Here is a 56642-nt window from a genome sequence, read left to right as displayed (position 1 = left end):
CGTCCCGAGGCGCGCAACGCCCTCTCCACCGAGATGCTCGCCCTGATGGAGCAGGCCTGGGAGCGGGTCAACAACGACCCCGAGATCCGGGTCTGCATCCTCACCGGCGCCGGTGGCTACTTCTGCGCCGGCGCCGACCTGAAGAAGATGGACTCCAAGCCGCCGAGCGAGTCCTTCGAGGACGGCAGCTACGACCCGTCGGTGATCAAGTCGCTGCTCAAGGGCTTCCGCCTGACCAAGCCGCTGATCGCGGCCGTCGAGGGCCCCGCGATCGCGGGCGGCACCGAGATCCTGCAGGGCACCGACATCCGGATCGCCGGGGAGTCGGCCCGCTTCGGCATCGCCGAGGCCCGCTGGTCGCTCTACCCGCTGGGCGGCTCCGCGGTCCGGCTGGTGCGCCAGATCCCGTACACGATCGCGCTCGACCTGCTGCTCACCGGACGCACGATCAAGGCCCCCGAGGCCCGCGAGATCGGCCTGATCGGCCACGTCGTCCCCGACGGCCAGGCCCTGGCCAAGGCGCACGAGATCGCCGACCTCATCTGTGCCAACGGCCCGCTGGCCGTCCAGGCGATCCTCAAGACGGTGCGTGACTCCGAGGGCAAGCACGAGAACGAGTGCTGGGCCGCCGATGCCGCCGCCGGGGCCGCGGTCTTCGCCTCGAACGACGCCAAGGAGGGCCCGCGGGCCTTCGCCGAGAAGCGCACGCCGAACTTCACCGGCTCCTGAACGACGAACGCCGGCTCCTGCACCCGATCGTGGATCGGGGCGGGAGCCGGCGTCGCGTGCGTGCGGGTTACTTCACCCGGCCGAAGACGATCACCTTGGCGCGGGGCTTGTAGCCGGCGCGGGAGAAGGTGACCTTGACGACCAGCTTCTGGCCCTTGACCGTGCGCGGGATCGCGAAGCGCTTGCCGGCGCCGACGGCCCTGCCGTTGAGCAGCCAGGTGTAGCCGACCTTCACGTGCTTGCCGGCCTTGGCCTTGGCACCGACGATCGAGACCCGCTTGCCGGCCTTCGCCTTGCCGTGCTTCTTGCCGTAGGACTTGATCCACGACTTCGGCATCGTGGCCAGACGCGGCGTGCAGGTGGCCGGGTTGCCGACGACACCGATCGAGCCGAGCTGGTCGTAGTTCGTCCGGTTCGGGGCGGTGGCGACCATCGACACGTACAGGCCCTGGCCGACCAGGGTGGCCGAGGGCGTGTAGCTGGTGCCGCGGGCGCCGGCGATCGCCTTCATGCTGGACCGGGTCGCGCCGGCGTACCACTGGTAGGAGACGCTGCCGTTGGAGGGCAGGTCGCTGAACGGGGTCGGCTTGAAGGTGGTCGTGTGACCGGCGCAGGGCAGGTACCCGACCGTGCCGGTGGTCGACTGGGTGAACTTGTTCTGCGGGTTGTGGATCGCGTTCGCCAGGGTCAGCGTCAGGGCGCTGCCGTTGACCGTCTGCTTGGTGGCGTTGGCGTAGCTCTGCGTGATGCTCCACTGGCCGTTGGGCTCCTTGTGCAGGTAGCCCCAGCTCGACGCCTGGCCGTAGCCCGAGATGTAGTCGGTGTCGACCACGGCGATCGCGTAGCTGCCGGAGGCGACAGCGCTCGACGCGGTGAAGGCACCGGCCGAGGAGGTGTACGCCAGCGCCTTCGGCGCACCGACGCCGTTGACGCAGTCGGTCGTGCAGGCAGCGACCTGCACGCTGGCGGCAGCGGCTCCCGTGCTGCCCTTCAGCGTGCCCTTGAACGTGACGTTCGCAGCCTGCGCCGCACCCATGGTGGTGGCCACCAGCACCGTCGATGCTGCTACAGCCAGTGCTGCTGTTGCGGCGATGGGCCGCCCGAGAAAAGTCCCCACTGTTACTCCATCCGAGAGTCGTGTCCGACCCCCGAGCATGCCTCATGAAAGCAAAATCTGAAAAGTGGGTAAGAAGAATCGGGCGGCCCGCCCTCAGCGCGCGTAGGTCAGCCGCAGTGCCTTCTTGTCGGGCTTCCCCAGGGCCGTCATCGGGATCCCGTCGGCCGCGATCACCCGCTTGGGCACCTGCACCGAGCCCTTCCTCTCCTTGACCAGAGCCTGGATCTCCTCGACCAGGGCGTCGGCGAGATCGCCTCCGTCACGCAGCACCACCACGGCCGTGACGGTCTCGCCCCAGTGCTCGTCGGGGGTGCCGATCACGCTGACCTGGCCGACCGACGGGTGGGTCGCGATCACGTCCTCGACCTCGCGGGGGAAGACGTTGAAGCCGCCGGTGACGATCATGTCCTTGGTCCGGTCGACGATGTACCAGAACCCGTCCTCGTCGGCCTTGGCCACGTCACCGGTGTGCAGCCAGCCGTCCCTGAAGGTCTCCGCGGTCGCCTCGGGCATGTTCCAGTAGCCGCCGGCCAGCAGCGGTCCGGCCACGCAGATCTCGCCGGGCTCCCCCGCCGGCACCGGCTCGCCGTCGGCGCCGAGCAGCGCCGCCCGCAGGAACGCGCTCGGTCGGCCGCAGGAGGTCAGCCGCTCCGGGGTGTGCTCGCCCTTGCCCAGGTAGGAGATCACCATCGGAGCCTCGGACTGGCCGTAGTACTGCGCGAAGATCGGACCGAACCGCTCGATCGCCTCGGCCAGGCGGACCGGGTTGATCGCGGCCGCCCCGTAGTAGACGGTCTCCAGGCTGGACAGGTCCCGGGTGCGGGAGTCGGGGTGGTCGAGGATCGCGTAGAGCATGGTCGGGACGACCATCAGCGAGTTGATCCGCTTCTCCTCGATCAGGCGCAGCACGTCGGCCGGATCGAACTTCGCCTGCACGTAGAGGGTGCCGCCGCGCAGCACGGTGGGCACGAAGAACGCCGCCCCGGCGTGCGAGAGCGGGGTGCACATCAGGAACCGCGGCTCGGCGGGCCACTCCCACTCGGCCAGCTGGATCTGCGCCATCGTCGCCATCGTCCGCGCGGTCCCGATCACGCCCTTCGGCTTGCCGGTCGTTCCCCCGGTGTAGGCGATCGAGACGATGTGGTCGGGCGCCAGCAGGCGGGCCTCGACCGGACCCGGGGTGTACGTCGACGCGGCCGCGACCAGGTCGGTGCCGACCTCCTCCAGGCCGGCCGGGACCGGACCGATGGTGAGCACGGTGGTCAGGCCCGGGCACAGCTCGAGCAGGTCGATCGCACGCTGGGTGAAGACCGGGTCCACGATCAGGGCGCCGATCCCGGCGTCGTTGATCACGTAGGCGTGGTCCTCCAGGGAGCCCATCGGGTGCAGCGCGGTGCGCTGGAATCCCTGGGTCTGGCCGGCGCCGAGGATGAACAGCACCTCGGGCCGGTTCGGGGCCAGCAGTGCCGAGGCCGAGCCGGTGCCGACGCCGTGGGCCTCGAAGGCCTGGATGTACTGCGAGATCCGGTCGGAGACCTCGCGGCCGGTCAGGGTGACATCGCCGAGGTGGATGACGGGGCGATCCTTGTGCCGCTTCAGGGCCGCCGCCATCAGGTGGCCGTTGTGGGTGCCCCAGCGCAGGGTGTCGGTCATGCGTGCTCTCCTGAGGTGGAAGGGATGGTCGGTCGGCCGGGTTCGGCCAGCGCGTCGCCGCCGATGGCGGTGGTGCCGGTGGCCTCGATCTGTGCGCGTGCCCATTTGGGCAGGATCATCACCGCCTCGGCCTCGACGCAGGCGACGAGCTCGCCGGTGGCGGCGTCGGGGGCCAGCACGACGCCACGGACCAGGGTCTTGATCCCCTCGCCGCGCTCGACGTGGGCCTCGAACCGGAGCCGGCCCAGCGGCGTCGGTCGGCGGTAGCGCAGGGTCAACTGGCCGGTCATCCCCGGCGTGCCCGCCGACGCCGCCGCCTCACCGACCATCTGGTCGAGCAACAGCGCACTGATCCCGCCGTGCACCAGGCCGGGCGGCCCCTCGAACCGGGCACCGAGGTCGGCCTCGGCCCAGACCGAGCCGGGTGCTTCTTTGGTCACCTTCAGCGGCACCGCCATCGCATTGCGTACGCCGACCACCGGGTTGCCCCACGACCGGGCGTGCTCGTCACCCAGCCGGACGCCGAACGGTCCGGGGAGCTGGCGTTCACGCAGCCGGGCGGTGGCAGCCTCGATCTCAGCGCGAGCCCTCTCCAGCTCGGTCGGCTCCACCTCGGAGCGGATCGCGGCGTCGATCAGGTCACGGACCGCCTCGATCAGCGGGGTGACCCCGGCCGCCTCGACCGCCACCTCGGCGGCGGTGAGGGTGTCGCGGGTGTAGCCGCTGCGCATCGGTGCGTACGGGTCGCTCATGCCAGACCCTCCCGCAGCGGGATCGCCGTCGGGTAGACGGTGCGGGTGTCGAGGTAGCAGTGCGTGCCGGGGTAGATCGTCGACATGCAGACGTTGCAGTGGATGCACTGCGACGACACGGTGCGGTCCTTCTCGATCCGGGCGATCAGATCGGGCTCGCGCAGCAGCGCCCGGCCCATCGCGACGAACTCGAAGCCCTCTCCCATCGCCGTCTGCATCGCCGGGAGGTCGGTGACACCGCCGAGCAGGATCAATGGGAGGTCGAGCGCCGCCCTGAACTGGCGGGCCTGCTCCAGGAAGTAGAGCGGCTGCCACGGGTACTCCTTGAAGAACCCCTTGCCGACCATCGTGAGGCCGACCTTGAGCACACCCGGCATGGGCATGTTCTCGACCATCTCCTTGACCGGCGCGCCGCCGCGGAACAGGTACATCGGGTTCATCAGGGACGAGCCACCGGTCAGCTCCAGGGCGTCGAGGTGCCCGTCGGCCTGGAGCATCTGGGCGAACGGGATGGACTCGTCCAGATCGAAGCCGCCGCGGTAACCGTCGCGCATGTTCATCTTCGCGGTCACCGCGATCTGCCCGCCGACCGCCTCACGGACGGCGGCGACGATCCGGCGCGGGAACTCGGCCCGGTTGGCCAGCGAGCCGCCGAAGCCATCCTTGCGCTTGTTCAGCTTCGGGGAGAGGAACGAGCTCGACAGGTAGTTGTGGCCCAGGTGCACCTCGACCGCGTCGAAGCCGACCTCGACCGCCATCCGGGCGGCCTGCCCGTGGGCGGCCACGATCCGGTCGATGTCGGCGACGGTGGCGGCCTGGTGGAACCGCATCGCGAGCGGGTTGAAGCTCTTCGACGGGGCGAGGGTCCCGTAGCCGTACTGGCCGTTGGCGACCGGGCCGGCGTGGCCGATCTGGGCACTCACCTTCGCGCCGGTGCCGTGCACCGCGTCGGTCAGGGTGCGCAGTCCGGGCAGCGCCTCGGGACGCCACCAGATCTGGTCGCCGTGGGTGCGGCCCTCCGGTGCGACGGCGAGGTAGGCGACGGTGGTCATGCCGACACCACCCTCCGCGACCGCGAGGTGGTAGTCGATCAGCCGGTTGCTCACCAGCGCCTCGGGGCTGGCGCCCTCGAAGGTGGCGGCCTTGATCACCCGGTTGCGCAGGGTGATCGGCCCGAGCGTGGCCGGGGCGAGCGGATCGGGGGTCATCGGTGCACTCCTGAGGTGTCGGAGGGGTGGGCGGATCGGCCCTGGCGGGCGAAGGCCCGCATCCGGGCCAGGTAGCGGGGCACCTGCCGGGCCGGCACGCCGCGGGGCCAGGCGTCGGCCCTGAACCAGGCGTCGGAGCCGCCGTCGACGAAGACGACCGAGCCGCACAGGAAGTCGGCGGCACCGCCGAGCATGAAGACCACCCAGTCGGCCAGCTGGCCGGGGTCGCCGAAGCCGCCGACGGGGACCGGGAACTGGCGGATCAGCTTCGCCTCGGCTGGGGTGGCAAGCTGACGCTCCAGCAGCGGGGTCAGGATCGCCCCGGGGGCCAGCGCGTTGAGCCGGATCCCCTCCCCGATCCACTCCGGTCGCACCGCGGTGCGGCGCACCCAGCGGCTGACGGCGATCTTCGAGGCCGCGTAGGCGAAGGTCGGTGCCTGCTTGCCGAACAGGCCGACGGTGCGCAGTGCGCGGTCGCGGCGCCCGGCCAGCAGTGCCCGGATCGCGGCGCCGGGCACCATCGGCACCGTGGTGGCGGAGTTCGAGGAGAAGACCACGACCTTGGCGTTGCCGACCGCCGCCAGAGCGGGTCGCCAGGCGTCGAGGAGCTCGACCACGCCGGCGTAGTTCACCTCCAGGATGAGTCGCGCCCGGTCCTTGCCCGGGGCCGGGCCGAGCCCGGCGGCCAGCACGGCTCCGTCCAGGCGCCCCTCGGCCAGGGCCAGCACCTCGCGGATCGCTCGCGCCCGACCATCGCCGGTGGCCAGGTCGGCGGCGACGTCGGCCTCGGCCAGGTCGACGGTGATCACCCGGTGCCCGGCACCCTGGAGCCGCGTCACCACAGCCTGGCCCATGCCCGAGGCGGATCCGGTGACGACGTACGTGCCCATCAGAGCACCGCCTCGGCCACCGCGCGGACCTCGTCGGCCGAGCGCAGGCTGAGCAGCAGCGTGGTCACGCCGGTCTCCTCCCACTGGGCGAGCTTCTCGCGGACCTCGCCGACGGTGCCGATGATGTGCATGTCGTCGACCAGCTCGTCGGGGATCAGGGCGACAGCCTCGCCCTTGCGACCACCGAGGTAGAGCTCCTGAACGGTGTCAGCGAGCTCGCCGTAGCCCATCCGGGTGAAGACCTCCTTGTGGAAGTTCGCGTCCTTGGCCCCCATCCCGCCCATGTAGAGCGCGACGAAGTGCTTCATCTGGTCCATCACCTGCTGCTTCTCGGCGGCGTCGGCGACGATCTGGAGGTGACACGTGGCGGCGATCTCGAACGTCTCCCGGGTACGCCGGGCACCGGGTCGCGCGAACCCCTCGTCGAGCCACGGCTGATACATCCCCGCCGACCTCGGCGTGTAGAAGATCGGGATCCAGCCGTCGGCGATCTCGGCGGTCTGGGCCACGTTCTTGGGCCCCTCGGCACCGAGCCAGATCGGCAGGTCGGCACGCAGCGGGTACACGATCGGCTTGAGCGGCTTGCCCAGCCCGGTCGCTCCGGGGCCGTCGTACGGCAGCGGGAAGTGCGGGCCGGGGTTGGTCACCGGCGCCTGGCGGGCCAGCACGTCCCTGACGATCCGGACGACCTCACGGGTGCGCGCCAGCGGCTTGGCGAAGGGCTGGCCGTACCACCCCTCGACCACCTGCGGGCCGCTCACACCCATGCCGAGGATCGCCCTGCCGCCACTGAGGTGGTCCAGGGTGAGGGCGTGCATCGCGATCGACGTCGGCGCCCTGCCGCTCATCTGGACGATGCTGGTGCCGAGCCTGACCCGGCTGGTCTGGCGGCCCCACCAGGCCAGCGGGGTGAACGCGTCGCTCCCCCAGGCCTCCGCGGTGAAGATCGCGTCGAAGCCCGACTCCTCCGCGGCCGTGACCAGCTCCTCGACACCGCTCGGCGGCTGTGCGCCCCAATACCCCAGCTGCAAGCCCAGTTTCACTGACGCTCCCTTACGACGACGTGGTGACGACTTCCCCGAACGGGTTGTGCGCCAATACTAGAACGTGTTTCACTTTCTGTCATGGCATCCACGGCATCACGGACCCTCTCGGCCCCAGTGACAGTGGCCTTCGACTACACCCGCTCCGTCGGCCCGGTGCTCGGCCGATTCCTCACCGGACTTCGCGACGGGCAGCTCGTAGGCGCACGACTCTCCGACGGCACGGTGGCAGTTCCGCCGCCGGAATTCGACCCCTCCTCCCACAGTGCGGTCACCGACTTCGTCGATCTGCCCGACACCGGCACCGTCCGGTCGTGGACCTGGGTCGCCGAGCCGGTCGCTGGGCAGCCCTTCGAGCGGCCCTTCGCCTTCGCCCTGATCCAGCTCGACGGCGCCGACACCTCGGTGCTGCACGCCGTCGACGTGGCCTCGCCCGACGAGATCTCTACCGGACTGCGGGTGCGTGCCCGCTGGGCCGCCGAGCGCACCGGCTCGGTCACCGACCTGGTCTTCGAGCCCGAGGCGGCCCCGGCCGGCCCCGCGGTCGTCGCGGTCGGCGGCGAGCCGGTCGCCGAGATCGTCACCCCGACCTCCCTGGACTACCGCTACGCCGCCTCCCCGGAGGAGTCGGCGTTCTTCCGCGGCCTGGCCGAGGGCCGGATCGTGGGCCAGCGCTGCCCCACCTGCGGCAAGGTCTACGTGCCGCCGCGGCCGGCCTGCCCGGTCGACGGCGTCCCGACGTCGGAGGAGGTCGAGCTCGGTCAGACCGGCACCGTCACCACGTTCTGCGTCGTCAACGTGCCGTTCCTGGGCCAGAAGATCACGCCGCCGTACGTGTCGGCGTACATCCTGCTCGACGGCGCCGACATCGCCCTGCAGCACCTGATCCTCGACATCCCCGCCGAGGAGATCCGGATGGGCCTGCGGGTCAAGGCCGTCTGGAAGCCCCGCGAGGAGTGGGGCACGACCATCGAGAACATCTCGCACTTCGCGCCGACCGGGGACCCGGACGCCGACTTCGAGACCTACCGACACCACCTCTGAGAGAGCGAGGCAGATCCATGCGCGATGTTGCGATCGTTGGCTTCGCCCAACGGCAGATGCAGAACTACGACGGCTCCCCCACGATGGCCGAGCTGCTCGTCCCGATCTTCGGCGAGGTCTACGAGCAGACCGGCTGGACCAAGAAGGACGTCGGCTTCTGGTGCTCCGGCTCCTCGGACTACCTGGCCGGACGCTCCTTCTCCTTCGTCTCCGCGATCGACGCGATCGGCGTGCTGCCGCCGATCAACGAGTCCCACGTCGAGATGGACGCCGCCTGGGCGCTCTACGAGGCCTGGCTCAAGATCCAGACCGGCGACGTCGACACCGCCGTCGTCTTCGGCTTCGGCAAGTCCTCGGCCGGCCAGCTGCGCCGCACCCTGTCGCTGCAGCTCGACCCGTACACGATGACGCCGCTGTGGCCCGACACCGTCTCCCTGGCCGCACTCCAGGCCCGGGCCGGCATCGACGCCGGTGCCTGGGACGAGGCCGCGATGGCCGCTGTGGTGGACCGCTCCCTGACCGACGCCGAGAAGAACGAGTACGCCGTGCGAGCCGGCGGCTCCTCGGTGGCCGACCTGCTCGCCAAGCCCATGTTCGCCGACCCGCTGCGCAAGCACGACTGCGCGCCGGTCACCGACGGCGCCGTCGCCCTGGTGCTCGCCGCCGGCGACCGGGCCCGTGAGGTCCGCGAGCGTCCCGCCTGGATCACCGGCATCGCGCACAACACCGACGGGCTCGGACTGGGCAACCGCGACCTGGTCGGCTCCGCCTCCGCTGCGCGCGCCGCCGCAGCCGTCGGCGGCCTCGACCGCGTCGAGCTGGCCGAGCTGCATGCGCCCTTCTCCCACCAGGAGCTGATCCTGCGCTCCTCCCTGGGTCTGCGTGACGACGTACGGATGAACCCGTCCGGCGGCGCCCTGGCGGGCAACCCGATGTTCGCCGGTGGCGCGATCCGCTTCGGCGAGGCGGCCCGACGGGTCTGGGACGGCACCGTCGACGTCGCCCTGGGACACGCCACCAGCGGTCCCGCCCTCCAGCAGAACCTCGTCTGCGTCCTCGACTCGAACGGAGCCAGCGCATGAGCAAGCAGCCCGCCGCCGTGATCGGCATCGGCCAGACCCACCACCGGGCCAAGCGAGGCGACGTCTCGATGGCCGGCCTGTGCCGCGAGGCGATGGACCGCGCCCTGGCCGACGCCCAGATGACGATGGACGAGATCGACGCCATCGTGATCGGCAAGGCACCCGACCTGTTCGAGGGCGTGATGATGCCCGAGCTGTTCCTCGCCGAGGCGCTCGGTGCCGTCGGCAAGCCACTGCTGCGGGTCCACACCGCCGGGTCGGTGGGCGGCTCGACCGCGATCGTGGCGGCCTCGCTGGTCCAGTCGGGCGTGCACCGCAAGGTGCTGACCGTCGCCTTCGAGAAGCAGTCGGAGTCCAACGCGATGTGGGCGCTGTCGGTGCCGGTGCCGTTCATCATGCCGGTGCACGCCGGTGCCGGTGGCTACTTCGCCCCGCATGTGCGCTCCTACATCCGCCGCTCGGGCGCTCCGTCACACATCGGCGCCGTGGTGGCGGCCAAGGACCGCACCAACGCGTTGAAGAACCCGTACGCCCACCTGCACAACGAGGGCACCACGGTGGAGTCGGTGCTGGCCTCACAGATGCTGTGGGACCCGATCCACTACGACGAGACCTGCCCGTCCTCCGACGGCGCCTGCGCGATGGTGATCGCCTCCGAGGACGTCGCCCGGGCCTCGGCCAACCCTGCCTGGATCCACGGCACCGCGATGCGCTCGGAGCCGACCACGGCCGCCGAGCGCGACCAGGTCAACCCGCAGGCCGGGCGCGACGCCGCCGCGGCGGTCTTCAAGCAGGCCGGGATCACCGACCCGCGCCGCGAGATCGACTGCGCCGAGATCTACGTGCCGTTCGCCTGGTTCGAGCCGATGTGGCTGGAGAACCTCGGCTTCGCCGAGGAGGGCCAGGGCTGGCGGCTCTCGGAGTCCGGCGTCACCGCCCTCGGCGGCGACCTGCCGATCAACATGTCCGGCGGCGTGCTCTCCTCGAACCCGATCGGGGCCTCGGGAATGCTGCGCTTCGCCGAGGCGGCCCTCCAGGTCCGCGGCATGGCCGGCGAGCACCAGGTCGACGGCGCACGGCGTGCCCTCGGCCATGCCTACGGCGGCGGCTCGCAGTTCTTCTCGATGTGGGTCGTCGGCGCGGCCCCGCTGAACTGATGGGCGACTCGCCCGGCAGCTTCGTCAGGATCGAGCACCCACGACCCGAGGTCGCGGTCGTGGTGCTCGATCGCCCCGAGCGGATGAACTCGATGGCGTTCGACGTGATGGTGCCGCTGCGCGAGGCGCTGACCGCGATCTCGTCAGACAACGCTGTGCGGGCCGTCATCCTCACCGGCGAGGGCCGCGGGTTCTGCTCCGGCGCCGACCAGAGCGGTGAGCGCGGCACGATGCCGAACACCGCCGGGCTGACCGGGGTCACGATCGCACTGCGGGCGATGGAGCTGCTCGAGGACCTGGTCACCACGCTGCGCTCCATGCACCAGCCCGTGATCGCGGCGATCAACGGCGCCGCGATCGGCGGCGGGCTCTGCCTGGCACTGGCCTGCGACATCAGGATCGCCGCGGAGTCGGCGTACTTCAGGGCGGCGGGGATCAACAACGGCCTGACCGCCTCCGAGCTGGGGCTGAGCTACCTGCTGCCCCGGGCGATCGGCTCGTCGCGGGCCGCCGAGATCATGCTCACCGGCCGTGACGTCGACGGCACCGAGGCCGCCACGATCGGCCTGGTCTCCCGGGTCGTGCCCGACGAGGACCTGCTCGCCTCGGCCCTGGAGACCGCCGAGGCGATCTGCGGGTGGAGCCGCCCCGGCATCGAGCTGACCAAACGGACCCTGATCGACGCCCAGGCGGCCGGCTCGTTCGAGAGCCACATGCACGGCGAGGGCCTGGGCCAGCTCCTGATCCGGCTCACCACCCGGAACTTCGACGAGGCGATCTCGGCCCGCAAGGAGAAGCGCGCGCCCGAGTTCCGCGACTGACCGCTTCGAGACCACCGGTTCTGGCCCTTCAGCCACGTCTGATGGGCCAGAACCAGTGGTTCGTCAATGCCGCCGCCCACCCGGAGCTAGGGCGACACACGACGAATTGGCCCTTCCACCGCAGCGGAAGGGCCAATTCTGTGGATCTCGTCTGTCGGTCTCGGGTGGGGACCTCGGCGGTCAGGCGTAGCTGACCGGAAGCTCCTTGATCCCGTTGATCCAGGAGTGACGCAGCCGCTTGGGCTCACCGGTCTGCTTGATGTTCGGCATCCGGTCGGCGATCGCGTCGAAGACGATCTTGATCTCGAGGCGGGCGAGGTTGGCGCCGATGCAGTAGTGGGCGCCGTGGCCGCCGAAGGCGAGGTGCGGGTTGACCTCACGCGAGATGTTGAACGTGCGGGCGTCGGCGAAGACCTCTTCGTCGTTGTTGCCGCTGGCGTAGAACAGACCGACGCGCTGGCCGGCCTTGACCAGCTGGCCACCGATCTCGACGTCGTTGATCGCGGTGCGCTGGAAGACCGAGACCGGCGTGGCCCAGCGGATGACCTCGTCGATCATCGTGTCGGGACGGTCGGCGATCCACTTCTGCCACTCGCCCGGGTTGTCGAAGAACGCCTGCATGCCGTGGGTGATGGCGTTGCGGGTGGTCTCGTTGCCGGCCACGGCCAGGAGGATGACGAAGAAGCCGAACTCGTCGTCGGAGAGCACCCCGTGACCGTCGAGGTCGGCGGTGACGAGCTTGGAGATGATGTCGTCGCCCGGGTTCTCCTTGCGCTCGGCGGCCAGGCCCATCGCGTAGCCCAGGATCTCCGCCGCGGCGACCTCCGGGTCACCGGGGACGTCCGGGTCGTCGTACGACAGCATCTGGTTGGACCAGTCGAAGAGCTTGCCGCGGTCCTCCTGCGGGACACCGAGGAGCTCGGCGATCGCCTGCAGCGGGAGCTCGGCGGCGACGTCGGTGACGAAGTCCCCCGAGCCCTTCGCCAGCGCCTCGTCGACGATCTTGCCCGCCCGCTCGATCAGGGTCTCGGTGAGCGCACCGATCGCCCGCGGGGTGAAGCCGCGGCTGATGATCTGGCGCAGCTTGGTGTGGTCGGGAGCGTCCTGGTTCACCATCATGACGCCCTGGAGCTCGACCTGCTCACGGGTCATGTCCGGGGCGAAGCGGATGATGACGCCGTTGCCCTGGTTGTTGGAGAAGTCCTTGCTGTTCTTGGAGATCTCGGCGATGTCGCTGTGGCGGGTGATCGCCCAGTAGCCGTCGTCATTGAAGCCCGCCGACGCGTCGGGCGTCTGGCTGACCCACCAGACGGGTGCGGTCTTCCGCAGCTCGGCGAACTCTGCGAGCGTGACGCCGGACTCGCGGATGGCCGGGTCGGTCGGGTCGAAGCCAGTCGGCAGGTCAAGGTCAATCGCGGTCACGGGGAGCTCCTTCGCACGGGGGTGGACCGGGGAGTGAAAAAGGCTGAACTGAAACACGTTCTACCTCATCGTACACGCCATCCACGCTTGGACAAGCCTTGCGCAAATCAAGAACACGTTCTATTTTTGGATGACATTCGAGCGTGACTCGAGTCACAATCCCCCATCTAACGAGCGAGGAGCGCATGGGTAACCCCGTGATCGTCGAAGCAGTCCGTACTCCGATCGGAAAGCGGCGAGGCGCCCTCGCTGGAGTGCACCCCGCCGTGCTGCTCGGCGCCGCCCAGGTCGAGGTCCTCAAGCGCTCCGGGATCGACCCGGAGCTGATCGACCAGGTGATCGGGGGCTGCGTCACCCAGGCCGGGGAGCAGTCCAACAACATGGTCCGCCGCGCGTGGATGCACGCCGGCCTGCCCAACCACACCGGGTCGACGGTGATCGACGCGCAGTGCTCCTCGGCGCAGCAGGCGACGCACCTGATCAACCTGATGATCGCCGGCGGCGGCATCCGCGCCGGGATCGCGTGCGGCGTGGAGTCGATGAGCCGCGTCCCGCTGGGTGCCAACGTGCCGAAGGGGGCGGGCAGCCCGCGGCCCGCCGACTGGAACATCGACCTGCCCGACCAGTTCGCCGGAGCCGACCGGATCGTGCGCGACCGCGGCTTCAGCCGCGCCGAGGTCGACGCCTTCGGACTCTGGTCACAGCAGAAGGCGAAGGCCGCTGCCGAGGCCGGCCACTTCACCCGGGAGATCTTCTCCGTCGAGGCCCCTGTCCTCGACGAGGAGGGCAAGCCCACCGGTGAGACCCAGATCGTCTCGACCGACGGCGGCATCCGGGAGACCTCGCTGGAGCGGCTGGCCGGCCTCAACCCGGTCCTCGAGGGCGGCGTCCACACCGCCGGCACGTCGTCCCAGATCAGCGACGGCGCGAGCGCGCTGCTGCTGATGGACGAGGGGCTCGCGCGCGACCTCGGGCTCACCCCCCGCGCCCGGATCGTGACCAGCTGCCTGGTCGGCGCCGACCCGTACTACCACCTCGACGGTCCGGTGCAGGCCACCGAGAAGGTGCTCAAGGACGCCGGCATGTCGATCGCCGACATCGACGTGTGCGAGGTCAACGAGGCGTTCGCCGGAGTCGTCCTGTCCTGGGCCCAGGCCCACGCCGTGCCCGAGGACAAGATCAACGTCAACGGCGGCGCGATCGCCCTGGGTCACCCGGTCGGCTCGACCGGCACCCGCCTGCTCACCACCGCCCTGCACGAGCTGGAGCGCCGCGACGCCTCCACCGCCCTGATCTCCATGTGCGCCGGTGGCGCCCAGGCGTCCGGCACCATCATCGAGAGGATCTGAGATGGCCAAGAACATCGTCACCGAGGCCGAGTACGTCGTCGTCGGCGGAGGCTCTGCCGGCTGCGCCGCCGCCGGCCGGCTCGCCGCGGCCGGCAAGTCCGTCATCCTGATCGAGGCCGGCAAGGACGACCGTCGCAACTTCCTGGTCACCAAGCCCGGCATGATCGGCCCGCTGCACGCCGAGCCGAAGCTGAAGAAGCTGGTCGACTGGGGCTACCACACGGTGCCCCAGACCCATGCCCGCAACCGTGAGCTCCCCCAGCCCCGCGGCAAGGTGCTCGGTGGGTCCAGCTCGATCAACGGCCTGCTCTGGGTGCGTGGCAACCGCGCCAACTACGACTCCTGGGCCGCTGAGATCGGCGAGACCGGAGCCGCCTGGAACGCCGACGCGGTCAACGCGTCCTACCGGCGGATCGAGGACTTCGAGGACGGCGCCAACGACTACCGCGGTGCCGGCGGTCCGATCAAGGTCACCCGACACACCCAGCCCACCGCGGCCAGCGAGGCGTTCAAGCAGGCCACCTCGGAGACCCTCAACGTCAAGGTGCTCGACGACTACAACGCCGCGGAGCAGGAGGGCATCTCGACCTTCCAGCAGAGTGCCTTCCAGGGCCTGCGCTACTCCGCCTCGCGCGGCTACCTGCACGACGCCGACCTGCCGACGCTGTCCACCCTGACCCAGGTCCAGGCCACCAAGGTGGTCCTGGACGGCTCCCGCGCCGTCGGCGTCGAGGTCGTCGACCGCAAGGGCGGGCGGCACGTCATCCGGGCCCGCTCGGAGGTGATCCTGTCCGCAGGCGCCTTCGGCTCCCCGCAGCTGCTGATGCTCTCGGGCATCGGCCCGTCCGAGCACCTCGCCAGCGTCGGCATCCACACCGTCGCCGACCTTCCCGTCGGCGACAACCTGCACGACCACATGTTCGTGCCGACGACGTGGGAGATGCCCTCGGCCCTGCACCACGGCACGCCGGCGTACTTCGCCCGTGGCGTCGCCAAGGAGGTCACAGTCGGCCACTCCTTCCTGGAGAACTCGGTCTTCGAGCAGGTCGGATTCGTCCGTACGTCGCTGGCCACCGACGTCCCCGACCTCCAGCTGCACGTCCTGCCCTGGGCCTATCCCTCGCCCAACCAGGACGCGCCGATCCGGCACGACGTGGACAAGCGCGCCGCCCTGACCGTGATGAGCTCCCTGATCTACCCGCGCTCGCGGGGCACGCTGCGCCTGGCCAGCTCCAACCCGCTGGCCGACCCGCTGATCGACTTCAACTACCTCGCCGAGCCCGACGACCACCGGGTGCTGCTCGAGGGCGTGCAGATGATCCGCGACATCATGGCCAACCCGAACCTGCGCGGGAAGGTGCTCTCCGAGATCCACCCCGGCACGGCGCTGGACGCGGAGAAGATGAAGAGCGAGGTCACCAACCGGGCGACGTCGATCTACCACGCCGTCGGCTCGTGCCGGATGGGCGCGGAGTCCGACAGCCGCACCGTCGTCACGCCCGACCTCAAGGTCCGTGGCATCGAGGGCCTGCGGGTCGCCGACGCCTCGATCATGCCGTCGATCATCGGCGGCAACACCAACGCCCCGTCCGTGATGATCGGCGACCGCGTCGCCGAGTTCATCCTCGGTTTCTGAGGAGAGTCATGTCCACCACCGCTGCCGCCCCGGCCACCGCCCGTCCAGCGAGCGTCACCGACGACCTCCTGCGTCGTCTGGTCGCCCGCGTCCCGTCCACCGCGGGCGGTTCCTGGAAACTCACCGAGGTCTACACCGGCGAGGTCATGGTCGAGCTGCCGCAGTCGACCCCGGCCGACGTCGTGGCGGCAGCGGCCCGGGCCCGTGAGGCCCAGGTGCAGTGGGCGGCCACCCCGCTCAAGGAGCGCCTGGCCGTCTTCGAGCGCGCCCACAAGCTGATCGTCGACCGGCAGCACACCGTCGCCGACCTGATCCAGGTCGAGTCGGGCAAGTCGCGTCGGATGGCCTTCGAGGAGGCCTGCGACCCGCCGATGGTGATCAGCCACTACCTCAAGCGGGCACCGAAGGTGCTGGCCGACCGCCGCCACGGCGGGGTCGTGCCATTCCTGTCGTACTCCACCGAGGTGCACTCGCCGCGGGGCCTGGTCGGCATCATCGCGCCGTGGAACTTCCCGTTCGCCACCGGCCTCTCCGACGCCGTCCCGGCGCTGATGGCGGGCAACGCCGTGCTGCTCAAGCCCGACAACAAGACGGCGCTCTCGCCGCTGTACGGGATCGAGCTGCTGGAGGAGGCCGGCCTGCCGAAGGGCCTGTTCCAGGTGGTCTGCGGTGAGGGCCCCGACGTCGGGCCGACGATCATGGACACGATCGACTACCTGATGTTCACCGGCTCCACCGGCACCGGCCGGCTGCTGGGCGAGCAGGCCGGGCGCAACCTGATCGCGGCCTGCCTCGAGCTCGGCGGCAAGAACCCGATGATCGTGCTCGACGACGCCGACCTGGACGAGACCGTCAAGGGCGCCCTCTTCGCCGTCTTCGCCAACACCGGCCAGGTCTGCATGCACATCGAGCGGATCTACGTGCACGACTCCCTCTACGACGCCTTCCGGGACAAGTTCGTGGCCGCCACGGCCCAGCTCGACCAGCGAGCGGCGTACGACTTCGGACCGGACCTCGGCGGCCTGATCTCGGTCGAGGCGATGGAGCGGGTCAAGTCCCACGTCGACGACGCGGTCGAGCGCGGCGCCACGGTGCTGCTCGGCGGCAGGCCGCGGCCCGACCTCGGCCCGACGTTCTTCGAGCCGACGATCATCGAGGGCACCACCAAGGAGATGATCCACGGCGTGGTGGAGACCTTCGGTCCGGTGGTCTCGCTGCACCGCTACTCCACGGTCGAGGAGGCGATCGCCCTGGCCAACGACACCGAGTACGGCCTGAACGCCTCGATCTGGACGACCAACATCAAGCGGGCGGAGAACATCGCCCGCCGGATCGAGTCCGGCAACGTCAACATCAACGACGGTCTGGCCACGGCCTACGCCTCCAAGGCGACCCCGTCCGGTGGCATGAAGAAGTCCGGCGTCGGCGCCCGCAACGGCGACCAGGGACTCCTGAAGTACACCGAGACCCAGAACGTCGCGGTGCTCAAGAAGCAGGTGATGGGGCCGCAGGGCAAGCAGACCTACGACGACTACGCGAAGCAGATGCAGATGTCGTTGCGCTGGATGCGCCGGCTGCGGATCCGCTGAGCGAGGAGACCCGCACTCCGACCAGACCGGGGGAAGGCGACGCCAGGGTGCGTCGCCTTCCCCCGGTTCGGCGTGACACAGCCGGTTCGTCAGCCCTCCTGGAGTTTGTCCGCGGTCGACGCCAGCTCACGAGACTCCGTGAGCAGCGTCTCCAGTGGGCCGAGCCCGAACACGTCCCAGCCGCCGTCACCCACCAGAACTCGCGCACCGTTGGCCTCGCGCTCAACGTCAGGGGGCCCAGGTACCGGGCGAGGATCAACTTCGAAGACACAGATCTCGACCATGGTCGAACCCTTGAGTTCCGGGAAGTCAGCGTCCGTCAGGCTTGGCGCACCGCCCACTGCTCTGCCCTTGAGCCATGCCTGAAACGTCTCGACCGAGACACGATCGTCAGCGCGAACGATCGCCTTGCCACCCTCTCCGGTCACCGACGGTTCACCGGTCAAGGCCGTGCAGGCATCAGAGACAGTTTCTGAGTCGGCGCTCACGCCACTGCCCTGTACACCACAGCCAGATATCGCCAGCACCCCGGCAGCGACAAGCCAAGAGATCTTCATCAACATGCGACATTCTCCGATGCTCTCCACGATGTTGCGCTGTTCCAGCCGCCGCACATCTCCGGAGTGTCGACCCGAGAGCCGTTCTTTCCACCCCAGTACTGCCACGATCCGCCATCCAACGTGTCCTTCAAGGAAGTCGAGGAGTAGGTAGCGGTGGTTGTTCCAGGGCCATACGATTCGAGGCCTACGATATCGGCCGCACCGCTCACGGCCCAGGCCAGCGACGCCTTCAACGCCCCGTCGACACGGAAGTGCCAGTCGTCGGTGCCCGCACGCGCGATCCGGAACTCGTGACTCACCCCTGCAGTGACACCGAGGGCCTCGCCCATCGGATACCAGACTCCGTTGAACCCGTATCCCCAGTACCAGTAACGCATCGTGTCGCCACATTGATGGCCAGTCCCGAGTTCCATCCAGTTGGTTGTCGACGTCACCTTCAGCCATTGCGTCTGATAGGTGGGGTACCCGGAGAAGAAGGTTGAGCAACCATTCGTCCCCTGAGTGATGGCTCGATCCACTCGATTCATCTGGAGGCCCGTGTAGTGGCCTGCATGGTTGTCCTCAATGGCATTCGAGTAACCATGAAACGCCAGCGCGGACGTCGCTGTCGCCATAACCAGAGCGGCCGCCCCAGTCACCGTTATCGTTATTCGATACATGACGCCATTCAAGCCCGACAAGTAAATCAGGTCAACCGATTCTCTGGCGCGAAAACAAATGGCCCCAAGTGCATTATTAACTTCGGCCGCTTTTGGGATGAGTCGTTGATATCAGGGGCAGGGAGCGGCGTGGCTCGAACACGAAGTCGGTGCCCGAGGAGAACAGCGTCACCGCGACCTCGTCGCACACCTCGCGCGCCGTCGCGGTCTCGACCACCCGCCACCGCTGGGCGCTGACCTCGACGTCGAGATGCGCCGACACCTCCCGTACGGCGGCACGCAGCGGCTCCGCCCACTGCTCGCTCAGCAGGGTGACCCACGCGCCGTCCTCGTGGGCCGCCCCGGTGGCGACGTACGACGTCGGGTTGAGCATCGGGTGGAGCGCGAGCAGCCGCTCGGCCCCGGCCACGGTGGCCTCGATGCCGAGTGCCCGGACCAGGCGGCGGGCGGCGATCCCGGCGAACCCGGTGACCTGCTTGCGGCGGATCTCCAGCACCTGGTCCGCGGCGGCGCGTGCCTCCAGGGCGAGCACGAACGCCCGGTCCAGCAACGCCATCTGGAGGCAGAGCTCGTCGGCGATCCGGACCAGGGCGGAGTGGGAGAAGGCCGCGACGTCGAGGTCGCTCAGCAGCGGCCCGGCATAGTCACTCGCCCCGTCCTGCGTCACGTCGATCGGGTCGAGCACCAGCGTCGCCGCCCGGGAGCGGGCGTTGACGGCGAGTGCCGGGATGCCGACCACCTCGGGGAAGGAGTCGTCGATCCTCACCGTCCAGGCACAGACCGGACCACCGGCCGGCACCCCGATCGGCACCCCGGGCGGACGGTGGATCGGGCGGACCTGGGCGCGCGGGTTGGTCGCTACCGCGGTGGCGTCGAAGGTGGGGTCCTCGATGGTGTGGCACATCCCCGTGACGTAGGCCTCCCCCATCGGCTCGACGTCGACCAGCGCGCCGCAGTGCGCGAGCGCGAACTCGCCGTGCCACGGGTCGTGCACGGTGAACCGGAAGTCGAGGAACTGCGGCGGCGCACCGATGTCGAGCTGCAGCCCCTTGAAGATCGTGACGACGTCGCCGCGGCCCTCGACCTCGGGGGCGTAGCCGAGCGCGTGCTGCATCCGGCGGGTGTAGATCGGACTGGCTCCGGCCCACTCCTCGATCGCGATCTGCACCATCTCCTCGCGACCGAACGCGGAGATGCACCACGCCATCCCGGAGCGGTCGATCATCTGGCCGATCAGCATCAGCTCGGGGATCAGGACGGCGAGCTGGGCACGGCTGAGATCGGCGTACGCGCTGCGCATCAGTGGTCCCGTCGTGCTGCCCGCTCGGCCTTGCCGATCGCGGTCTCGACCACGGAGTTGAGCCGCGCCCCGACCGGCCAGCCGGCGTAGTGCGACAGGAACACCACGATCTCGCGCAGCGCGGTCGCGTCGAGCTCGTCGTTGGCCAGGGCGGCCGGCACCTGGATGCCGAGCACGTCGTCGGCACCCTGGCCTGCAAGCATGCCGATCAGCAGCAGCCGTCGGTCGCGGACCGAGAGCCCGGGTCGTTGCCAGATGTCGCCGAAGAGGTGATCGGCGGTGTAGGCGAAGAAGTCGCCCTCGCCGTCGCTCATCTCGAAGCCGTAGACGGTCTCCATCGTCTCCAGGCCGAGCCGGCGCAGCGGCGGGAGGTCGGCGAACTTGTCGGTGTCAGACACGGGGCAGCCCCAATCCAGGTGCAAGGTCACTCAGCGCACGGCGCGCGAGAGGTACGTCGATGCCGAGCTCGTCGGCCAGCCTGATCGCGGCCGACAGGTCCTTCTCCCCCAGGGCTACGACGTGGCTGAAGACGCCGTGCCAGAAGTCGTCGGGCTCGATCGGCGCGGTCGTCGAGCGGTAGAGGATCGCCCCCGGACCGCCGGTGATCGCGTCGGTGTGACGCACCACGTCGCCCAGGACGACGAGGTCGAGCCCGGCGGCCTCGGCCAGGCGGGCCGCCTCGGTCGCAGCGGTGAAGGAGACGAAGTGAAGCAGGTTCCGGGCCAGCTTGAAGCGGGTGCCGGTGCCGACCTCGCCGGCGTGGATCACCTTGGTCCCCATCGCTGCCAGCACCGGCCCGACGGCGGCGAAGGCCTCCGGGCTCGCGCCGACCATGATCGCCAGCGTGCCCTCGGCGGCCCCCATCGGACCGCCCGAGACGGGTGCGTCCAGGACCTCGATCCCCGCACCGTGCACGGCCGCGGCCAGCTCGGCCGGTGTCGGGGACGCGACCGTGGAGTGGATCACGAAGCGCAGCGGCGCGGCCTCGCCACGCTCACCGGCTCCCGCCCGTACGTCGACCAGCACGGCTCTGACCTGGGCGTCGTCACGCACCATCACGCACACCACCTCGGCCCAGGCCCCCAATGCCGCCAGGGACTCCGCGGCCTCGGCGCCGGCAGCGACCAGCGCCGCGACAGGCTCGGGGGCGAGGTCGACGACCCGCAGGTCGACGTCGGCGGCCGCGGCCAGGCGCAGCGCCATCGGCCTGCCGATGGTGCCCAGTCCGACGAATCCGACCCGGATCGGCTCCGGCGCGCTCATGGCCGGAACGTCTGTCCGCCGTCGACGGCGATCACCTGCCCGGTGACCCACGACGAAGAGTCCGAGAGCAGGAACGTCGCCGCGCCGACCATGTCCTCGGGCGTGCCCATCCGCTTGATCGCGAGGCTCCTGACCAGGTCGCGGGCGGCGTCCCCGGCCTGGGTGCGGGTGGCGGCGGTGTCGGTCGGGCCGGGGGCGATCGCGTTGACCCTGATGCCCTGGCCGCCGAGCTCGTGGGCGAGCTGCTGGGTGAGGCCGTTGATGCCCGACTTCGCCAGGCCGTAGAAGCCGGAGTAGAGATAGGCCGCGGTCGAGGACTGGTTGATGATCGAGCCGCCGCCGCGCTTGGCGATCTCGGGGTAGACGGCCCGGGTCATCACCAGTGCGCCGTCCATGTTCACGCTCATGAACCGCTTGTAGTAGTCCCAGTCCACCGTGATCAGCAGGTCGAACTGCATCGCCCCGTAGATCGCGGCGTTGTTGACCAGGCCGTCGATCCCGCCGAGGCGCTCGACCGTGGTGGTCACCAGTGCCGCGGCCGAGGTGGCGTCGGCGACGTCGACCGGCACGAAGATCGCCGTACCGCCGTCGGCTTGGATCTGCTCGGCGACCTGGGCGCCGAGGTCGGCGTTGAGGTCGGCGACGACGACGGCCGCACCCTGGGCGGCGATGCCGCGGGCGTAGGCCTCGCCGATCCCCTGGGCCGCGCCGGTGACGACGACGACCTTGCCGTCCAATGCTCCGGTGCGTGGTGCTGCGTCCTGCTGTCCCATGTCGGGCTCCTTGGCTGTGCGAAAGTCGGAAGTCGGTGGTGGTGAACCCGGATCTCGGCGGTGGTGAACCCGGAAGTCGGCGCTAGGCGGGCTCGGCGATGGTCTTGATCTCGAGGTACTCCTCGAAGCCGGCCACCCCCATCTCGCGGCCCAGCCCCGAGGCCTTGTAGCCACCGAACGGCGCGTCGGGGGCGAACCACTGGCCGCCGTTGATCCCGAGCGTCCCGGTCCGGATCCGGCGGGCGAGGGCCCGGGCTCGCTCGGGATCGGCGGCGTCGACCGACCCCGAGAGCCCGTACGGCGAGTCGTTGGCGATCCGGACGGCGTCGTCGTCCCCGTCGTGGGCGATCACGACCAGCACCGGACCGAAGATCTCCTCGCGGGCGACCCGGGCGGTGTTGTCCAGGCCGGCGATCACGGTCGGCTCGACCCAGAAGCCACCGGCCAGCTTGCCGTCGTGGGTCGCGAGACCGCCCCCGGTGGCGAACCGCCCGCCCTCCTCGACGGCCAGCCGCAGGTAGTCCAGCACCCGCTCGCGCTGCACCTGACTGATCACGGGGCCGCAGACCGTGCCACCGTCGGCGGGGTCCTGGGCGCCGAGGCCGCTCATCGTCGCAGCCGCGATCTGGACCGCCTCGTCGTAGCGGGCGCGCGGCACCAGCAGCCGGGTGGTCAACGCGCAGCCCTGGCCGGCGTGGACCGAGACCGCGAACGCCGCCATCGACACCGCCGAGGCGAACCCGGCCTGGTCGAGGTCGTCGAGCACGATCGCCGCGGACTTGCCGCCGAGCTCCAGGAAGACCCGCTTGAGGGTGGGTGCCGCGGCCGCCATGATCGCCTGCCCGGTCGCGGTGGAGCCGGTGAAGCTGACCAGATCGACCCGCGGGTCGGTGGTCAGCGCGGCGGCCACGGCGTTGTCACGCGGCGTCACCACGTTGAACACCCCGGCCGGGATGTCGGTGTGCTCGGCCACGATCCGGCCCAGCTCAGCAGCCAGCCAGGGAGTGTCGGGGGCCGGCTTGAGCACCACCGTGCACCCGGCGGCCAGCGCCGGACCGACCTTGGCCAGGTTGATCTGGTTGGGGAAGTTCCACGGCGTGATCGCCGCGACCACCCCGACCGGCTCGCGCCGCACCGTGCGGCGCGAGGAGAGCCCCATCGTGACGCCGATGCCCAGGTCGCTCTCCCAGGAGTAGGACTCGGCCAGGTCGGTGACCCACGCGAGACCCTCGACCGGCGCGTCGTACTGCGGGCCGGCGGTGAACATCGCCGGTGCCCCGGCCTCGGCGATGGTCAGCGCCCGCATCGACTCCCCCGCCTCGACCAGGGCGGCATGCAGCTGGCGCAGGCACCGCACCCGCAAGGCCACGTCGGTGGACCAGTCGGTCTCGTCGAAGGCCCGCCGGGCCGCAGCGATCGCGGCGTCGACGTCACCGGCGGTGCCCTCGGGCGCGACTCCGATCTGCTCCCCGGTGGCCGGGTTCCAGATCGGGTACGTCGCCCCGGACGAGGCTCCGACGAGCTTCCCGTCGATCAGCTGCTGGGCCGGTGCGTTGTCCGGCGTACGGGCACTCATGCGGATGCCTGGGTGACGTACTCCCCGGCCTCCACCGGCGGCGGCCACACCGTGCTCGGCAGGTCGGCGAGGTGGTAGTGCCCCGGCACACCGTGGCCGGTCACCGCCATCCGCTTCAGCAGCGTCTCGGGTGCCTTGCCCGCGCCCACGATCTCCAGGAACGTGTGCGCGGTCGAGGGCAGGTCGAACCAGTCGCGCTGCCACGCGATCTTGATCTCACCGGCCTCGGGCCCCTCGGCGATCCGGGTGAGCCCGAACCAGGACCCGCCGAGGCCGACGATCTCGTACTCCGTCCCGGTGGCCTCGTTGAGGATCCCCGAGCGCTGCTTCCAGAACCCGATCACCATCGACTTCTGGTCGTCGATCATGGTGCAGACGTAGTCGTAGTGCCAGCCGTCCAGGCCGTCCATCTCGATCCCGATCGCCCAGTCCCGGATCTGGTCGCGGCCGACCGCCATGAAGTGCTCGTCGGGAGCGTACATCCAGCCGTACGTCGCCTCGGGGGCGTACGACTCGGCCAGCGGGCGCCAGTCGCCGGTCGCCTCGACCGCACGGTTGAGGGCCAGCCACTCCTCCCAGAACTGCTCGATCTCGGCGCGGGTCAGCGCTGCGGTGGCGGTCATGAGGTCTCCTCCAGGGTCAGGGCGACGGCGGGGCAGTACTTCACGGCTTGGCTCACCGCGCTGCGGTGCTCCTCGCCGACGGGATCGAGGGCGATCACGACGTGGTCGGCGTCGTGGTCGTAGGCGAAGACGGCGGGATCCTCGGCCAGGCAGAGCTGGTGGCCCTGGCACAGGTCCAGGTCGGCCACCACCCGCAGGCCGGACGCGCTCATCACGCGCTCCGCTCGCGGCGGCGGTACCGCACCCGCGCAGGCTGGGAGAGCTGGATGACCATCTTCGAGCAGTCGTCGCGGTAGTCCTCCAGGGGCTGCACCGCGGCGAAGGTGAAGTCACGCAGCAGCACCGAGAAGATCGCCTTCATCTGCATCATCGCGAACGCGTTGCCGACGCAGCGGTGGCGTCCGGCGCCGAACGGGATCCAGGTCCAGCGGTGCGCCAGGTCCTCCTGCCGGTCGTCGAGGTAGCGCTCGGGGTGGAAGCCGTCGGCGTCGGGGAAGTCAGCCTCGATCCGGTTCGAGACCCGGGGCGAGGCCGCCAGCACCGCTCCGGCCGGGACCACCTCACCGGCGATCTCCAGCTCCTCGCGGACCAGCCGCAGCAGGATGATCAGCGGCGGGTGCAGCCGCAGGGTCTCCTTGAGCGCGGCCTCCAGGACCGGGATCTCGCGCAGCGCCTGGAACGAGACCTCCGGGGCCTCGCCGCCCTCGTCGGGGGTGTAGAGCCCGTCCAGCTCGGCGACCACGTCGGCCATCGCCTCGGGGTGGCGCAGCAGCTCGATCATCGCCCACGACGCGGTCCCCGAGGAGGTGTGGTGGCCCGCGAACATCATCGAGATGAAGATCCCGGTGACCATGTCGGCGCTCATCTCGATCGAGATCAGCACGTCGAGCAGGTCGCGCTCCTCGCGTGGCACGGTGCCGCGCGCGATCCGCCGGTCGATGATCTCGCTGACCAGCGCGACCAGCTCGGCGCGGGCGGCGTCGCGGACCCGGAACGACTCGATGTCGGCGTACGCATCGACATAGGCGATCGCGTCGGTACCGCGCTCGAGGCGGTGATAGGCCGCGGCGAAGCGCCCGTCCAGCTCCTCGCGGAACGGTCGGCCGATCAGGCAGGCCGAGGTGGTGTAGATGGTCAGCTCGGCGAAGAAGTCGAGCAGGTCGATCTCCCCGCTCTCGCCCCAGCCGGCCACCATCCGGCGGATCTCGGACTCGATGGTCGAGGCGTGGCCGCGCATCATGTCCCCGCGCAGCGCCTGGTTCTTCAGCATCTGCTGGCGCTCGGTGGGCGAGGCGTCGAAGACCACGCCGGGCCCGAAGATCGGCGTCATGAAGGGGTACGCCGCTGCCTGGTCCAGGACCTCGTCGGGTGCCCTGAAGAACGCCTCGTTGGCCTCGGCCCCCGAGACCAGCACGACCTCCTTGTCGGCCAGCCGGAACCGCCCGATGTCGCCGCACTCGGCGCGGACCCGCTCCAGCAGGCCGATCGGGTCGACCCGGAGCTCGGGCAGGTGCCCGGTGCCCTTCAACAGCGGCTCCAGGGTCGGGTCCTGATCGTCCAGGACCATCGAGACGTCGCGGATCATGAGTCCTCCACAGGGGCTTCGGGGTTGACGTCGATCAGGCTGAGATGGACGCCGCGCGGCGCTGTCACGATCGAGGTGATCGCCTCAGCATGGGCACGCGCGTGCAGGAAGTGCGGGTGCCGGGCCAGGCCGAACCTGATCCACTGGCTGAGCACGAAGGCGGCCTCGTCGTCGGACCAGTCGGTCCCCATCCCCGACCAGGTCGGCCCGGGACGGACCAGGGAGGCACGGATGCCGGTGCCTTCGAGCTCCATCTGGAGTGCGCCGACCATCCCCTCCAGCCCCCACTTGCCGGCCGCGTAGGCCGCCATGAACGGCCGCGGCCGCACCGCCACGTCGGAGGAGACGAAGACCAGATCGCCGCGGCGCCGCGTGGTCATCGCGGGCACGAAGGTCCGCACCAGGCGGTGCGCCCCGACCAGGTTGAGGTCGAGCTCGGCGGCGAACCGGGTCGAGTCGATCTCGGCCAGTGCCCCCGGCGCCACCACCCCGGCGTTGGACACGACCACCTCGATCTCCCCCAGCGCCGCCGTCGCCTGGTCGGCGAAGCGGGCCAGGGAGGCGTCGTCGGTCAGGTCGAGCGCGAGCGCGACCGCCTCTCCCCCGGCGGCCCGGATCTCGGCGGCGATCTCCTCACAGGTCTCGACCCGGCGGGCGCCGAGCGCGACCGGCAGGCCGGCGGCGGCCAGGGCGCGGGCGGTCTCGGCCCCGATCCCCGAGGAGGCGCCGGTGACGACGGCCGGTCGGCGTTCGGGGTGGGTGGCGCGGCCGGGGCGGGCCATCACTCGGCGCTCCGCGGCGTGAACGTGACCGGCAGCGCGGAGAACCCGCGCACACTCGTCGAATGCACCCGTACGGCGCCACCGGAGCGCACCTGGAGGGCCGCGATCCGCTCGATCAGCGAACGCAGCACCACCCGCGCCTCCAGCCGGGCCAGGTGGGCGCCCAGGCAGAAGTGCCGACCGTTGCCGAAGCTGAGGATCCGGGCCCACTCGGCGGGGTCGCGGTGCAGGTCGAAGGTGTCGGGGTGCTCGAAGACGTCGCCGTCGCGGTTGGCCGAGCCGAGCAGGAGCAGCAGCTTGGCACCGACGGGGACCCGGGTGCCGTGCAGCTCGAACTCCTCGGCCACGTAGCGCGCGATCATCTGCGAGGAGGTGTCGTGGCGCAGGGTCTCCTCGATCCAGGCGTCGACCAGGCCGGGGTCGGCGAGCACGTCGGCGACCGCCTCGGGGTGGGCGGCGAGGTGGAAGAGGGCGTTGCCGAGCAGCTTGGTGGTGGTCTCGTTGCCGGCCACCACCATCAGGAAGAGGAAGGCGATGATCTCGGCGTCGGTGAGCCGGTCGCCGTCGATCTCGGCCTGGGCGAGCTCCCAGGTCAGGTCCGGCGCGGCGCCGTCGGCCGGTGGCGGGGCGTCGCGCCGGGCGCCGACCATCGCGGCGTAGTAGGAGATCAGCTCGATCGCCGCGCTCATCCCGGCCGGCGGCACGTCGCGGACGCCGTCCTCGCGGTGCACGACCAGGTCGGCCAGCGCACGGACGTGGTCGCGGTCGGCGACCGGGACGCCCATCATCTCGCTGATCACATCCATCGGGAGACGTCCGGCCAGGTCGGCGATCCAGTCGACCTCGGTGCCGGTGACGACCCGGTCGAGGTAGTGGTCGGCGAGCCCCTGCACGGTCGGCTCCAGGTCGGCGATCCGACGTGGGGTGAACGCGGCCGAGACCAGACGTCGCAGCCGGGTCTGGGCGGCCCCGTCGAGGGCGAGGAAGCTCATCACGCGGTGGGCCTCCGGGCTCCACGCGCTGGCGTCGAGGGAGACCCCCATCCGGTTGGAGAAGGTGGTGTCGTCGCGCAGCGCGGCCCAGATGTCCTCGTAACGCGAGAGCACCCACAGGTCGTCGTCCACGGCGTGGAAGAGCGGTGCCTCGGCACGCAGCCGGGCGTAGGTCGGATACGGGTCCTCGTGGAACTCGTAGTCGTAGGGGTCGAAGGCCACCCCGGTGGCGACGCCGCTCATGCGTTCCCCGCCACGATCACAGCCACTGCCTGCTCCAGCCGGTCGGCCATGTGCTCGTAGGTGAAGATCCCCATCCCCGCCTGGAGCAGGGCCCCGGAGAAGGCGAGGACGAGGGCGTCCAGCAGCGCCGGGCGGACCGGGTCGTGACCCTCGGATCCGGCCAGGGCGGTCTCGAAACGACGTACCAGCTCAGCGCCGATCCGCAGCCGGAGCCGCTCCACATCGGGGTCGGTGCCGAGCAGGGCCGGGGTGACGGCAGCGGCCAGCGCCGGCTCGGCGACGATCCGGTCGGTGGTGGCCCTGACGGTGGCCTGGACCCGCTCGACGGCGGTGGCCCCGGTCACCGGCGGCGGGTCACCGGCGGTCAGGTGGCGCCAGAACAGCTCGGCGAAGAGGTGCGACTTCGAGGCCAGGTAGGTGTACGCCGTCGCCGGGGAGACCCCGGCCCGTGCGGCCACCACCCGGATGGTGAGCGCCTCGTGGCCGGTCTCGCGCAGCTCCGCGAGACCGGCCTCCCACAGGCGCTGCACCGTCTCGGCCTGACGTGGGTTGAGTGCCTGGCGGGGCGCGATGGACATCTGACTGGACACGTGTCCAAACTAGAACACGTTCTCCTCATTGACAAGAACTTGTTCCAGAAACGAGGGTGAGCCTGTGAGCCGACCCCTACACCTCGCCGACGTCCTCGAAGTCCTCGCCGATGCGGTGCCGGAGCGGACGGCGGTGTTCACCACCGCACGCCGGTACTCCTTCGCCGAGCTCGACGAGCGTGCGACCCGCCTGGCGAACCACCTGATCGACCTGGGCCTGCCGGTCGGGGCGCACGTCGCCATCCACGCCTCGAACCGGATCGAGTGGGTCGACGCGCTCTACGGCTGCCTCAAGGCACGCCTGGTGCCGATCAACGTCAACTACAAGTACCTCGCCGACGAGCTGGCCTACCTCTACGCCAACGCCGACTGCGTGGCCACCCTGATCGCACCCGAGCACGTCGACACGGTGGCGGGACTCGACCTGTCGCTGCTGCGCACCACCGTCGTCTTCGGCCCGGAGTACGACGCTGCACTGGCCGCCTCCTCGACCGACAGGTCCCTGGGCGGGCGGACCGAGCAGCGCAGCGGGGACGACCGCTACGTGCTCTACACCGGCGGCACCACCGGACGTCCCAAGGGCGTAGTGTGGCGGATCGAGGACCTGATCCGGGCGGCCCTCAACGAGTCCCGGTTCCGGGCGCCGATCGCGTCGGTGGAGCAGCTCGGCGAGGAGGCGGCCGCCAACCCGACCCCGATGACGCTGCTGGCCTGCGGGCCGATGATGCACGGCGGCAGCCAGTGGATCCTGGGCAACGCCCACGTCGGCGGTCACACGGTGGCGCTGTACACCGAGCGCAGCTTCGACGCGGCCCAGATCCTGGACCTGGTCGAGGCCGCCGGCGTCGCCTCCCTCACCTTCCTCGGCGATGCGATGGGACGCCCGGTCGCCGAGGCGATCCTGGCCGAGCCCGATCGGTGGGACCTGTCCTCCCTGGTCGCGGTCTCCAACGGTGCCGCACCGCTCTCGGCCGGGGTCCGGGAGCAGATCCGCGAGGCCCTGCCGGGACGCTTCATCCTGGACTCGATGGGGGCCTCGGAGTCGGGGGCCACCGGCTCCCGGATCGACGACGGCACGACGCCCGCCACCGAGGCACCGACGTTCACCGCTGGCGACGAGGTGACAGTGCTGCGCGCCGACCACACCCCCGCCGAGGTCGGCGAGGAGGGCCTGCTGGCCCGCAGCGGCCCGATCCCGCTGGGCTACTACGGCGATCCGGCCAAGACCGCTGCGACCTTCGTCGAGGTCGGCGGCGTCCGCTGGGCGATCCCCGGCGACGCCGCCCGGCGCGAGGCCGACGGCACCATCACCCTGCTGGGTCGCGGGTCGGTGAGCATCAACACCGGCGGGGAGAAGGTCCACCCCGAGGAGGTCGAGTCGACCCTGCTGCGTCACCCCGACGTCTTCGACGCGGTCGTGATCGGCGTCGCCCACGAGCGCTGGGGCCAGCAGGTGGTGGCGCTGGTCCAGCTGCGCGACGGCGCGAGCACGACCCCGGCCGACCTCCAGGCGCACTGCCGCTCGCTGATCGCGAACTACAAGGTGCCCAAGGAGGTGATCGCGGTGCCGCACGTCCCCCGCACCGCGGTCTCCAAGGTCGACTACGCCGCCAGCGCCGCCCTGGCCCGCGCGCTGCTCAGCGACCCGACCCTCACCGCCCAGAGCTGAGCACGAAGTCGGCGCACCGCTCCCCGATCATGATCGAGGGTGCGTTGGTGTTGCCGCTGGTGATGCTCGGCATCACCGACGCGTCGGCGACCCGCAGGCCCTCGATCCCGCGCACCCGCAGCTCGGGGTCGACCACGGCACGCTCGTCGGTGCCCATCCGGCAGGTCCCGACCGGGTGGTAGACCGAGTGCACGATCTGCGGCAGCACCTCCCGGATCGCGGCGTCGCTCTGATACCCCGGACCCGGGGCGATCTCGCCCTCGTTGTCCCCCACCCCGGGCATCGCCTCGCGCAGCCGGGCGATCCCCTCCAGCAGCACCTCGGCGTCGCCCGGCTCGCGCAGGTAGGCGGGGTCGATCAGCGGTGCGACCGTCGGGTCGGTGCTGGCCAGACTGACCGTGCCGCGGCTCGCCGGTGCCACCAGGGTGGGCAGCAGGCACAGGCCCGGCTTCGTGGTCGGAGGGCGCACCGGGGTGTCGGCGTCCTGGTTGGGGAACGGGTAGATCCAGTACAGGACGTGGAACTGCAGGTCCGTCGCCTCGGTCGAGCCCGCCCGCGAGGAGCGGGTGAAGCCCGAGGCCTCGAACTGAGAGCCGCTGGCCCAGCCACCGCGGGTCATCCGGGCCCGGGCCAGGCCGCGCAGGAAGTACGCCGGCGTGGGCCGGCGTACGGCGGAGTCCATCCGGAAGGAGATCGGCACGTAGAGGTGGTCGTGCAGGTTCTCGCCCACCGGCAGGTCGGCGTGGACCTCGATCCCGAGGCGGCGCAGCTGGTCGGAAGGCCCGATCCCGGAGAGCTGGAGCAGCTTGGGTGAGTCGAAGGTGCCCGCGGCCACGATCACCTCGCGGGTCGCGGTGATCTGCTGCAGGTCGCCGTCGGTGCCGAGCACCTCGACCCCGCTCGCCCGGGAGCCGGTGAGCAGGATCCGGGTGGCCCGCGCCCGGGTCAGGATGAGCAGGTTCTGGCCGGCGCCGCGCAGATAGGCACGCGAGGTGGAGTAGCGCCGGCCGTCGGCAGCGCTGAGCTGCATCACGCCGAAGCCCTCCTGGTGGGCTCCGTTGTAGTCCTCGGTCACCGCCATGCCGAGGCGGCCGGGGACCTCGGCGAGGAAGCTCTGCGCCGCCGCTGTCAGGTCCCGCTGGCGGCGTACCTTGATCGGACCTCCGGTCCCCCGGTAGGCGTCGGCACCGCCCTCCCAGTCCTCCATCCGCTTGAAGGTCGCCAGGACGTCGGCGTAGGACCAGCCGGTCGCGCCGTCGGCGGCCCAGTCGTCGAAGTTCTGCCGGTGACCGCGCACCCACAGCATCCCGTTGATCGAGCTGGAGCCGCCGACCACCTTGCCGCGGGTCATCGGGATGACCCGGTCCTGTGCGGCGGCCTGCGGGACCGACTTGTAGCCCCAGTCGACCAGCTTCTTGAGCTGTGGGGTGGAGAGCATCACCGCGACGGCGCCGGGGATCTCGAGCAGGTTCTTCACCCCGATCCGGGCGTCACTGCCACCGGCCTCGATCACGATCACGCTCGCACCGCTGTCGGCCAGGCGTCGAGCGGTCGCCGCTCCCGCGCTGCCGGCACCTACGACGACATAGTCAGCCTGCATGGAGGCGAACCTAGAACAGGTTCCAGGCCCCGTCCACGGATTGGCGACTTTCGGCCCTGGAGACACACCCGTTCGCACCATTGCTCTTTCGGCCCCCAGGGCACACAGTGAGCACTGTGACGTGCGTCACATTCATACGCACCCATTGGGAGGGATCGTGCGTCCGACTCGCTTGCTCTGCCTCTTCGCCGGAGGCTTTCTGCTCACCGCCGCCGTCCTCGCCCAGGTCTGGCTGCCCGGCCACGTCCTGCGCACGCCGCTCAACGTCGACAACACCACGCACCTGAGCGGCACCGCGGAGTCGATGACCTTCTCCGGCACCCAGCCGGTCAAGGTGGTCAACATGACCCAGGTCATCCCGAGCCTCTCCTCCGACACCGACGTGGCCTGGGGCTCGCGCTCGTGCGTCGTCATCGACGCCGCCGGCGCACCCGCCTGCCCCCACGCGAGCGACACCCGCTGGACGCTGGTCAACGCCTCCACCGACACCTACGCCTCCTCGCGTACGTCGGGCGAGGGAGTCTCCGACAAGGCCGCGCTGCCGACCGGGATCGACCCTTCGACCGGCCTGGTCAACAAGTTCCCGTTCCATGCCCAGAAGAAGGACTACGCCTACTGGGACTCCACCCTCGGCGCCGCCGCGACCGCGCGCTACACGGGCACCGCGACCCTGCGAGGGCTCACCACCTACGTCTACAGGATGACGATCCCGACCACGACACTGGAGATCTCCCCCGGCATCGAGGGCACCTACCGGAACACCACGACGTTCTACGCCGACCCGCTCACCGGCGCCCTGGTCAACCAGGTCACCGACATGAGCACGCAGCTGACCAACGGCACCACCGCGCTGGCGATGAAGATCGCGTTCACCCCCGACCAGGTCGCCTCCGGGGTGGCCGATGCGAAGCGGCACCACCTGCAGATCCTGCTCGCCCTGACGATCGCCCCGATCGCCTGTGCGCTGGCCGGACTGGCATTCCTCGGCACCGCGCTGATGCTCGCCCGCCGCGACCGTCGCGCCGGGCTCAGTCCGGCTCGCAAGGCCCCGCGCGCTCGACCCCGGCTGCCGTTGCGGGGTGCTCACGCCTGACCGCAGGGCATGGACGCCACCTAGAACGTGTTCTACGGTGCGTCCATGCGCCACGGAGTCGTCCTCTTCACCTCTGACCGCGGGATCGCCCCCGCCCAGCTCGCCGCCGCAGCCGAGGAGCGCGGCTTCTCGACGTTCTACGTCCCCGAGCACACCCACATCCCGGTGAAGCGGGAGGCGCTGCACCCGACCGGTGGCGAGGAGCTGCCCGACGACCGCTACACCCGCACGCTGGACCCGTGGGTGACGCTCGGCACCTGCGCTGCGGTGACCTCACGGATCGGCCTGTCCACCGCGGTGGCACTGCCGGTCGAGTCCGACCCGATCACGTTGGCCAAGACGCTGGCCACCCTCGACCACCTCTCCGGCGGGCGGGTCACGCTCGGCGTCGGCTTCGGCTGGAACACCGACGAGCTCGCCGACCACCAGGTCCCCGCGCAGCGACGCCGTACGGTGCTCAGGGAGTACCTGGAGGCGATGCGCGCCCTGTGGAGCGAGGAGGAGGCGTCGTACGACGGGGAGTTCGTCTCCTTCGGGGCCAGCTGGGCCTACCCGAAGCCGCCGCAGGGGCTGATCCCGGTGATCGTCGGCGCTGGTGGTGGCCCGCAGACGATGCGCTGGATCGCGCGCCACGCCGACGGCTGGATGACGACGCCGACCGAGTCGGGGATCGGCGAGAAGGTGAAGCTGCTCCAGACCGAGTGGGAGGCGGCGGGCCGCGAGGGCTCGCCGCGGATCCGGGTGCTGGTAGCCAAACGGCCCACCGACGACGATCTCGCCGAGTGGGCCGTGGCCGAGGAGCTGATCTGGGGCGTCCCCGATGCCGAGCCGGACGTCGTGCTGCCCTATCTGGACAAGCTCGCCGCCCGACTCGGGCTCGGCTGACCTCGGGAGGCCGGGCCGCTCAGCCCTGGGTGCCGTAGACCGGCTCGGGCGCCGGCGCCTTGGCGAGCAGGTCGATGAGGGCGGGGCCGACCTCGGCCGCCTCCCAGCGACGTCCGAGCGCCTGCGACGGGCCGTGCGACCAGCCGTTCTCGACGGTGATGGTGCCGCCGTCGATCTCGATCACGCGGCCGGTGACGTCGCGCGCCTCGGCGCTGGCGAGCCAGGCGACGATCGGGCTGTTGTCCTCGGGCAGGGCCATCGCGGAGGTGTCGAAGGCACCCTCGGTCATCCGGGTGCGGGCGACGGGGGCGATCGCGTTGACGGTGACGCCGTAGCGGCCCATCTCGGCCGCGGCGACCAGGGTCATCGCGGCGATGCCGCCCTTGGCGGCGGAGTAGGTGGTCTGGCCGATGGAGCCCTGCAGGCCGGCACCGGAGCTGGTGTTGATCACGCGGGCCTCACGGGTGCGCCCCGCCTTGGCCTCCTCGCGCCAGTAGGCGCCGGCGTGGCGCAGGGTGGCGAAGTGGCCCTTGAGGTGGACCCGGATGACGGCGTCCCACTCGTCCTCGGCGGTGTTGACCAGCATCCGGTCGCGGACGAACCCGGCGTTGTTGACCAGGATGTCCAGGCCGCCGTAGGTGTCGATCGCCTGGGCGATCAGGTCACGGGCCTGGTCGAAGTCGGCGACGTCGGCGCGGTTGACCTCGGCGTGACCGCCCAGGGCGCGGATGTCGGAGACGACCTCGTCGGCGGGCGACTCGCCGGTGCCCTCGCCGGAGATCGAGACCCCGTAGTCGTTGACGATCACCTTGGCGCCGTGGCGGGCCAGCTCCAGCGCGTGCGCCCGGCCGATGCCGCGACCGGCGCCGGTGACGATGGCGATCCGACCCTCAAGAAGTCCGGTCATGAGTGCTCCTTCTGTCTCGCCCGCAGGGGCTCGTGCCCTGCCCAGGGACGGGCGGTAGGCGGGTTGTCAACGTACCAAACAAACGCTAGGTTTGCCACACGTTCTAGCCGTACTGAAGGGGACCCATGAGCGTCACTACCGAGCTGCGACCCGACGGCATCGCCGTCATCACGATGGAGGCTCCCCCGGTCAATGCCCTGACCGTGCAGGGGTGGTTCGACGTCGCCGACGCCGTCACGGCGGCCGGCCGCGACCAGTCCGTCCGGGTCGTCGTACTGCAGGCGTCGGGCAAGGGCTTCAATGCCGGCGTCGACATCAAGGAGATGCAGAACACCGAGGGCTTCGACGCCCTGATCGGTGCCAACCGCGGCTGCTACGCCGCGTTCAAGGCCGTCTACGAGTGCGAGGTCCCCGTGATCGCCGCGGTGAACGGCTTCTGCGTCGGCGGCGGTGTCGGCCTGGTCGGCAACGCCGACATCGTGATCGCCTCCGACGACGCCTACTTCGGCGTCCCCGAGGTCAGGCAGGGGGCGCTCGGCGCCGCCACCCACATGGCGCGCCTGGTGCCGCAGCACCTGATGCGCACCCTGTACTTCACCGCGCGGACCATCTCGGCCGCCGAGCTCGTCACGCACGGCTCGGTCTACCAGATCGTCCCGCGCGCCGAGCTCGCCGAGGCCGCCCTGGCCCTGGCCGCCCAGGTCGCCGACAAGGACGGCCGGGTCATCCGTGCCGCCAAGGCGGCCCTGAACGGGATCGACCCGATCGACGTCAACAAGTCCTACCGCTTCGAGCAGGGCTTCACCTTCGAGCTGAACCTCTCCGGCGTCTCCGACGAGCTCCGTGACGACTTCGCCGGGACCAACAAGGCCGGAAAGGCAGGAGACAAGTGAGCACGCGACCTCGCGACAAGTCCACCTCGATCGAGGCGATCATCGACTCCCTCGAGGACGGGATGACGATCGGCATCGGCGGCTGGGGCCCGCGGCGCAAGCCGATGGCCCTGGTCCGCGCGCTGTACAACAGCGACCTCAAGGACCTCACCATCGTCAGCTGGGGCGGCGCCGACGTCGGCCTGCTGGCCCGCGCAGGCAAGATCCGCAAGCTGATCTACGCCTTCGTCTCCCTGGACTCGGTCCCGCTGGAGCCCAACTTCCAGCGCGCCCGTCAAAGCAAGTCCATCCCCGAGATCGTCGAGCTCGACGAGGGCATGTTCCAGACCGGCCTGCGTGCCGCCGCCGAGCGGGTGCCGTTCCTCCCGGCCCGCGCCGGTCTGGGCTCCGACGTGATGGTCAACAACCCCTGGCTCAAGACCGTCACCTCGCCCTACCCGGTCGTCGGTGGCGTGTACGACGGCCAGTTCGAGGAGCTCGTGGCGATGCCCGCTCTCCACCTCGACGTCGCCTTCGTGCACATGAACCGTGCCGACGCGCACGGCAACGCGACCTACCTCGGCCCGGACCCGTACTTCGACGACCTCTTCGTGATGGCCGCCGACCGGGCCTACGTCTCGACCGAGCAGATCGTCGACACCGCCGGCCTGACCGCCGCCACGGGCGAGTCCCCCGCCGTCCCGGTCCAGCGTCTGCTGATCAGCCGGATGATGGTCGACGGCGTCGTGGAGACCCCCCACGGGGCCCACTTCACCACCTGCACCCCCGACTACGAGCGGGACGAGAAGTTCCAGAAGGCCTACGCCGCCGCTGCCTCCGGCACCGACGAGGAGTGGGCCGCGTTCCACGACCGGTTCCTGGCCGGCGACGAGGCGGCCTACCAGGCCGCGGTGAAGGAGTTCCAGCAGTGAGCGAGTACAAGCGCGCCGATGTCTGCGCCGCCGCGATCGCCGACGCGTTCGCCTCCGACGGCGAGATCTTCGCCTCCCCGATGGGCCTGCTGCCCACCGTCGGTGTCCGGCTGGCCAAGCTGACCTCCAACCCCGACCTGGTGATCTCCGACGGCGAGTCGCTCTGGCTCGGCGGCACCCCGCCGATCGGCAGGTCCGACGTCGTGGAGGGCTGGATCCCGTTCCGCCGCGTCTTCGAGGTGGTCAACTACGGCAAGCGCCACGTGATGATGGGCGCCACCCAGGTCGACCGCGACGGCAACCAGAACATCTCCGCGATCGGTGACTTCGCCCAGCCCAAGCGCCAGCTGCTGGGTTCGCGCGGTGCGCCGGGCAACACGGTGAACAACCGCACGTCGTACTGGGTGCCCAAGCACTCCTCGCGGGTCTTCGTCGAGGCCGTCGACATCGTCTCCGGCGTCGGCCCGAAGCGGGCCAAGGCTGCCGGTGCGGGTGCCGCGCGCTACAACGACATCCACCGGATCGTCTCCAACCTCGGCGTGTTCGACGTCAAGGGTGCCGATGACACCGTCCGCCTGATCTCGGTGCACCCGTGGAGCAGCGTCGACGAGATCGTCGCCAACACCGGCTTCGAGCTCGCCATCGACTCCTCGGTGCCGACCACGCGCGAGCCGTCCATCGAAGAGATCACCCTGATCACCAACGTGATCGACCCCAAGGGCCTGCGTCTGCGCGAGGTTCCCGAGCCGGAGGCGGCTGCCTGATGATCGAGCAGAAGCTCTCCACACCGCTCACCGAGCTGGTCGGGATCAAGCACCCGGTCGTCCAGACCGGGATGGGCTGGGTCGCCGGTCCGCGCCTGGTCTCGGCCACCGCCAACGCCGGCGGTCTGGGCATCCTGGCCTCGGCCACGATGACCTTCGCCGAGCTGGAGAAGGCGATCATCGCGACCAAGGAGAAGACGTCGGCACCCTTCGGCGTCAACCTCCGGGCCGACGCCGGTGACGCCGCCGACCGGTGCAAGCTGCTGATCGACCACGGCGTCAAGGTCGCCTCCTTCGCGCTGGCGCCCAAGCCCGAGCTGATCGCCACGCTCAAGGAGCAGGGCATCGTCGTGATCCCCTCGATCGGGGCTCCCAAGCACGCCAAGAAGGTGGCCTCTTGGGGCGCCGACGCGGTGATGATCCAGGGCGGCGAGGGCGGTGGTCACACCGGTGCGGTGCCGACCACCCTGCTGCTGCCGTCCGTGCTCGACGCGGTCGACATCCCGGTCGTCGCGGCCGGCGGCTTCTTCGACGGGCGCGGTCTGGCCGCAGCGCTGTCGTACGGCGCTGCCGGGATCGGCATGGGCACGCGCTTCCTGCTCACCTCGGACTCCGCGGTGCCCCAGGCGGTCAAGGAGCTCTACCTGGGCTACGGCCTGGACGGCACCGTGGTGACCGACAAGGTCGACGGCATGCCGCACCGGATGCTGCGCACCTCCCTGGTGGAGTCGCTGCTCGACTCCTCGCTGGCCAAGCGCGCGGTCCCGACCCTGAAGCGGACCCTGGAGTTCAAGAAGACCTCGGGTCTGACCTGGCGCCAGCTCGCCGCCGACGGCAAGGCGATGAAGCACGCCCAGGGCCGCTCGCTGGCCCAGCTCGCGCTGGCCGCGAACACCCCGATGATGCTCAAGGCCGGTCTGGTCGAGGGCGACACCACGGCCGGTGTGCTGGCCTCGGGCCAGGTCGTCGGCCTGCTCGAGGACCTGCCCTCGTGCGAGGAGCTGATCGACCGCGTGGTGACCGAGGCTGCCGCCTCACTGTCCCGCGTCTCGACCTACCTCCTCTGACGCCGAATTCCGGGTTCCCCACGCGCGAGATCCGGGTTCACCACGCGCGAGATCCGGGTTCACCACACGTGAGTTCCGGGTTCACCACGGGTCACTGACCCACAGCCCGGCCGCCGAGACCTCACGCGAGGCTCGGCGGCCGGGCTGTCGTCGTGGTACCTAGCAGTAGGCGGTGAGGAAGAACGCCGACTGACTGAGGCCGTGGGTGGCGATGTTGGTCGACGCGACCGTCGCGGAGATACCGGCCACCGTCAGCACCTGGGTGGCGACCAGTTCGAAGTTGTTCAGAGGCGTGGCAGCGAACGTGCAGGCGTCCACGGCGACCGGGAACGTGACCGTGTAGATGTTGCCGACCACTGCCGAGCTTGTGCCCGCGGTGCTCGACGAGGCGAGGGTGCCGTCGAGGTTGACCTTGGCGGTGTAGATCGTGACGCCAGGGTCGCCCGGGTCGCCCTTGGCTCCTGTGGCGCCCGTGGCTCCGGGCGGCCCGGCGGGACCCTGTGGACCGGTGGCCCCGGTGTCGCCCTTGACTCCCTGCGGCCCTGCCACGCCCACGGCACCGGCGGCCCCTGCGGTGCCCGCAGCCCCGGTCGCGCCGTCCTTGCCCTGTGCGCCGTCCTTGCCGTTCTTGCCCGCCTTGCCCGTCGGGCCGCAGCCACGCACGAGCCCGGTGGCGACCTTGCCTCCCGCCCTCACCTTCACCCGGCAGTCGGCCGGCCGCCACGAGGAGGTCCTGATCACGAAGCGGCCCTCCTCGTCAGCTGTCGCAGCGAGGGACGTACCCACGACCGAGACGGCGCGTCCGGGCTTGGTGGAGCCGGAGATCCGCAGCACACCACCCAGGATGCGGGCGCCGGAGACCGACACATCGTCGCTGCGTGACTGGGCGGCGTACGCCATGGTGCCTGCGGCGGCGCCGGTGAGGGTGAGAGTCGCAGCCGCCACGGCGGCGACCTTGTGACGGGACGGGACGATGATCACTCTGAGCTCCTGGGAAGGCGGGGGCGACTGTGCGGATCACCCGCCGCGTCAACGGCTGTTCCTCCCGAGGGCAGGCTGCCGACAAGGCACAACGACGCCTAGCGCCCGCCTTATCGGCCGGACGGCGCCGGATCCGAGACGAACGTCCCAGGTCGACGGGGCCCCGTCGCCTCACACGCACCAGCGCAACGTCCGGCCGTGCCCGTGGGTGTGAGCCACCGCGCGCCCGTCGAGCCCCAGCACGAACGTCTGCTTGGCCGGGTCGATCTCCGGGCCGGTCGCGGTCACCGAAGGCAGCACGTTCTTGCCTTCGTTGCTGACCCAGTGACACCGCCCGTCGGCGACCAGGCCCCGGATCAGCACCTCGAAGCGGTCCCGGTCGGCCGGCTCCAGGTAGGCGATGACGGCCGAGTGGAAGACCACGACCGTGCCGTACGCCGACGCCGCGTCGACCAGGGCCGGGAGCCGCTCCAGCAGATCTCCCCGCACCAGCGACGGCGGGTCGTCCTGCGCCTGCGCGATGGCATGGTCCAGGCGCGCCCGGCGGTCCTCGTGCTCGGGCCAGACCAGGGTACGCAACCACGCCATGTCACCGTCGACGGTCCTGTCGGTGACGTCGAGCGGGTTCAGGTCGATCCCTCCCCGCCAGGCGATGTGCGGCATCGCCGTGGGTAGCCGCCCCGAGCCCTTCACGCGGCAGAGCAGCTCGCCGGCCGGATCGCCTGCCACGCCCAGGGTGACGTCACCGGAATCGGTCCGCCAGCGGTAGGCCCATCGGTCCGGGTAGAGGCAGAGCCCCGCCGAGGCGCCTACCTCCAGCAGCGCGAGCGGCCTGGCCGTGGACTCGGCGATCTGGGCGAAGACCGGCAGCAGAGTCGCCAGCCGCCCGACCTCGTTGGTCTGGGTGGCGTGGGTCAGGATCGTCTCCCTGATCGGACCGTCATCGTCCAGCAGGGCCTGGCGGAGACCGGCGTACGGTCCGGGCGCGGGGACACCGTGCAACCGTGCCGCGGCGAAGACCAGGTTGGGCTGGTGCTTGATCGGCGGCAGCGTGGCGAGCCAGGCGATCACGTCGGGGTCCGCGGCCACCGCCGCCGACCAGTCGGCGAAGGTGGGCGAGTCGCCCTCGGCGTACCGGGCGAAGTCGCGGTACTCGGCAGCGATGTCGTCGAAGAGCAGCACGCCTCATCCTGACCGATCCCGTGGCAAACCCGGATCTCGACCGTGAGAAACCCGGATCTCGGCGGTGGCGAACCCGGATTTCGGCGGTGGTTAAGCCGGATCTCGCGGGGTGAGGGCGCGATAGGCGGAGCGGTAGAAGACCAACGGCTCCCCCGCCACCTCCCCCTCCGGACCCGCCACCAGCGTCTCGACCCGGGCCAGCACCACCAGATGGTCCCCCGCGTCGTGCACGGTGTGGATGGTGCAGTCGATCCAGGCCAGCGAGCCATCCAGTCGCGGGTCCCCTGCCGCCGACGGCGTCCAGGAGACACCGGCGAACTTGTCCCCGCCGGAGCGGGCGAACTGGTTCGACAGCCCCTCCTGCGAGGCCGCGAGCAGGTTGATCGTGAAGTGCCCGGCCCGCCGGATCAGGGGCCAGGCCCGCGACGTCTTGGCCGGGACGATCAGCACCAGCGGCGGGTCCAGCGAGACCGACGAGAACGACTGCAGGGTCATCCCGATCAGCCCCTGGGCGGTCGCCGCCGTGACGATCGTGACGCCCGAGGCGAATCGCCCCAGCACGGTACGGAACTCGCGCGCGGCGGCGATCTCCTCCGGCGTCGGCTCGTGGACCCCGTCCCCCAGGGTGGAGAAGTCGAAGTTCCCCAGACCCGAGCCCAGGAAGTCCTCGATCAGTCCCGCCGGGGGCCAGGTCGCTGCCGCGTCGGGCGCCATCCCCTCGGGGATCTCAGCCGCTGAACTCATGTCCCCAGTAGGACACCGCGGTGGACTCCCGCGCAACCCATCGCTCGTCGTCGACCTGCAGTCCCTCGGTGCCGAACTCGACGTCGAACCCGGCCGGGGACTTCACGTAGAACGAGACCATCTCGTCGTTCATGTGCCGTCCCAGGGTGGCCGAGAGCGGCGCACCGTTCTTCTTCACGCGCTCCAGCGCCCGACCGACATCGTCGAGCTTGTCGACCTCGAGCATGATGTGGACGCACTTGCTGGGCCGCGGCATCGGCAGGAACGCCAGCGAGTGGTGCCGCGGGTTGATCCCGAGGAAGCGCAGCCAGATCTTCGAGCCCGGCTCCTTGCCGACGAACTCCCCGGGCATCGACATCGAGTCGCGCAGCCGGAACCCGAGGGTCTCGGTGTAGAACCGCAGCGCCTCGACGTCGTCGGCCACCGGGACGACGACATGGCCCATCCCCTGGTCGCCGGTGACGAACCGCGATCCGTACGGCGACACGCACGGCACCCGCTCGTAGCTGATGCCATGGAACAGCTCGAAGACGTTGTCGGAGGGATCGCTGAACCGGATCAGCTCCTGGACGCGGCGCTCGGCGAGCTCCTCGGCGGTCCCCTCGACCCACTCGACGCCCGCCTTGGTGAGGTGCTCGCGCGCCTCCTGCAGGGCGACGTTGTCGGCCAGCTCCCAGCCGACGCAGGCCAGCTCGTCGACGTTGCCGGGCACGACCACGAGCCGTGCCGAGACGGCGTCGACCCGGTAGTAGAGGTGGTCCGGGTTCGGCCCGCGCCCGCGCATCAGGCCGAGCACCTTCTCGGCGAACCGCTCCCAGGCGGCCAGGTCGGTCGAGGTGACCCTGACGTAGCCCATCGACTTCAGCTCGATCGTCATGCCCGACTCCGCTCGGTGTGACGTGACAGGAAGGTGGTGGTGATCTCGGCGAACTCCTCGGCCGCCTCGATCTGCGCCCAGTGCCCGCACGACCCGAAGACGTGCAGCTGGGCCTTCGGGATCAGCTTGAGGGCGGCGATGGCGCCGTCGAGCGGGTTGACCCGGTCCTCGCGGCCCCAGGTCAGCAGGGTGTGCTTGCGCAGCCGGTGGGCCTCGCGCCACAGCATCCCGTCCTCGGCCCACTCCGGGTTGTAGAAGCTCATCCCCATCGACCGCATCGCCTCCAGCGACCCGGGAGCGGTGGCGTCGGCGAACCGGGCCTCGACGAGCTCGTCGGTGACCAGCGCCTGGTTGACCACCATCGTGGAGATGAAGGAGCGCAGCGCCTCACGCGAGGGACTCATCGAGAAGTCGACCAGTCGCTGCACGCCCTCGGTCGGGTCGGCGTGGAACAGGTTGAGGGAGAGCCCGCCGGGGCCCATCAGCACCAGCCGGCCGACCCGGTCGGGGTACTCGAGCGCGAGCCGCATCGCCGTACCGCCACCGAGGCTGTTGCCGAGCAGGTGGATCCGCTCGATGCCCAGCTCGTCGAGCAGCTTGACCACGTACTCGGCCGCGAACCGGTAGTAGTTCGCCGTCACCGGCGGCTTGTCGGAGCCACCGAAGCCGGGCTGGTCGATCAGCAGCGTGCGGAACGTGGCCGCGAAGCCCGGCAGCGCCGTGCCGAAGTTCGACCAGGCCGAGGCACCAGGTCCCCCGCCGTGCAGCATCACCAGCGGCAGCCCGCCGCCGACCAGCGAGACACCGCCCTCGGGTGCGGCCTCGTAGTAGTTCAGGGTCAGGTCGCCGGCCTTGGCCGAGCGGCGCACCGCCGCCTGGGAGAAGTCCTGGGTGGCCGACATCAGTACATCCCGGGGTCGACCTTGTGGCCGAACTCGCTGGCGCCGAACATCTGCAGCGCGCGCTCGGGGTCGTTGGCGGCGTGCACCCGGCCGGCGTGGGCGTCACGCCAGGCCCGCTGCAGGTAGGTGCCGGTGGCCAGCGCCCGGCCGCCCGAGGCCTCGAAGAGGGCGTCGATGGCGTCGATCGAGCGCTGGGTGCCGAGCACCTGGTCGCGCCGGACCCGCAGCCGCAGCGAGAGCGGGATCTTCTCCCCGCGCGCGACGTGGGCCTGCTCCTCGCGGATGTTGTTGATCAGCAGCGCCCAGGAGGCGTCGATGTCGCTGGAGGCCCGGGCGATCCGGACCGCGGCGAACGGGTCGAGGGACGCCTTCTCGCCGATGTAGGAGGCACGCACGCGCTTGTTCTGCATCTCCACGTGCTCGGCGTACGCGCCGGTCGCCATCCCGATGATCGGGGTGGTGATGGTGGAGGTGAACAGCGAGTGGAACGGCAGCTTGTAGAGGTCGCCGGGGTTCTGCTCTTGGCCGGGGCCGAAGCAGCGTCCGGTGTCGCTCATCGAGAGGGTGAACGCCTCGGGCACGAACGTCTCGGACACGACGATGTCGTTGGAGCCGGTGCCGGCCAGTCCGACGACGTTCCAGACGTCGACGATCTCGTAGGAGTCACGCGGAATCAGGAACGTGCGGAAGTCGACGACCTGACCTTCGGCGTTCCAGACCAGCCCACCGAGCAGCACCCACTGCGCGTGCGCACAGCCCGAGGAGAAGCTCCACCGACCCGAGAGCGTGAAGCCACCGTCGGTCAGCACCGCCTTCCCGGTCGGGGCGTACGACGACGACGCCCGCACCGACGTGTCCGAGCCCCACACCGCCTGCTGGGCCTCGTCGGCGAAGAGCGCGATCTGCCACGGGTGCACGCCCAGGACGCTGGAGATCCAGCCGGTCGAGCCGCAGGCGCTCGCGATCGAGCGCACCGCGGTGTAGAAGTCCACCGGGTCGGCCTCGAACCCGTCGAACCGCTTCGGCTGGAGCAGGCGGAAGAAGCCGGTCTCCTCCAGCTCCTTCACCGAGGCGTCGGGCACCGCCCGCAGCCGCTCGGTTTCGTCGGCCCGCTCCCGGAAGGTGGGGAGCAGGTCACGCACGCCGTCGAGCACCGTCAGTGAGTCAGTCATGACAACAGACTAGAACACGTTCTCGTTTTCAGGGAAGAGGTTGTGAAATAGAACCTGTTCTAGTTTCATTGAGGCATGCAGCGTGAGTACGACGTCATCGTCGTCGGTGCCGGCGGTGCCGGCATGACGGCCGCCCTCGCGGCGAAAGCCCGCCACGGACTCGACACGGTGGTGATCGAGAAGAGCCAGTATTTCGGCGGCTCCACCTCCCGATCCGGGGGCGGGGTCTGGGTGCCGGGCAACTACGCCCTGACCGCCGCTGGCCAGGTCGACCCCGGCGACACCGAGGCGGCGAAGCTCTACCTGACCTCGATCGTCGGCGACGTGGTGCCGGCGGTGCGCCGTGACACCTACATCGACCGCGGCGCGGAGATGATCGACTTCGTCCACGCCCACTCCGCCGTCCGGCTGCAGTGGGTGCCCGACTACGCCGACTACCACCCCGAGGCGGCCGGTGGCCGGCTCAAGGGCCGCTCGGTCGAGCCCACCCCGATGGACGCCCGGATCATCGGCGCCGAGCTCACCCACCTGCACCCGCCGTACGCCAAGGCGCCGGCGAACATGGTCGTGACCCAGGCCGACTTCCGCAAGATGGCCACCGGCTTCCGCACCCTCAAGGGTCCGCTGACGATGATCCGTGTCGGCCTGCGCAAGATGATCTCGACGCTGCTGGGACGCAAGCTTTACGGGATGGGTGCCGCCCTGGCGATCGGACTGCGCAAGGGCCTGCTCGACGCCGGCGTGCCGGTGCTCTACAGCCACGAGCTGACCGAGCTGATCGTGGAGAACGAGCGCGTCGTCGGGGTCCGGGTCTCCACCCCCGACGGTCCCGCCGAGCTCCGCGCCCGCCGCGGCGTGATCCTGGGCAGCGGCGGCTTCGAGCACAACCAGGAGCTGCGCGACAAGTGGCAGCCCTCCCCGCAGAACGTCGCCTGGAGCACCGGCGCCCCGTCGAACACCGGCGGCGGGCTGCTCGCCGGGATCGCCGCCGGAGCCGACACCGACCTGCTCGACGAGGCCTGGTGGGGCCCCACCATCATGCTGCCGGGCCGTTCCTGGTTCCTGCTCTCAGAGCGGAACCTGCCCGGCTCCTTCATCGTCAACGCCGAGGGCCGACGCTTCATGAACGAGGCACTCCCCTACGTCGAGGCGGTGCACGAGATCCAGAAGGGCCAGGCCACCGGCGTCGAGCACGTGCCGAGCTGGATGGTCTTCGACCAGACCTACCGCAGCCGCTACATCTTCGCCGGCATCTCAGGCCAGCAGCCGATCCCGGGCCGCTGGTTCAAGGAGGGCTTCGTGGTGAAGTCCGACACCATCGCCGGGCTCGCCGAGCAGATCGGCGTGCCGGCCGCCAACCTCGCCGCGACCGTGGAGCGGTTCAACGGCTTCGCCACCACCGGCGACGACCAGGACTTCCACCGCGGCGACTCCGGCTACGACCGGTACTACGGCGACCCGACGGTGAAGCCGAACTCGACGCTCGCCCCGCTCGCCAAGGCGCCCTACTACGCGGTCAAGATCTTCCCCGGCGACCTGGGCACCAAGGGCGGCCTGGTCACCGACGAGCACGCCCGCGTGCTGCGCGCCGACGGCTCCATGATCGAGGGCCTCTACGCCGCCGGCAACGTGTCCTCGGCCGTGATGGGTCGCACGTACGCCGGTCCCGGCGCGACCATCGGGCCCGCGATGGTGTTCGGCTACCTGGCGGCCGAGGACATCGCCGCCCAGAGCGGCACCCGCGCATGAGCACCGAGCTGCCGGGCCTGGTCGACGTCGCCACGGTGACGGCGTCCGGTGGGCCGGGGTGGAGCGACGAGGTCGACGTGGTCGTGGTCGGCTTCGGCATCGCCGGCGGGTGCGCGGCCCTGGAGGCCGCGCGTGCCGGAGCCCGGGTGCTGCTGATCGAGCGGGCGGCGACGTACGGCGGCACCAGTGCGATGGCCGGTGGGCACTTCTATCTCGGGGGCGGCACCGCGGTGCAGACCGCGACCGGCATCGAGGACTCGGCTGCGGAGATGGAGAAGTACCTCACCGCCGTCAGTCGGGAGCCCGAGGCCGACAAGATCCACGCCTACTGCGCCGACTCCGTCGAGCACTTCGACTGGCTGGAGGCGCTCGGCTTCGCCTTCGAGCGCTCCTACTTCCCCGGCAAGGCGGTGATCCAGCCCGGCACCGAAGGGCTGATGTACACCGGCAACGAGAAGGTCTGGCCCTTCCGCGACCAGGCCGTCCCCGCGCCGCGCGGGCACAAGGTGCCCGTGCCCGGCGACACCGGCGGGGCCAAGATCGTCCTCGATGCCCTGGCCGAGCGGCTGGCCGAGACCACCGCCGAGGTGCGCTACGAGACCGGGGCGACCCAGCTCGTCGTGGCCGGTGAGGGCGCCGACCAGCAGGTCGTCGGGGTCGCCTGGCGGCGCTTCGAGGAGCGCGGCTTCATCAGGGCCAAGGCGGTGATCCTGACCGCGGGCGGCTTCGTTGGCAACGATCAGATGGTCGCTGAGAACGTCCCCACGCTGGGCTCGGGCAAGCTGTTCCCGCTGGCGTCGACGTACGACGACGGGCTCGGGCTCCGGCTCGGGGCCTCGGCCGGCGGTGACCTGAAGTTCATGGACCAGCCATTCCAGACGGCGCCGTTCTATCCGCCCTCGGTGCTGCTGACCGGCATCATCGTCAACCGCGACGGCCGCCGCTTCGTGGCCGAGGACTCCTACCACTCCCGGACCTCGGCGTTCGTGCTGGAGCAGCCCGAGTCGCGTGCCTACCTGATCGTCGACTCCGAGCACATCGAGCACCCCTCGATGCCGCTGTGTCCGTTCATTGACGGCTGGGAGACGGTCGAGGAGATGGCTGCGGGCCTGGGTGTCCCCGCCGACACCCTGGCCGAGACGCTGGCGTCGTACAACAAGCACGCCTCGAACGGAGAGGACCCGGAGTTCCACAAGGGCGAGCAGTGGCTCGAGGCCCAGGACACCGGTCCGTGGGGCGCCTTCGACCTGTCGCTCGGCAAGGCGCTGTACGCCGGGTTCACGATGGGGGGTCTGTCGTGCACCGTGGACGGCGAGGTCCGCCGCGCCGACGGCTCCGTGATCGCCGGGCTCTATGCGGGCGGGGCGTGCGGTGCCAACCTCGCCCAGGACGCGAAGGGCTACGCCTCGGGGCTCCAGCTCGGTGACGGCTCCTACTTCGGGCGCCGAGCCGGGCGGCACGCCGCCGGCCGCCCCTGACCCCCTCTGCGAGCCGATCGATGTAGCGCCACCGTCACCTGGTGACGGTGGCGCTACATCGATCACGCCGGTCACTCCCCGTACGCCGACCACGGGACCGCTCCCGTAGGCTGGGCCCTGCTCGTGGCTCAGGAACCCGGTGTGACTCCGGGGCGGTTCCGCCACTGTGACTCCAGCGACCACCGTCGAGGGAGCAGCCAGACACTGGACGCGGGCGCATCCGACCACGCACGGGGCGAGAACCCCGAGGAGGAACCATGCGCTTCGCGCTGCTGTCCACGTCCGACACCGACCTGCTCTCGGCCCGATCGAGCGGGGCGGACTGGCACTGGGCCAACCCGACCCGGACCGACGACGCTGAGCTGACCGCGCTGGTCGCTGATGCCGATCTGGTCGTCGTACGCCTGCTCGGGTCGCCGCACGACCTGTGGCCCGGGCTGGACGCGGTGCGCGAGGCAGGGGTGCCGCTGGTCATCCTCGGTGGCGAGCTGCAGCCCAGCGCCGAGCTGATGGAGCTGTCCACGGTGCCGATGGGCGTCGCGGCCGAGACCCACCGCTACCTGGCCGAGGGCGGCCCGACCAACCTCGCCCAAGCGCATGCGTTCCTCTCCGACACCGTGCTGCTGACCGGGGAGGGCTTCGAGCCGCCGACGGCGATCCCGGCGTGGGGCTTCGCCGAGCGCCCCGCGGCCCCCGCCGCAGCGGACCTGCCGAAGATCGGCATCCTCTACTACCGCGCGCACGAGGCGTCGGGGAACAACGCGTTCGCCCACGCCCTGGCCGACCAGATCGACGCCACCGGGGCCGCTGTCGGCCTCCCGATCTTCGCCGGATCGCTGCGCTCGGCGCCCGACGACCTGTACGCCGCTCTCGGCACACTGGACACCCTGATCGTCACGGTCCTGGCCGCCGGTGGCTCCGTGCCCGCGACCGCCAGTGCCGGTGGCGACGACGAGGCCTGGGACGTGGAGCGGATGGCCGCCCTCGACCTGCCCGTCCTCCAGGGCCTGTGCCTGACCAACTCCCGGGCCGAGTGGGAGGCCTCCGACGACGGCGTCAGCCCGCTGGACTACGCCAGCCAGATCGCGATCCCGGAGTTCGACGGCCGGATCTCCACGGCGCCGTTCTCGTTCAAGGAGGTCGACGACCAGGGGCTTCCGCACTACGTCGCCGACCCCGAGCGTGCCCGTCGGGTCGCCCGTCTGGCCGTCCACCACGCCCGGCTGCGGCGCCTGCCCAACGCCGAGAAGCGGGTCGCGCTGGTGCTCTCGGCGTACCCCACCAAGCACGCCCGGATCGGCAACGCGGTCGGCCTGGACACCCCGGTCTCCGCGATCCGGATGCTGCGCCGGCTGCGCGACGAGGGCTACGACCTGGGTGGGAGCAACGAGGTCACCGCCCTGCTCGACCTGGCCGACGACCCCACCGACACCGCTGCCGGTGACGCCCTGATCCACGCCCTGATCGCCGCCGGTGGCCAGGACGAGGAGTGGCTGACCTCGGCCCAGCTCACCGACGCCCACGTGCGGATCACCCCCGAGCAGTACGCCGCCTGGACCGCCCACCTGCCCGCCGACCTGCGTGAGGCGATGACGCAGGCGTGGGGCGAGGCGCCCGGCTCCCTGTTCGTCAACGACGACGGCGACGTCGTCATCGCCACCCTGCGCGCGGGCAACGTCGTGCTGATGATCCAGCCGCCGCGCGGCTTCGGGGAGAACCCGGTCGCGATCTACCACGATCCCGACCTGCCGATCACGCACCACTACCTGGCCGCCTACCGCTGGCTGGGCAACCCGGAGTCCAGCGGTGGCTTCGGCGCCGACGCGGTCGTCCACCTCGGCAAGCACGGCTCCCTGGAGTGGCTGCCCGGCAAGAACGCCGCCCTGTCGGCCTCCTGTGGCCCCGACGCGGCGCTGGGCGACCTGCCGATGATCTACCCGTTCCTGGTCAACGACCCAGGCGAGGGCGCCCAGGCCAAGCGCCGCGCCCACGCCGTGATCGTCGACCACCTGGTGCCGCCGATGGCCCGCGCCGAGGCGTACGGCGACATCGCGCGGCTCGAGGCGCTGCTGGAGGAGTACGACAAGATCTCCACGATGGACCCGGCGAAGCTGCCGGCCATCCGCGGGGAGATCTGGCAGCTGATGCACGCCGCGGAGCTGCACCGCGACCTCGGTCTGGAGGAGCGCCCGGAGGACGAGGAGTTCGACGACTTCCTGCTCCACGTCGACGGCTGGCTGTGCGAGATCAAGGACGCCCAGATCCGTGACGGTCTGCACATCCTCGGTGCCGCCCCCGAGGGCGAGGCCCGGGTCAACCTGGTGCTCTCGATCCTGCGCGCCGGTCAGGTCTGGGGCGGAGTCGGCAACGCCGTGCCCGGTCTGCGTACCGCCCTGGGCCTGAGCGAGGGCGCCCTCAGTGCCGAGGTCGACGCGATCGAGGCGCAGGCCCGCGCCCTGGTCGAGGCGATGGAGAAGGCCGCCTGGTCCCCCGCCGCCGTCGACGACCTGCACGCCGACGCCGAGGTCCGCCGGGTGCTGACCTTCGCCGCCACCCAGGTGGTCCCCCGGCTGGCCCGCACCACCGACGAGCTCGACGCGGTGCTGCACGCCCTGGCCGGCGGCTACATCCCGGCCGGTCCGTCGGGCTCGCCGCTGCGCGGTCTGGTCAACGTGCTGCCGACCGGACGCAACTTCTACACCGTCGATCCCCGCGCCGTGCCGAGCCGGCTGGCCTGGCAGACAGGCCAGGCGATGGCCGACTCCCTGGTGGCCAAGTACCTCGACGAGACCGGCGAGTACCCGACCTCGGTCGGGCTCTCGGTCTGGGGCACCTCGGCCATGCGGACCAGTGGCGACGACGTCGCCGAGGTGCTCGCGCTGCTCGGCGTACGGCCGGAGTGGGACGAGCAGTCCCGGCGCGTGAGCCGTCTGCTGGTCACCCCGCTCGAGGAGCTCGACCGGCCCCGGATCGACGTCACGGTGCGCATCTCCGGCTTCTTCAGGGACGCCTTCCCGCACGTCGTGGCGATGCTCGACGACGCGGTCCGGATGGTCGCCGAGCTCGACGAGCCGCACGATCGCAACTACGTCCGCGCCCACGCCCAGGCCGACCTGGCCGACCACGGCGACGAGCGCCGCGCCACCACCCGGATCTTCGGCTCCAAGCCGGGCTCCTACGGCGCCGGCATCCTGCAGGTGATCGAGTCGGGCACCTGGCGCGACGACCAGGACCTGGCCGAGGTCTACACCGCCTGGGGTGGCTTCGCCTACGGCCGCGACCTGGACGGCGCGCCGGCCGCTGACGACATGCGCACGGCGTACCGCCGGATCAAGGTGGCGGCGAAGAACGTCGACTCGGCCGAGCACGACATCGCCGACTCCGACGACTACTTCCAGTACCACGGCGGCATGGTCGCCACCGTGCGTGCGCTGACCGGCACCGACCCGCGCGCCTACGTCGGCGACTCGACCTCGCCCGACGCGATCCGCACCCGCACCCTGGCCGAGGAGACCGCTCGGGTCTTCCGCGCTCGGGTGGTCAACCCGCGCTGGATCGCCGCGATGCAGCGCCACGGCTACAAGGGCGCCTTCGAGCTGGCGGCGACGGTGGACTACCTGTTCGGCTTCGACGCCACCGCCGGGGTGGTGCACGACTGGATGTACGACTCGCTGGCCCGCGAGTATGTGCTGGACGAGACCAACCAGGCGTTCCTGCGCCAGTCCAACCCGTGGGCGCTGCGCGGCATCGTGGAGCGGCTGCACGAGGCCAGCGAGCGCGGCCTGTGGGCCGAGCCCGACCCCGAGGTGATCGCTGCGATGCAGCAGGTCTACCTCGAGGTCGAGGGCGACCTGGAGGACCGCGCTTGAGCGACTTGCGGATCCGCGTGCTCGGCTTCGGCATGGGCCCGGCCCACCTCACCCCCGAGGTGGTCGAGGCCCTGGCCGGCGTCGACTACGTGATCGCCGCCGACAAGGCCGGCCCCGCGGGGACCGACCCGTTGTTGGCCGTACGTCGCCAGGTGGCCGCGACCGCCGACGTGCCGGTCGTCGCCGTCCCCGACCCCGCCCGGGACCGTGACAACCCGCGCGACTACCCCGGCGCGGTCAGGGACTGGCATCAGGCCCGGATCGACGCCTACGAGGCGGTGCTGCGCGAGCGCGGAGGCACCGCGGCGTTCCTGGTCTGGGGTGACCCGTCGCTCTACGACTCGGTGATCCGGATCGTGGCCGCCCTGGCCGAGCGGACCGGTGCGGAGTGGGACGTGCTGCCCGGGATCAGTGCCCCGCAGCTGTTGGCCGCCCGGCACCGGATCGTGTTGCACCCGGTCGGGCGTCCGGTGCACATCACCCCCGCGCGGCGCTGGCGTGAGGCGGTGGAGTCCGGGCAGACCAACCTGGTCGTGATGCTCGGCACCGCCGCGGACCTCGACGCGGTCGCTGCTGCGGTCCCGGACTGGCAGATCTGGTGGGGTGCGAACCTCGGCGCTGACTCCGAGCGGCTGGTCGCCGGCACCGTCGGCGAGGTGCTGCCCTCCGTGCAGGCCGCCCGCGCTGCGGCTGCGGAGGATGCCGGCTGGGTGATGGACCTCTTCGTGCTGCGAGCGCCGGCGTGAGTGACGTGTCAGCGGGCGTGGGTGCGGGCGCGGGTCATGCGGTCCTGGCTGTCCCCGTCCCGGCCCTGGACGCCCCGGTGCGGGAGCGGACCGCGTTCTACGACCCCTCGTTCGTCTCCACCGATCCGGGCTTCGTGCACGCCCACATCACCCTGCTCTCCCCCTGGCTGGCCGAGCCGACGGCCGCCGATCTCGACGTCGTCGCGGCCCTGGCGGCGCGCACGGCCCCGTTCGCGGCGGTGCTCGACCAGGTCGAGGAGTTCGTCGGCGGTGTGATCCACCTGCCACCCGCCCCGGCCGGGCCGTTCCAGGCGCTGACCGCCGCGCTGGTCGAGGCGTTCCCGCAGTGCCCTCCCTACGCGGGGGTCTTCCCCACCCCGGTCCCCCACCTCACCCTCGATCACCCCGCGGGCGGCGTGACGCTCGCCGAGGTCCGCGAGCGGATGCACCAACACCTGCCGGTGACGTTCCCCGTCGACCGGATCGACCTGCAGTGGTGGGCCAACGACGACTGCCGGCTGCTGGCATCGTGGCCGCTGACCGGCAGCCTCGGGACAGGACGTGCCCGATGAGCGGCCTGCTGGTCGCCGGCACCACGTCGGACGCGGGCAAGTCGATCCTCACCACCGGTCTGTGTCGAGCAGCCGCGCGGCGGGGCATCGCGGTGGCGCCGTACAAGGCACAGAACATGTCCAACAACTCGATGGTCTGCCTCGGCGCCGACGGCACCCCGGCGGAGATCGGCCGCGCCCAGTGGGTGCAGGCGGTTGCGGCACGGGCCGTGCCGGAGCCTGCGATGAACCCGGTGCTGCTCAAGCCGGGCAGCGATCGGCGCAGCCACGTCGTGGTGATGGGCCACCCCGCCGGCGAGGTCTCCTCGGCGAACTGGACCACCGGACGACGTCATCTGGCCGAGGCCGCCCATGCGGCGTACGACGATCTGGCCGCCCGCTTCGACCTGGTGATCTCCGAAGGTGCCGGGAGCCCGACCGAGATCAACCTGCGCGACGGCGACTACGTGAACATGGGCCTGGCCCGGCACGCCGACCTGCCCACCGTCGTGGTCGGCGACATCGACCGCGGTGGGCTGTTCGCGGCGATGTACGGCACCGTCGCCCTGCTGGAGGCGGCCGACCAGGCGCTGATCGCCGGGTTCGTGGTCAACAAGTTCCGTGGCGACGTCGGGCTGCTGACGCCTGGGCTGCGTGATCTGGAGGCGATGACCGGACGCCGGGTCTACGGCGTGCTGCCCTGGGACCCGACGCTGTGGCTCGACTCCGAGGACGCGCTCGACCTCGACGGGCGCCGCGCCGCGTCGGCCTCGGGGACACTGAGGGTCGCCGTGATCCGACTCCCCCGGATCTCGAACTTCACCGACGTCGACGCTTTGGGGCTGGAGCCCGACCTCGACGTCGTCTTCGCCTCCTCACCCTCGGACCTGAGCGACGCCGACCTGATCGTGCTGCCCGGCACCCGTGCCACGATCAGCGACCTGGCCTGGCTGCGCTCGCGCGGCCTCGACGTGGCGCTGCGTGAGCACGTCGGGCGCGGCGGTGCCGTGCTCGGGATCTGCGGCGGATTCCAGATGCTCGGGCAGGTGGTGCGCGATCCCGACGGGATCGAGGGCACCGCCGGGGCCCCGGGGGTCACCGTCGAGGGGCTCGGCCTGCTCGACGTCAGCACCGACTTCCGCGCCGAGAAGCGGCTCGCGCTGCCGACCGGCTCGGCGCTCGGTGCGGCAGCGACCGGGTACGAGATCCACCACGGCCGGATCACCCGTGGGTCGGGCGAGGAGTTCCTCGGCGGCGCGCGTGCGGGCCGGGTCTTCGGCACGATGTGGCACGGCAGCCTGGAGGGCGACGCGCTGCGCGGAGCGCTGCTCGGCACGCTCTTCGACCGCACCCCGTCCACGGTCAGCTTCACCGCCGCCCGTGAAGGCCGGATCGACCGGCTCGCCGATCTCGTGGAGACTCATCTCGACCTTGAGGAGTTGATCGCCCTGGCCGCCACCGGTGCCCCCGCCAGTCTGCCGCTGCTCGCCCCCGGGACTGCCCGATGACGCCGCTGCGGGTCCTGCTGCTGGGTGGCACCGGCGAGGCCCGGGCGCTGGCCGACCTGCTGGTCGCCGACGCTGCACTCGGGGTCGACGTCGTCTCGTCCCTGGCGGGACGGGTCGCCAAGCCACGGCTGCCGGTCGGTCCGGTGCGGATCGGTGGGTTCGGTGGGGTCGCCGGACTGCGCGCAGCCCTCGACGACTTCGACGTCGTCGTGGACGCCACCCATCCGTTCGCCCGCGGGATGAGCGCCAACGCGGAGGCAGCCTGTCTCGACCCGGCACTCGGCAGCCCGGTCCCCCTGCTCCGCCTGGAGCGACCGGGCTGGGAGCCCGACCCGTCGTGGACCCTGGTCGAGGACCACGAGGCCGCCGCCGAGGCCGCCGCCCGCCTCGGCGAGCGACCGTTCCTGACCGTCGGGCGCCAGGAACTGGCCCGCTTCATCCCGGCCCTGGGCGATCACCCGGTGCTGGCCCGGGTCGTGGACCGCCCCGACGTCGACCTGCCCGAGGCCTGGGAGCTGGTGCTGAGCCGCGGGCCCTACCTGCTCGGTGCGGAGCTCGACCTGCTCCGGGCCCACGGAGCCGACGTGCTGGTCACCAAGGACTCCGGTGGCACCTTCACCTGGCCCAAGATGGAGGCCGCGGCTACGTTGGGCGTGCCGGTGGTCGTCGTACGCCGTCCTGCGCCGTCCACCCAGGTGACCACGGTCAACGACGTGAGCGAGGCGCACCGGTGGGTGCGGGACCGTCTCGCCGAGCACGCTCCCCATCAGGCGGCCGCGCGATGAAGGTCCTCGTCACCGGCGGCGTCCGGTCGGGCAAGTCCCGCCACGCCGAGGAGCTGCTGATCGACGCGCCGACGCCGATCACCTACGTCGCGCCGGGCCCGACCCCGGACGAGGACACCGACCCCGACTGGCTGGCCCGGATCGAGGCCCACCGCGCCTCCCGCCCCGGCTCCTGGACGACCCTGGAGAGCCGTGACCTCGCCGCCGCACTGGCGACCGACGGTTCGGTGATCGTGGACTGTCTCGGCACCTGGCTGACCGCACTGCTCGACAGCGCGGAACTGTGGGAGGCCTCGTCTGCCGACGCTCTGGCTGCGGTCACCGCCGCGCTCGACTCCGCTGTCGCGGCGTTGGAGGCGCGTTCCTCGGAGGAGACCATCGTGCTGGTGACCAACGAGGTCGGCCTCGGCGTCGTCCCCGCGCACCGCTCCGGGCGACTCTTCCGCGACCTGCTCGGGGTGACGAACCAACGTCTCGCGGCGGTCTGTGACGAGGTCCATCTGGTGATCGCGGGGCGCGTGCTCACGCTCTAGGTCATCCCGACGGGGCTTCTCGACCGACGCCGATCCGGTTTTGTCGGTGGGTCTGTCTAGAGTCAACGTAGATCGTCAGTGAGGGCACCCCGAGATCCGTAGGGGCGAAGCCGGCGCACGAAAGAGACACACACCTGGTCGGGTGTGTGACGTGTGCGAGCCGCCCCGAGGAGGTGTCCGCTGATGAGTCAGGTGAGCCAGCTGGTCCACCCCATCCTGGGTGCCGTGGCGGTCGCGAACGGGGCTGTGGCAGGGGTGGCCGAGGTCGACCCGATGTTCATGCGTGATGAGGACCAGGTCACTGCCTTGCATGAGGTGTTGGCGTTCGAGGCCCGCACCGCGGAGTTGAAGGCCCGGCTCCTGACGGCCCTGGATCGAGTGGGCAGGGTCACTGAGCGTGCTGGGGAACGGGATCTGGGGTTCTGGTTGGCTCACCAGGCACGGGCCGGGATCCGTGATGCCCGCCGCGAGATCGGGTTCGCTCACGCGTTGGAGGCCCATCCGGTGACCGGTGGTGCGTTGCGGGCCGGGGCGATCTCGGCGGCACAGGCCACGGTGGTGATGGAGGCCGTCGATGCCCTGCCCGAGGATCTGCCGAGCGAACTCGTCGAGGATCTCGCCCGGTTGGGCGAGGACGGCCATGATGTCGCGACGCGCGCCGAGACACACCTGGTGCGGGAGGCCACCGTCTTCGGCCCCCAACAGTTGAGGGTGTTGGGGCGTCGGATCCTCGAGGTCGTGGCCCCCGAGATCGCAGAGGAGGCCGAGGCCCGCAAGCTGGAGGCTGCCGAACGTCGTGGCCGCGCACGAATCCGGTTGACGCTGCGGCGGGTTGGGGACGGGACCACGATGATCAACGGTCGGCTCCCGGATCTCGCGGCAACGCAGTTGTTGACCATGCTCGATGCATTGGTGAACCCGCGACGGACCCCGGAGTGGGTGACGGGTGGTGAGTCCGGGGACGGCGACCAGTCCGGGGACGGCGGCGCTGCCCCGAGGCCGTGGTGGGCGATGCCGCCTGCGCACAAGCTGGGGCATGCGTTCGTGGAGTTGCTGTCCCGGATCCCGACTGACCTGCTCCCGATGCACGGCAACACCCCGGCGACGGTGTTCATCACGGTCACCTTGGAGCAGCTGCGGGCCGGGCTGGGGGCCGGGATCGTGCAGGGCCCGCGGGGTGAGGACCTGATCAGTGCTGCGCAGGCCCGCCGGCTGGCGTGCCTCAGCAACCTGATCCCGGCCGTGCTCGGCACCCGGGGCGAGGTCGTGGACCTGGGCCGGACCACACGGCTGTTCACCACCGGACAGGTCAAGGCACTCCGACTCCGACACCCCCAC

At 70.8% G+C, this 56642-nt stretch carries 52 protein-coding genes and 1 riboswitch (1 of these 53 running past the window's edge); of the genes, 24 read left to right on the top strand and 28 right to left on the bottom strand.

All coding sequences use genetic code 11. The annotated features are described in order from the left end of the window. On the top strand, positions 1 to 729 hold the 3' portion of the coding sequence (locus Q1V88_RS03120; RefSeq protein WP_300677761.1) for a crotonase/enoyl-CoA hydratase family protein. The gene continues 99 nt to the left of window position 1, outside the view; 729 of the gene's 828 nt are visible here — the last part of the coding sequence; the start codon falls outside the window, past its left edge; the stop codon is at positions 727 to 729. A 67-nt stretch (positions 730 to 796) separates the two neighbouring features. On the opposite strand, the gene Q1V88_RS03115 is transcribed toward Q1V88_RS03120, so the two are convergent. The 6 genes from Q1V88_RS03115 to Q1V88_RS03090 all read right to left on the bottom strand — a co-directional run bounded on the left by Q1V88_RS03115 (position 797) and on the right by Q1V88_RS03090 (position 7392). Continuing rightward, positions 797 to 1777: a hypothetical protein gene (locus Q1V88_RS03115; RefSeq protein WP_300677759.1), complete on the bottom strand. Its 981-nt coding sequence runs from the start codon at positions 1775 to 1777 to the stop codon at positions 797 to 799. 162 nt (positions 1778 to 1939) lie between these two features. Continuing rightward, positions 1940 to 3499: a fatty-acid--CoA ligase FadD8 gene (gene fadD8 / locus Q1V88_RS03110; protein ID WP_300677756.1), complete on the bottom strand. Its 1560-nt coding sequence runs from the start codon at positions 3497 to 3499 to the stop codon at positions 1940 to 1942. Continuing rightward, positions 3496 to 4251 (bottom strand): PaaI family thioesterase, encoded by a 756-nt coding sequence (locus tag Q1V88_RS03105; protein ID WP_300677753.1) that lies wholly within the window; start codon positions 4249 to 4251, stop codon positions 3496 to 3498. The genes fadD8 and Q1V88_RS03105 overlap by 4 nt, the downstream gene beginning before the upstream one ends. After that, positions 4248 to 5459 (bottom strand): NADH:flavin oxidoreductase, encoded by a 1212-nt coding sequence (locus Q1V88_RS03100; RefSeq protein WP_300677751.1) that lies wholly within the window; start codon positions 5457 to 5459, stop codon positions 4248 to 4250. The genes Q1V88_RS03105 and Q1V88_RS03100 overlap by 4 nt, the downstream gene beginning before the upstream one ends. Beyond that, positions 5456 to 6349 carry an SDR family oxidoreductase gene (locus Q1V88_RS03095; protein WP_300677749.1) on the bottom strand — a complete coding sequence of 298 codons (894 nt, stop codon included), beginning with the start codon at positions 6347 to 6349 and terminating at the stop codon, positions 5456 to 5458. Before Q1V88_RS03095 ends, Q1V88_RS03100 begins: the two co-directional genes overlap by 4 nt. Then, the gene (locus Q1V88_RS03090; protein ID WP_300677746.1) at positions 6349 to 7392 is read right to left on the bottom strand and encodes an LLM class F420-dependent oxidoreductase; all 1044 of its coding nucleotides are present in this window, start codon (positions 7390 to 7392) and stop codon (positions 6349 to 6351) included. Before Q1V88_RS03090 ends, Q1V88_RS03095 begins: the two co-directional genes overlap by 1 nt. Positions 7393 to 7473: 81 nt before the next feature. Between Q1V88_RS03090 and Q1V88_RS03085 the strand changes: the two genes are divergently transcribed. The 4 genes from Q1V88_RS03085 to Q1V88_RS03070 are packed head-to-tail and all read left to right on the top strand — an operon-like array spanning position 7474 to position 11496. Further along, positions 7474 to 8436 carry a Zn-ribbon domain-containing OB-fold protein gene (locus Q1V88_RS03085; RefSeq protein WP_300677743.1) on the top strand — a complete coding sequence of 321 codons (963 nt, stop codon included), beginning with the start codon at positions 7474 to 7476 and terminating at the stop codon, positions 8434 to 8436. A gap of 17 nt (positions 8437 to 8453) precedes the next feature. Next, the gene (locus Q1V88_RS03080) at positions 8454 to 9518 is read left to right on the top strand and encodes a thiolase domain-containing protein (RefSeq protein WP_300677740.1); all 1065 of its coding nucleotides are present in this window, start codon (positions 8454 to 8456) and stop codon (positions 9516 to 9518) included. After that, positions 9515 to 10675, top strand: coding sequence for a thiolase domain-containing protein (locus tag Q1V88_RS03075; protein WP_300677737.1), 1161 nt, complete (start codon positions 9515 to 9517; stop codon positions 10673 to 10675). Before Q1V88_RS03080 ends, Q1V88_RS03075 begins: the two co-directional genes overlap by 4 nt. After that, complete coding sequence (locus tag Q1V88_RS03070) at positions 10675 to 11496, top strand: enoyl-CoA hydratase (RefSeq protein WP_300677734.1); 822 nt, start codon at positions 10675 to 10677, stop codon at positions 11494 to 11496. Before Q1V88_RS03075 ends, Q1V88_RS03070 begins: the two co-directional genes overlap by 1 nt. Positions 11497 to 11676: 180 nt before the next feature. Here the strand turns inward: Q1V88_RS03070 and Q1V88_RS03065 are convergent, their stop codons facing one another. Further along, complete coding sequence (locus tag Q1V88_RS03065) at positions 11677 to 12918, bottom strand: cytochrome P450 (protein ID WP_300677733.1); 1242 nt, start codon at positions 12916 to 12918, stop codon at positions 11677 to 11679. A gap of 185 nt (positions 12919 to 13103) precedes the next feature. Here Q1V88_RS03065 and Q1V88_RS03060 point away from each other — a divergent pair, with 185 nt between their 5' ends. From Q1V88_RS03060 to Q1V88_RS03050, 3 genes are read left to right on the top strand one after another with little or no spacing between them, the layout of a single operon-like run. Beyond that, a complete protein-coding gene (locus tag Q1V88_RS03060) occupies positions 13104 to 14267 on the top strand; it encodes a steroid 3-ketoacyl-CoA thiolase (protein WP_300677730.1) in 1164 nt (387 codons plus the stop codon). Between the two features lies 1 nt (position 14268). Beyond that, a complete protein-coding gene (locus tag Q1V88_RS03055) occupies positions 14269 to 15903 on the top strand; it encodes an FAD-dependent oxidoreductase (RefSeq protein ID WP_300677727.1) in 1635 nt (544 codons plus the stop codon). 8 nt (positions 15904 to 15911) lie between these two features. Continuing rightward, entirely contained in the window at positions 15912 to 17492 is a 1581-nt protein-coding gene (locus tag Q1V88_RS03050) for a succinic semialdehyde dehydrogenase (RefSeq protein WP_300677725.1), read from the top strand. 89 nt (positions 17493 to 17581) lie between these two features. Here Q1V88_RS03050 and Q1V88_RS03045 read toward each other — a convergent pair whose 3' ends face one another. The 13 genes from Q1V88_RS03045 to Q1V88_RS02985 form a co-directional block, all read right to left on the bottom strand. Further along, positions 17582 to 18055 carry a hypothetical protein gene (locus Q1V88_RS03045; RefSeq protein ID WP_300677723.1) on the bottom strand — a complete coding sequence of 158 codons (474 nt, stop codon included), beginning with the start codon at positions 18053 to 18055 and terminating at the stop codon, positions 17582 to 17584. Further along, entirely contained in the window at positions 18049 to 18690 is a 642-nt protein-coding gene (locus Q1V88_RS03040; RefSeq protein WP_300677720.1) for a hypothetical protein, read from the bottom strand. Before Q1V88_RS03040 ends, Q1V88_RS03045 begins: the two co-directional genes overlap by 7 nt. A 97-nt stretch (positions 18691 to 18787) precedes the next feature. Beyond that, positions 18788 to 20011, bottom strand: coding sequence for a hypothetical protein (locus tag Q1V88_RS03035; RefSeq protein ID WP_300677718.1), 1224 nt, complete (start codon positions 20009 to 20011; stop codon positions 18788 to 18790). Then, positions 20011 to 20409, bottom strand: coding sequence for a carboxymuconolactone decarboxylase family protein (locus Q1V88_RS03030; RefSeq protein ID WP_300677716.1), 399 nt, complete (start codon positions 20407 to 20409; stop codon positions 20011 to 20013). The genes Q1V88_RS03035 and Q1V88_RS03030 overlap by 1 nt, the downstream gene beginning before the upstream one ends. Beyond that, positions 20402 to 21274, bottom strand: coding sequence for an NAD(P)-dependent oxidoreductase (locus Q1V88_RS03025; protein ID WP_300677713.1), 873 nt, complete (start codon positions 21272 to 21274; stop codon positions 20402 to 20404). The genes Q1V88_RS03030 and Q1V88_RS03025 overlap by 8 nt, the downstream gene beginning before the upstream one ends. Next, a complete protein-coding gene (locus Q1V88_RS03020; protein ID WP_300677712.1) occupies positions 21271 to 22047 on the bottom strand; it encodes an SDR family oxidoreductase in 777 nt (258 codons plus the stop codon). The genes Q1V88_RS03025 and Q1V88_RS03020 overlap by 4 nt, the downstream gene beginning before the upstream one ends. An 82-nt stretch (positions 22048 to 22129) precedes the next feature. After that, the gene (locus Q1V88_RS03015; RefSeq protein WP_300677710.1) at positions 22130 to 23623 is read right to left on the bottom strand and encodes an aldehyde dehydrogenase; all 1494 of its coding nucleotides are present in this window, start codon (positions 23621 to 23623) and stop codon (positions 22130 to 22132) included. Then, positions 23620 to 24246, bottom strand: coding sequence for a hypothetical protein (locus tag Q1V88_RS03010; protein ID WP_300677707.1), 627 nt, complete (start codon positions 24244 to 24246; stop codon positions 23620 to 23622). Before Q1V88_RS03010 ends, Q1V88_RS03015 begins: the two co-directional genes overlap by 4 nt. Beyond that, a complete protein-coding gene (locus tag Q1V88_RS03005; protein WP_300677704.1) occupies positions 24243 to 24458 on the bottom strand; it encodes a ferredoxin in 216 nt (71 codons plus the stop codon). The genes Q1V88_RS03010 and Q1V88_RS03005 overlap by 4 nt, the downstream gene beginning before the upstream one ends. Then, the gene (locus Q1V88_RS03000) at positions 24458 to 25831 is read right to left on the bottom strand and encodes a cytochrome P450 (protein WP_300677701.1); all 1374 of its coding nucleotides are present in this window, start codon (positions 25829 to 25831) and stop codon (positions 24458 to 24460) included. The genes Q1V88_RS03005 and Q1V88_RS03000 overlap by 1 nt, the downstream gene beginning before the upstream one ends. Beyond that, positions 25828 to 26613, bottom strand: a complete 786-nt coding sequence (locus tag Q1V88_RS02995) for an SDR family oxidoreductase (RefSeq protein ID WP_300677698.1) — start codon at positions 26611 to 26613, stop codon at positions 25828 to 25830. The genes Q1V88_RS03000 and Q1V88_RS02995 overlap by 4 nt, the downstream gene beginning before the upstream one ends. Beyond that, positions 26613 to 27848 (bottom strand): cytochrome P450, encoded by a 1236-nt coding sequence (locus Q1V88_RS02990; RefSeq protein WP_300677695.1) that lies wholly within the window; start codon positions 27846 to 27848, stop codon positions 26613 to 26615. Before Q1V88_RS02990 ends, Q1V88_RS02995 begins: the two co-directional genes overlap by 1 nt. Beyond that, positions 27845 to 28438, bottom strand: coding sequence for a TetR/AcrR family transcriptional regulator (locus Q1V88_RS02985; protein ID WP_300677692.1), 594 nt, complete (start codon positions 28436 to 28438; stop codon positions 27845 to 27847). The genes Q1V88_RS02990 and Q1V88_RS02985 overlap by 4 nt, the downstream gene beginning before the upstream one ends. Positions 28439 to 28502: 64 nt before the next feature. Here Q1V88_RS02985 and Q1V88_RS02980 point away from each other — a divergent pair, with 64 nt between their 5' ends. Continuing rightward, positions 28503 to 30107, top strand: coding sequence for an AMP-binding protein (locus Q1V88_RS02980; protein WP_300677689.1), 1605 nt, complete (start codon positions 28503 to 28505; stop codon positions 30105 to 30107). Here Q1V88_RS02980 and Q1V88_RS02975 read toward each other — a convergent pair. Next, entirely contained in the window at positions 30091 to 31707 is a 1617-nt protein-coding gene (locus Q1V88_RS02975) for a GMC family oxidoreductase N-terminal domain-containing protein (RefSeq protein WP_300677686.1), read from the bottom strand. The two genes, Q1V88_RS02980 and Q1V88_RS02975, sit on opposite strands and share 17 nt — an antisense overlap. Before the next feature lie 157 nt (positions 31708 to 31864). Here Q1V88_RS02975 and Q1V88_RS02970 point away from each other — a divergent pair, with 157 nt between their 5' ends. Further along, complete coding sequence (locus tag Q1V88_RS02970; protein ID WP_300677683.1) at positions 31865 to 32800, top strand: DUF3068 domain-containing protein; 936 nt, start codon at positions 31865 to 31867, stop codon at positions 32798 to 32800. Between the two features lie 45 nt (positions 32801 to 32845). Then, positions 32846 to 33685: an LLM class F420-dependent oxidoreductase gene (locus Q1V88_RS02965; RefSeq protein WP_300677680.1), complete on the top strand. Its 840-nt coding sequence runs from the start codon at positions 32846 to 32848 to the stop codon at positions 33683 to 33685. Between the two features lie 19 nt (positions 33686 to 33704). Here the strand turns inward: Q1V88_RS02965 and Q1V88_RS02960 are convergent, their stop codons facing one another. Continuing rightward, on the bottom strand, positions 33705 to 34592 hold the full coding sequence (locus Q1V88_RS02960; protein WP_300677677.1) for an SDR family oxidoreductase: 888 nt from the start codon (positions 34590 to 34592) through the stop codon (positions 33705 to 33707). A gap of 125 nt (positions 34593 to 34717) precedes the next feature. Here Q1V88_RS02960 and Q1V88_RS02955 point away from each other — a divergent pair, with 125 nt between their 5' ends. Genes Q1V88_RS02955 through Q1V88_RS02940 form a run of 4 tightly spaced genes read left to right on the top strand, consistent with a single transcriptional unit; the run spans position 34718 to position 38227 of the window. Further along, positions 34718 to 35485 (top strand): enoyl-CoA hydratase family protein, encoded by a 768-nt coding sequence (locus tag Q1V88_RS02955; RefSeq protein ID WP_300677675.1) that lies wholly within the window; start codon positions 34718 to 34720, stop codon positions 35483 to 35485. Further along, positions 35482 to 36396 (top strand): CoA-transferase, encoded by a 915-nt coding sequence (locus Q1V88_RS02950; RefSeq protein ID WP_300677673.1) that lies wholly within the window; start codon positions 35482 to 35484, stop codon positions 36394 to 36396. Before Q1V88_RS02955 ends, Q1V88_RS02950 begins: the two co-directional genes overlap by 4 nt. Further along, the gene (locus Q1V88_RS02945) at positions 36393 to 37160 is read left to right on the top strand and encodes a CoA-transferase (protein ID WP_300677671.1); all 768 of its coding nucleotides are present in this window, start codon (positions 36393 to 36395) and stop codon (positions 37158 to 37160) included. The genes Q1V88_RS02950 and Q1V88_RS02945 overlap by 4 nt, the downstream gene beginning before the upstream one ends. Beyond that, complete coding sequence (locus Q1V88_RS02940) at positions 37160 to 38227, top strand: nitronate monooxygenase (protein ID WP_300677668.1); 1068 nt, start codon at positions 37160 to 37162, stop codon at positions 38225 to 38227. Before Q1V88_RS02945 ends, Q1V88_RS02940 begins: the two co-directional genes overlap by 1 nt. 159 nt (positions 38228 to 38386) lie before the next feature. Here Q1V88_RS02940 and Q1V88_RS02935 read toward each other — a convergent pair whose 3' ends face one another. The 6 genes from Q1V88_RS02935 to hsaA all read right to left on the bottom strand — a co-directional run bounded on the left by Q1V88_RS02935 (position 38387) and on the right by hsaA (position 44085). Continuing rightward, on the bottom strand, positions 38387 to 39208 hold the full coding sequence (locus Q1V88_RS02935; protein WP_300677667.1) for a hypothetical protein: 822 nt from the start codon (positions 39206 to 39208) through the stop codon (positions 38387 to 38389). A gap of 171 nt (positions 39209 to 39379) precedes the next feature. Beyond that, positions 39380 to 40390, bottom strand: a complete 1011-nt coding sequence (locus Q1V88_RS02930) for a DUF2332 domain-containing protein (RefSeq protein WP_300677664.1) — start codon at positions 40388 to 40390, stop codon at positions 39380 to 39382. 90 nt (positions 40391 to 40480) lie between these two features. After that, complete coding sequence (locus Q1V88_RS02925; RefSeq protein WP_300677660.1) at positions 40481 to 41134, bottom strand: flavin reductase family protein; 654 nt, start codon at positions 41132 to 41134, stop codon at positions 40481 to 40483. Continuing rightward, complete coding sequence (hsaC, locus tag Q1V88_RS02920; RefSeq protein ID WP_300677657.1) at positions 41118 to 42011, bottom strand: iron-dependent extradiol dioxygenase HsaC; 894 nt, start codon at positions 42009 to 42011, stop codon at positions 41118 to 41120. The genes Q1V88_RS02925 and hsaC overlap by 17 nt, the downstream gene beginning before the upstream one ends. Next, entirely contained in the window at positions 42008 to 42913 is a 906-nt protein-coding gene (hsaD, locus tag Q1V88_RS02915) for a 4,5:9,10-diseco-3-hydroxy-5,9,17-trioxoandrosta-1(10),2-diene-4-oate hydrolase (RefSeq protein ID WP_300677654.1), read from the bottom strand. The genes hsaC and hsaD overlap by 4 nt, the downstream gene beginning before the upstream one ends. Further along, on the bottom strand, positions 42913 to 44085 hold the full coding sequence (gene hsaA / locus Q1V88_RS02910) for a 3-hydroxy-9,10-secoandrosta-1,3,5(10)-triene-9,17-dione monooxygenase oxygenase subunit (RefSeq protein WP_300677651.1): 1173 nt from the start codon (positions 44083 to 44085) through the stop codon (positions 42913 to 42915). The genes hsaD and hsaA overlap by 1 nt, the downstream gene beginning before the upstream one ends. Positions 44086 to 44160: 75 nt before the next feature. Between hsaA and kstD the strand changes: the two genes are divergently transcribed. The 9 genes from kstD to Q1V88_RS02865 all read left to right on the top strand — a co-directional run. Further along, a complete protein-coding gene (kstD, locus tag Q1V88_RS02905) occupies positions 44161 to 45834 on the top strand; it encodes a 3-oxosteroid 1-dehydrogenase (protein ID WP_300677649.1) in 1674 nt (557 codons plus the stop codon). After that, positions 45831 to 47312, top strand: a complete 1482-nt coding sequence (locus Q1V88_RS02900; RefSeq protein ID WP_300677646.1) for an FAD-binding protein — start codon at positions 45831 to 45833, stop codon at positions 47310 to 47312. Before kstD ends, Q1V88_RS02900 begins: the two co-directional genes overlap by 4 nt. Positions 47313 to 47441: 129 nt before the next feature. Then, positions 47442 to 47519: riboswitch (cobalamin riboswitch) on the top strand. A gap of 50 nt (positions 47520 to 47569) precedes the next feature. Further along, positions 47570 to 51181: a cobaltochelatase subunit CobN gene (gene cobN / locus Q1V88_RS02895; RefSeq protein WP_300677644.1), complete on the top strand. Its 3612-nt coding sequence runs from the start codon at positions 47570 to 47572 to the stop codon at positions 51179 to 51181. Next, positions 51178 to 51927 carry a precorrin-6A synthase (deacetylating) gene (gene cobF, locus Q1V88_RS02890; protein WP_300677642.1) on the top strand — a complete coding sequence of 250 codons (750 nt, stop codon included), beginning with the start codon at positions 51178 to 51180 and terminating at the stop codon, positions 51925 to 51927. The genes cobN and cobF overlap by 4 nt, the downstream gene beginning before the upstream one ends. Further along, on the top strand, positions 51924 to 52499 hold the full coding sequence (locus tag Q1V88_RS02885; protein ID WP_300677639.1) for a 2'-5' RNA ligase family protein: 576 nt from the start codon (positions 51924 to 51926) through the stop codon (positions 52497 to 52499). The genes cobF and Q1V88_RS02885 overlap by 4 nt, the downstream gene beginning before the upstream one ends. Beyond that, positions 52496 to 53986, top strand: a complete 1491-nt coding sequence (locus Q1V88_RS02880) for a cobyric acid synthase (RefSeq protein WP_300677637.1) — start codon at positions 52496 to 52498, stop codon at positions 53984 to 53986. Before Q1V88_RS02885 ends, Q1V88_RS02880 begins: the two co-directional genes overlap by 4 nt. Next, positions 53983 to 54771 (top strand): cobalt-precorrin-6A reductase, encoded by a 789-nt coding sequence (locus Q1V88_RS02875; RefSeq protein ID WP_300677635.1) that lies wholly within the window; start codon positions 53983 to 53985, stop codon positions 54769 to 54771. The genes Q1V88_RS02880 and Q1V88_RS02875 overlap by 4 nt, the downstream gene beginning before the upstream one ends. Then, on the top strand, positions 54768 to 55304 hold the full coding sequence (locus Q1V88_RS02870) for a bifunctional adenosylcobinamide kinase/adenosylcobinamide-phosphate guanylyltransferase (protein ID WP_300677632.1): 537 nt from the start codon (positions 54768 to 54770) through the stop codon (positions 55302 to 55304). The genes Q1V88_RS02875 and Q1V88_RS02870 overlap by 4 nt, the downstream gene beginning before the upstream one ends. A gap of 183 nt (positions 55305 to 55487) precedes the next feature. After that, on the top strand, positions 55488 to 56642 hold a 1155-nt coding region (locus Q1V88_RS02865), incomplete at its 3' end, for a DUF222 domain-containing protein (RefSeq protein ID WP_300677630.1).

The sequence above is a fragment of the Nocardioides sp. genome (assembly GCF_030150155.1).
Taxonomy (GTDB): Bacteria; Actinomycetota; Actinomycetes; order Propionibacteriales; family Nocardioidaceae; genus Nocardioides.
This window is presented reverse-complemented; position numbering and strand designations above follow the sequence as displayed.

Coding starts and splice junctions, on each gene's coding strand:
- fadD8 (WP_300677756.1), bottom strand. CDS start 3,499: ATGACCGACACCCTGCGCTGGGGCACCCACAACGGCCACCTGATGGCG.
- Q1V88_RS03105 (WP_300677753.1), bottom strand. CDS start 4,251: ATGAGCGACCCGTACGCACCGATGCGCAGCGGCTACACCCGCGACACC.
- Q1V88_RS03100 (WP_300677751.1), bottom strand. CDS start 5,459: ATGACCCCCGATCCGCTCGCCCCGGCCACGCTCGGGCCGATCACCCTG.
- Q1V88_RS03095 (WP_300677749.1), bottom strand. CDS start 6,349: ATGGGCACGTACGTCGTCACCGGATCCGCCTCGGGCATGGGCCAGGCT.
- Q1V88_RS03085 (WP_300677743.1), top strand. CDS start 7,474: ATGGCATCCACGGCATCACGGACCCTCTCGGCCCCAGTGACAGTGGCC.
- Q1V88_RS03080 (WP_300677740.1), top strand. CDS start 8,454: ATGCGCGATGTTGCGATCGTTGGCTTCGCCCAACGGCAGATGCAGAAC.
- Q1V88_RS03075 (WP_300677737.1), top strand. CDS start 9,515: ATGAGCAAGCAGCCCGCCGCCGTGATCGGCATCGGCCAGACCCACCAC.
- Q1V88_RS03070 (WP_300677734.1), top strand. CDS start 10,675: ATGGGCGACTCGCCCGGCAGCTTCGTCAGGATCGAGCACCCACGACCC.
- Q1V88_RS03060 (WP_300677730.1), top strand. CDS start 13,104: ATGGGTAACCCCGTGATCGTCGAAGCAGTCCGTACTCCGATCGGAAAG.
- Q1V88_RS03055 (WP_300677727.1), top strand. CDS start 14,269: ATGGCCAAGAACATCGTCACCGAGGCCGAGTACGTCGTCGTCGGCGGA.
- Q1V88_RS03050 (WP_300677725.1), top strand. CDS start 15,912: ATGTCCACCACCGCTGCCGCCCCGGCCACCGCCCGTCCAGCGAGCGTC.
- Q1V88_RS03045 (WP_300677723.1), bottom strand. CDS start 18,055: ATGTTGATGAAGATCTCTTGGCTTGTCGCTGCCGGGGTGCTGGCGATA.
- Q1V88_RS03035 (WP_300677718.1), bottom strand. CDS start 20,011: ATGCGCAGCGCGTACGCCGATCTCAGCCGTGCCCAGCTCGCCGTCCTG.
- Q1V88_RS03025 (WP_300677713.1), bottom strand. CDS start 21,274: ATGAGCGCGCCGGAGCCGATCCGGGTCGGATTCGTCGGACTGGGCACC.
- Q1V88_RS03020 (WP_300677712.1), bottom strand. CDS start 22,047: ATGGGACAGCAGGACGCAGCACCACGCACCGGAGCATTGGACGGCAAG.
- Q1V88_RS03015 (WP_300677710.1), bottom strand. CDS start 23,623: ATGAGTGCCCGTACGCCGGACAACGCACCGGCCCAGCAGCTGATCGAC.
- Q1V88_RS03010 (WP_300677707.1), bottom strand. CDS start 24,246: ATGACCGCCACCGCAGCGCTGACCCGCGCCGAGATCGAGCAGTTCTGG.
- Q1V88_RS03005 (WP_300677704.1), bottom strand. CDS start 24,458: ATGAGCGCGTCCGGCCTGCGGGTGGTGGCCGACCTGGACCTGTGCCAG.
- Q1V88_RS03000 (WP_300677701.1), bottom strand. CDS start 25,831: ATGATCCGCGACGTCTCGATGGTCCTGGACGATCAGGACCCGACCCTG.
- Q1V88_RS02995 (WP_300677698.1), bottom strand. CDS start 26,613: ATGGCCCGCCCCGGCCGCGCCACCCACCCCGAACGCCGACCGGCCGTC.
- Q1V88_RS02990 (WP_300677695.1), bottom strand. CDS start 27,848: ATGAGCGGCGTCGCCACCGGGGTGGCCTTCGACCCCTACGACTACGAG.
- Q1V88_RS02975 (WP_300677686.1), bottom strand. CDS start 31,707: ATGCAGGCTGACTATGTCGTCGTAGGTGCCGGCAGCGCGGGAGCGGCG.
- Q1V88_RS02965 (WP_300677680.1), top strand. CDS start 32,846: ATGCGCCACGGAGTCGTCCTCTTCACCTCTGACCGCGGGATCGCCCCC.
- Q1V88_RS02960 (WP_300677677.1), bottom strand. CDS start 34,592: ATGACCGGACTTCTTGAGGGTCGGATCGCCATCGTCACCGGCGCCGGT.
- Q1V88_RS02955 (WP_300677675.1), top strand. CDS start 34,718: ATGAGCGTCACTACCGAGCTGCGACCCGACGGCATCGCCGTCATCACG.
- Q1V88_RS02940 (WP_300677668.1), top strand. CDS start 37,160: ATGATCGAGCAGAAGCTCTCCACACCGCTCACCGAGCTGGTCGGGATC.
- Q1V88_RS02925 (WP_300677660.1), bottom strand. CDS start 41,134: ATGAGTTCAGCGGCTGAGATCCCCGAGGGGATGGCGCCCGACGCGGCA.
- hsaC (WP_300677657.1), bottom strand. CDS start 42,011: ATGACGATCGAGCTGAAGTCGATGGGCTACGTCAGGGTCACCTCGACC.
- hsaD (WP_300677654.1), bottom strand. CDS start 42,913: ATGTCGGCCACCCAGGACTTCTCCCAGGCGGCGGTGCGCCGCTCGGCC.
- hsaA (WP_300677651.1), bottom strand. CDS start 44,085: ATGACTGACTCACTGACGGTGCTCGACGGCGTGCGTGACCTGCTCCCC.
- kstD (WP_300677649.1), top strand. CDS start 44,161: ATGCAGCGTGAGTACGACGTCATCGTCGTCGGTGCCGGCGGTGCCGGC.
- Q1V88_RS02900 (WP_300677646.1), top strand. CDS start 45,831: ATGAGCACCGAGCTGCCGGGCCTGGTCGACGTCGCCACGGTGACGGCG.
- cobN (WP_300677644.1), top strand. CDS start 47,570: ATGCGCTTCGCGCTGCTGTCCACGTCCGACACCGACCTGCTCTCGGCC.
- Q1V88_RS02880 (WP_300677637.1), top strand. CDS start 52,496: ATGAGCGGCCTGCTGGTCGCCGGCACCACGTCGGACGCGGGCAAGTCG.
- Q1V88_RS02875 (WP_300677635.1), top strand. CDS start 53,983: ATGACGCCGCTGCGGGTCCTGCTGCTGGGTGGCACCGGCGAGGCCCGG.
- Q1V88_RS02870 (WP_300677632.1), top strand. CDS start 54,768: ATGAAGGTCCTCGTCACCGGCGGCGTCCGGTCGGGCAAGTCCCGCCAC.